Genomic DNA, 49,118 nt, shown 5'->3' with positions numbered 1-49,118 from the left:
CAGACGTATTTCCGGCTGCAAAAGACCTGCTCTACTATTTCGTCGATTCCACGCCAAATCTTAGAAAAGTTGAACTTGAGGAATTAATACGCGGCGCAGGCGTGGACCTTGGCGACGTTCCGAAGTTAATCGACTTTCTTCTCTATTATGGAATTTTGGGAATTCGCGGGGTCGATGATCAGAGTCACTACATTTACAACGTCGCCTACGACCTAAAGGTGTTGCAAGTTCGCGTGGCGCGCGCGGGTGAAGACGCGATTTTCGTGATGAACCCTGCATTTCGTTCTGCGCTCGGAATAGTTGATTATTGAAGGGATCCGTTAACGAACAATGGCATCCTGCAGTATTCGAATGCAAGAGGGGCGTTGATCCACCCCGAGCCGTGACGCAACATAAGCTTTAATGTACGGCGTACGTTAGTAGGTGATCTTAGCGCATTTGTCGCACGCATGACAGGCACGCTGCGGGACGTTCCCGGGCACACGAAGGTCACCTCGGCTCGGTCTTTCCAGACCATGGAAGCGTTCAGCAGCGCGCAATCAGCATTCGCCGGGCGTTGACGCTGACCGCTCGATGTCGCCCAGGGCCGCCTGCACGGCGCCCGAGGGGGCGACGATGGCCAACGCGCCGGCGTGGAGCGACTCGACGGCGCCGCCGCGCAGCACTTAGATGAGGATGGGGTTCATGGCGGCGAGTCTAGGCACGTGCCAAAGACCGGCCGGCGGCTGAAAAATCTTGTCGATCCGGCCCGGCCTCGTTCGTCGTAGGGGGGATGAAGCGGCGGAACCGGTCCGCCGCGCCACCCTCAGGAGAACCCGACCATGCGATTCCTTTCGATGATCCGCATCGACGAAACCACCGCCCAGGCGCCCAGCGAGCAGCTGATGGCCGACATGGGCCAGCTCATCGAGGAGCTCACCCGCAGCGGCCAGCTGGTCAGTACCGCCGGGCTGCGGCCCACGTCGGAAGGCGCGCGGGTGCGGCTGCAACGCGGCGGGCGGCTCACGGTGCTGGACGGGCCCTTCACCGAGACCAAGGAGGTGATCGGCGGCTACGCCATCCTGGAGGCGCCCACGCTGCAGGAGGCCATCGAGCTGACACGGCGCTTCCTGAAGGTGCATGGCGACAACTGGGACCTGGAGTGCGAAGTGCGGCCGCTGGACGGCCCCGAGTTCGGCGGCCAGCCCTGACCAACCGGGCGGGCTGCTCGGGTGCGTCGCGATCGGCGCGCTTTTCTCGATGTCGGAGCTGCTGCGGCCCATCGCTTTCGACGCCGGCTGGTCCACCACCGGCACTTCAACCGCGGTGACGATCGCCTTCGTCGCAATGGCGGTCGGCAGCATCGGCTGGGGCACGCTGTCCGACCGTGTGGTCCGGCGCATGGTGGGGGTGGCGGGGGCCGCCCATCGGCGAGAAGCATGACGCTTGAGTATTTCGCGGTGGCGTCTTGGCAGAGCCCAAACTTGATCGGAAGTCCAACCCTCACGCCTCCGACCTTGGATCCGTTGGGACCTAGTCGACGGACCGGGCGCTGAAAAGTTCCTCACCGTCGTGCAGTGCGAGACCTTGTGCACAGACCAGACACTTGATGGCGACATTCAGTGCGACCACGTCGTCATGTTGGCAAGTTGTGGTGACTTGTTGGCAGCATTCGGTCCAGTTGTTGGCAACTTTCGGTTCGCGATCGCGGCACCCGGGACAGAGCGTTTCATCGCAGCGAGCGCTGCAAACGGCACCGAGCCCACGTCGACCACGAGCGCACGAATCTCTGGAGCCACATAATCCACATTGTGAGCTTTTACTGAGTCTCTCTATCCCCAGTCAGCGGTGCCGACGCCGATTCCCGCGGGCATCGGGCTTGCCGGCTTGTGTTCATCCATCCACCTTTGGCCAGGAGCTCTCATGCCCAGCACGACCCCCAGCACCGCAGCTCGCAAGACGACCGCGCGCCGCGCCACGAGCAAGACCCCTGACGCGATCGCGCTGCTGCGCGCGGACCACAAGAAGGTCAGCGATCTGTTCGAGGAGTTCGAGAAGGCCCGCAGCACGTCCCGCAAACGCGAGCTCGTCGCCCAGATCTGCCTGGAGCTCACGGTCCACGCGCAGATCGAGGAAGAGATCCTCTACCCCGAGGTTCAGGCCGCGCTCAAGGACAAGGAACTCGTTCCCGAGGCTCGGGTCGAGCACCAGAGCATCAAGGACCTGATCGCCGCCGTGCAGGACGTCGAACCCGACGGCGAGGACTACGACGCCAAGGTCACCGTCATGGGTGAATGGGTCAAGCACCACGTCAAGGAGGAACAGAACGAGATGTTCCCCAAGGCGAAACAGTCACGGCTGGACCTGGTCGAGATGGGCGAGCGTCTGCGTCAGCGCAAAGAAGAGTTGATGGCGGAGCAGCAGCGCCATTGAGTCCTGGACGACCACGTCGGATCGGCGCGATCACCGGTCCGGCGACCTGCGGGCGCGCTGCCTGCCTGAGCAACTCACCCGCCCGTCCTCCATGCCACGACGCCGCCCACCCTCCTCCCGCACCCTCGAGCGCCAGCTCCACAGCTTTGGGCTGCGGACCTGGCGCCCCGGTCAGCGCGACGTCATCGATCGCGTGCTGCGCGGACTGAATACGCTGGCGGTGATGCCTACGGGTGCCGGCAAGTCCTTGTGCTACCAGTTGCCCGCGACGCTGCTGCCGGGACGCACCGTCGTCGTGTCGCCGCTGATCGCGCTCATGAAGGACCAATGCGAGCGACTGGGGGCGCTGGGTGTCGCCTGCGCCCAGGTCCACAGCGGCCTGCCCGCCGCAGCGCTCGCCGAGCAGGAAGCCGCGGCGATCGACGGCACGGCGCAGGTCGTGCTGCTCACGCCCGAGCGCCTTGCGGACGAGGCGTGGATCGCTCGCCTGGCTGAACGTCCTACCGACTTGCTGGTCGTCGATGAGGCCCACTGCATCTCCGAATGGGGCCACGACTTCCGACCGGCCTTCCTCAAGCTGGGGGACGCCCGCCGGGCGCTGGGCGGGCCGACGGTGCTCGCGCTGACGGCGACAGCCACCGACGAGGTGGTCGAGGACATCGCCCGGCAGCTCGACATCCCGGCCGCCGGATGCCTGATCGGCGGCAGCTATCGCGCCAACTTGCATTACCGCGTCGAGCTTTTGGCCGACGACGCGGACAAGCTGCGGCGTCTGCTCGAGATGCTGGCCGGCCCGCCCGATGGAGAAGCCCATGGCGACGGCGAGGCCGGACCTTCGACCATCGTCTACACCGCCACGGTCAAGTCCGCGCAGGCCGTGCACGAGGCGCTGCTCGCCGCGGGCGTGTCCTCGACGCTCTATCACGGTCGCCTGCGCGCCGCGGCGCGGCACGAGGCGCAGGATCGCTTCATGCGCGGGGAGATCCGCGTGATGGTCGCAACCAACGCCTTCGGCCTGGGCATCGACAAGCCGGACATCCGCCGCATCGTTCACTACCAGCTGCCGGCGGGTCTGGACGTCTACTACCAGGAGTCCGGACGCGCGGGCCGCGACGGCGGGCGCGCCGACTGCACGCTGCTGTTCGTCCCGGGCGATCGGGCGGTGCAGCAGTTCTTTCTCAATGGGCGCTACCCGGTCCCGGCGGATGCGCAGGCGGTGATGGAGGCGCTGCGCGGGCCTGCGCCCGACGGCACGGCATGGACGCTGGAGACGCTGCGGCAACGGCTGAAACGGCCGCTGAACAAGCTGCGCGTGCTGACGGCATTGCTGGCGGATGAGGGTTGGCTGTCCGTGCAGGACGAACGACTGCGCCTGGTCGATCCTCCCCCAGGCGATGCGCAGGCCTTGCGAGAGGCAATGAGCCGCTATGTGGCCAAGGGCGAGCAGGACCGGCAGCGCCTGGAACAGATCGTGGCCTACGCGCAGTCCGGGCGCTGTCGATGGCGCGACATCCTGGAAGCCCTGGACGAGGCGACCGTCTTCGATCGCTGCCACGGATGCGACAGCTGCGAGCGCATGGACGCCCACGAGCGCGAGGCCGAAGCCGAAGCCGAAGCCGAAGCCGAAGCCGAAGCCGTTAGCAAGACCGCGCAGCCGGAAGCGATTTGACGCGGCCACGCCGCGAGCCCAGCACCCGCGCGGTCTCCGTCATCATCGGCGTCATGAGCGCCCATCCGATCGCCAGGGCCGTCAACGCAGCCGGGGCGTCCGGAAACTGCCCGGCCCCCAGCCGCACCGCGGCCAGGTACGACATCGGCCCGCCCACCGCGCCCAGGGCCGCCGCGACGAGTGGCCGCCCGTGCAGCCAGGACAGCGGCCCTCTCAGCAAGGTCGCGAACAACGCCCACAACGCCAGAATCCACACTGGCGCCCATTGAGGAAGCGGTCCGGGCGCCGCATAGCGGACCCAGCCCTCGCGCAGCATCCAGGTGTCCCACGCAAGGCCGATGAGCACGGCCAGTGCGGTGAGCATGAGTTCCTCGGTGCGCCGATCGCTCAGCAACAGATTGGCGAGCACCACCGAAGCGACCGCCGCGACACCCCACATCGCCCGACCGTGCGCAGCCCCGAGCACGCAGGCGAACCAGGCTGCCTGGAAGAGACCGAACTGAGCGACCGCGATCAGCAGTCGCTTCGTCCGTCGCGCGGCCGGCGGAGTCATCGGAGGCATCCTTCATCGGGTTGAGTTCCCTCTACGGCGGAGCCGTCGATTCGGATCAGTCCTCCGCGCTCATGGCCGCTGGCCCTCACAGCTGCCAGGTCGGCCCCGCATCGTCGATCTTGACGTGCGCGCCGGGTCGAAAACCGGCCGCCTGCAGCGCATCCCGCGCCAGACGAGCGGCCGGTCCGACCCGGCCGATGCAGGCGCGCGATGCGTCGTCCATCAGCGATGCGTAGAGCGGCAAGGCAGGCAGCAGCTCGGCGAAGTCACGGCGCCATTGCGGTCCGACGCCCGGGGCGTCGGGCTGTTCAGGCAGGAAGCGCGCGCCCAAGCCCCGCCAGAATGGCGACAGGCCGTCCCCGTCGCGATGGCCCTGAAGATCCACGACCAAGCGCCCCTCGCCGTCATGCGACTTCACGATGCTCATGAGCACCTGCCGGAGCTTGAGCGCGCCCTCCTGCGCGTGCGGATCCACCGCCAGATCGGTGATCTCGCCCGCATCGCACAGGTCGTTGCCCAGCAGCAGGATCTGCTGCGGGTTGAACAGGCGCAGTTCCTCGGACAGATGCACCAGCTTGCCCACATGGAAGTGGAAACGCAGCGCATCGCTCGAGATCGTCCCGGCGGGCTCGCCCCCCCCGTGCGTGGCGGTCGCCGACATCGGCGGCACCAGCCGCGCGCAGGCCAGGAGACGCTGCTCGTGCGTCAACACGAACAGCGTGTGACCCGGCGCGAGCGACCGCTGCAAGGGCTCGCCCAGCTGATTGACCCAGGTGGCCATCGCCTCGCGCCAGTCGGCCGGCAGCAGGCCGGGGGTGTCGACACGTTCGACCTTCATTGCGCGCCCTCCTCGTCGTCAGTCGCCACGACGAGCGGCGCCACGTCCACCTCCTCGCCGGCCCGCAGGCCCAGCCGCCGCGCGACCTCGGCGCCGGACTGCAGCGTGGTCGTCGACGGCCCCACCAGGCCCAGCGTGGCTCGGAAGGAGGCCCGGTCCCCCGCCGCGACCAGATGCCACTCGGCCGCGGGGCGCGCCTCGCCCGACGTCACCGTCAAGCGGCGCGCCGCCCGCACCGTCGCCAGCCGGTCGAGGTGCGCCACCACCGTCGGCCCGGCGTCGAAGACGTCGACATAGGTGTCCGTCTCGAAGCCCTCACGGAACAGGATCTGGAACGGCAGCTCCCCCACCGGATGCAATTGGCCGATGCTCACCTGCGCCTGCGGCGGGAGCAGGCCGACGTAGATCGGCGTGCGCGGCATCAGGTCGGCGATCAGGGACTTGCTGCGACCTTCGCTCACTTGCTCCGCCTGGGGATAGCTCATCTTGAAGAAGCGTTCTCCCACCGCCGACCAGAACGGCGAGTGCCCTTGTTCATCGGACACGCCGGGCATCTCCGCCGCGATGCGCGCCCCCGCGAATCGATCCGTGAAGCGCCGGATGAAGAGCAGCCGCGCGCGCGACAGCAGCTCCGGCGCGACGGTGGACTCGTACTCGGGCTCGATGTAGAAGGAGGTCAGCAGCGTCGACCCCGTCAGGTCATGGCACAGGTGCAGCGTATGCATGCGCCGGGTCACGCGCAGGCCGCGCGACCCGTGGACCATGAACTCGTTGCGATAGCTGTAGAAGCGGTCATGGAAGCCGGCGCTGGCGGCGATGCCGCTGCAGCCGATGACCCGGCCCGCATGCTCCAGCAGGAAGAGATAGGACTCCTCGCCGCTGGCGACGTCCTCGGACTGGAAGGACTGCTCGGCATGCGCGAGCCGACGGCGCAGCTTGGTCGGGTCTTGCGGCAACGAGCCGATGCCGTGGACGCTGGAGGCGGCGATGCGCTCCAGCGCGGGCAAGTCGGCGCTTGTGGCCGGCCGCAGCAGCAGTTCGGTGGGGTTCAAGCGTCCTCTCCTCGATCTTGGGCGCGAGCGCCAGGCTCGCACGGGGTCACGGCGGGCAAGACAGGGTCGGCGGCCCGGACGCCGCCGGCCGTCACGCCAGCGGCGGCGGAGGACCCCGGCGCACGCTCATCGCGCGGGGTGCGGCCGAATCTGGCCTTGTACGCATTCGAAAAGTGCGGCCCCGACGAGAAGCCGCAGGTCAGACCGACCTGCAAGATCGACTGGCCGCTTTGCAGCAGCAGTCGCCGCGCGCGCTGCAGGCGCAGCTCCAGGTAGTGTCGCGAGGGCAGCGTGTCGAGGTGGCGCTTGAAGAGCCGCTCCAGCTGCCGACGCGACACGCCGCACAGCCGGGCCACATCCTCGGTCGGCAAGGGCTCGCCCAGGTTCGCCTCCATCAGCGCCAAGGCTTCGCGCAGCTGGGGGCTGGCCGTCTGGCTCAGCCGCCCCGGCCGAGGCTGCGGCTCGGACGCGGCGCGGCCGCGCTCCAGGCCCAGCAGCGGCGCCAAGTCGGGCAGCACCTGGTCCCCGTGGCGCGCCGCCAGCCAGGCGAGCAAGGCATCGATCAGCGCGGTGCCGCTGGGGGCGGTGAGGATCTCCCAGCCCTCCTCCGCGCCTGGGACGACGGCGCTGGCCGCCCAAAGCTGCGTGGTCCAGATCACCGCTGGGAACTCGGCCTGCAGCGCATCGGCGCTGCTCCAGGGGCAGGCGGCCCGGCGGCCGTCCAGCAGACCGGCTCTCGCCAGCAGGCTCACCGCGCTGCCGCTGGCGCACAGGGCGCTGCCGTTGCGGGCGAGCTCGCGCAGCGCGGCACCCAGGTGCGACTGCTCGGCCTCGTTCCGGACGGCGCCGTCGAAGCCGCTGTGCACGTGCGCGTCCTGGCCGACGACCACGACCACGCCCCAAGGCTTGTCGACGCGCAGGGCCTCGGTTTGCACCCGCAGGCCGGCGCTGCCGGCGACCGGACCGCCCCCCAGCGACAGCACGCTCGGGCCGAGCAGATAGGGCTGGTCCAGCAGGTCGGCCGCGGCTTGCAAGGCAGACAGCGCCGCGCCCAACGCCAGCGCGGAGAACCCCGGCAGCACCAGGGCGGCGGTCGGCGCGTAGCGGGAGTCACTCATGGGCACGGATCGGCATGGCGGCACTGTAATCGCCGCCGCGATTCACCACCCCACCCATTGCGGCGCCAGGCTGGGGATCGCCAGCATCGTCAGCGCCAGCGCGACGAAGATCAACTGCAGCGGCAGCATCCATCGCACCCAGCGGCCGAAGGGAACGCGCGCCAGGCTCAGCACGCCCACGGTGATGCCCGAGGTCGGGATGACAGGCGTGCTCAGCTCGCCGAACTGGAAGGCCAGGATCGCGCTCTGCCGGCTGACCTGCACCAGGTCGCTCAGCGGCGCCATCACCGGCATCGTGAGCGCGGCCTGTCCCGTGCCGCTGTGGATGAAGAAGTTGATGACGGACTGGATGCCGTACATCTTGTGCAGCGAGAAGACCGCGTGCTCGGACGCTACCCAGGGCGCCAGGCCGTGCAGCATCGCGTCGATGATCTGCGCGTCGCGCATCAGCACCACCGTGCCCTTGGCCAGGGCGATGATCAGCGCGGTGCCCGCGAGGTCCTTGGCGCCCGTCAGGAAGTGCCGCACCCAGGCGTCCTGCCCCATCCGCGCGATCAGGCCGACGACGATCGCCATCGCAAGAAAGATCGCGGCGATCTCCTCGATGTACCAGCCGAAGTGCACCACGCCGACGATCATCGCGCCCAGCGTCGCGGCGAAGCTCAGCAGCACCAGGCGCTGCGTCCCGTCCACACCCGTGAACGACGCGATCGCCTCCAGGTCCAGCGCGGCGCGCTTGTGCTCGTCGTCAGCGAAGCAGGGACTGGACTCGGGCCGCTGGCGGATGCGACGCGCGTGCCACATCAGAAAGGCGATGGTGACGCCGGTGAACACGACCCAACACACGAACCGGTAGCCCAGCCCCGAGAACAGCGGCACGCCCGCCAGCCCTTGCGCCACGCCCACGTTGAACGGGTTGAGGAAGGCCGTGGCGAAGCCCACTTGCGAGCCCACGAAGGGGATGGCCACGCCGATGAAGGTGTCGTAGCGCAAGGCCAGCGCCAGCGGCACGAAGATCAGCACGAAGGGGATGGCCTCCTCCGCCATGCCGAAGGTCGCCCCGCCCAGGGAAAACAGCGTGACGAAACCGGGGATCAGCAGTGCGCGCACCAGCGCCGATCGATGGTGCGCCTTGGCCACCGCCTTGATCAGCGCATCGATCGCTTGCGTGGCCTGCAGCACCGAGAAGGCGCCGCCCACGATGAGCACGAAGCCGATGATCAGGCCGGCCTCGACGAAGCCCTTGATCGGCGCCATCAGCACCGCGGCCGGGCCCTGCGGCTGGCTGGCCACCACCTGGTAGCGGGTCGGGTCGATGACCGGTTTGCCGTCCACCAGCGTGGTCGCGTACCGGCCACCCGGGACGACCCAGGTGGCTGCGGCGATCAGCACCAGCAGCGAGAAGATCAGGACGAAGGTGTTGGGCAGGCGAAGCGTCTTGGGGATCATCGTGAACTCACAGCGACAACAACTTGCCGGACCGGAACGCGGTCGGACCGGCGATCTTGCCCAGGCGCAGGCCGCGCGTGGCCCAGCGCCGGGCGGCGCGTGCGAACAGGGTCCCGTCGACCTCCGCGATCACCGGCTCGCGGGCGCTGGTGGCGGGATCGACGATCTCCGCCACGCACTCCCCTGCTTTCACCCGATCGCCGAGGGCGCGATGAAAGACGAGGATGCCGCTCGCGCTCGCGATCAGCGGCTGAACGCCCTCCAGCGGCGTCGCGGCGCAGCGCGGCTGAGGCAGCGCGGGCACGTGGCCCTGGTCCCTGCCCAGGATGTGGCCGGTGTCTTGGAGGAACTCCACCAGCGCCGTCGCATCCTGGATCGCCAAGGCGTCGTCCACGTCGGTCTCGCCGCGCAGCTCGACCGTGGCGGCGAAGCAGCCCGCCACCGAGATCGGACGATCGCCGAAGCGCTCCGCCAACTCCCACCAATGGCGCGACAGGGACTCGTCGAAGGGGTCGTCGCCCGAACAGGCGCACAGCAGCAGCGCCTGGGCGCGCAGTCGTCTGGCCAGCTGTGCGGCCAGCTCGGCCTGCGGCGTGCCCGCGTAGACATGCAGGGTCGCCTCGTGGTCGCAGTGCAGGTCCAGGACGATGTCGGCATCGATGGCCAGCGACTGCAACAGTCGCTTGAGCGCGTCCGTCTCGGTCACTGGCACGAGCTCTGCAAGCGCCCGCCCCGCTGCCTCGCGGATCAGCCGGGTGTTGGCCGATGCATCGTCGGTCCAGCGGTCCCCCACGCCTGCGCCGATGCGATCCGTCAGATGCTGGAACTGCCGGTTGAAGTTGATGCCCGAAGCCATGTCGAAGCGACCGTGGTGCGCGCCCTGCAGCGACTGGGACAGCCCGATCGGGTTGGCCATGGGCACCAGGACGATCTCGCCGGGAATGGCTCCGGCCTCGTCGAGTTCGGCCAGCAGCGCGCGCAGGTGGTGGGCCACCAGCATCGGCGGCACCTCGTCCGCATGCAGCGAGGCTTGCAGATAAGCCTTGGCGCCGGTGCGCCGCTGCCCGAAGTGAAGACTGCAGAGCGCGCGGCGCGTGCCGTGCGAGGCGCTCGGCAGCTCGTGGTGACGCTGTTCCATGCTCATCGCTCCCCGGCGGAGGGGGCCGGAGGCGCGTCCAACACGGGCGCGATCGGCTCGTACAGCGGCGACGCGACCCGGGCCGGCCTGACGTCCAGGTGGACGTTGACGACGGTGTAGTCCTCGCCGCCGAATGCGCCGGTGAACCAGCCGCGCGTGTCCGCGCCCTTGTACAGGCGGAACTCGAATGCCGTCGGCGCGTCCCTGCCAGGTGGACCGTCCAGTCGTGGCTTCAGCCGCGCGGCCAGCCCACGCAGCTCCGCGGCCTGGCCGTCGAGCAACTGGGCCATCGCCTGCGCGATCGTGTTGTCGCCCAGGATGTCGGCGTAGAACGGCTCGTCCTTGAAATAGGGTTTGAAGTCGGAGGCCCCCGGATCCAGGAAGCTGCTGGCGCGCTTCTCGGCGGACGCGGTGACCGCGCCCGTGCGCAGGTCGATGCGATCCCCCCGGTCCAGGTAGCTCAGGCGCGCGTTCTCGAGGTTGAAGCCGCCCAGGCGCGGATCCGTCCTCGCTTCACGGAGGTCGACGAATAGCGCGCCCCGTGCGCCGATCACCTCGGCTTGATCGGCATGGATGACGGCGGCGCTGTTCTCCTCGACACCCAGTCCCGCGCGATAGCCCTTGGCCAGCATCAGCGGCAGCATGCGGCCGATGCGGCCGCGCTTGAGGAAGTGCTGGTCGATGAAGAGGTCCGGACCGACGAAGCCCAGGCCGCGGTCGATCTCCACGCCCTCTCTCAGGCCGCCCTGCATCACACCGAGCACGTCCTGCGCATCGCGGAACATCACCCGGCTCATGATCGCCGCGCCCGCGCTGGTGCCGGCGACGACGCCGCCGCGGCGATACACCTCCCAGATCGCTTCGAGCATCGGCGTGGGCCGGCCCTGCGGTTGCAGCGTGTCCACGATCAGCTCCTGGGCGCCGCCCGAGAAGAAGACGCCGGTGGCGCCACGCACGCGCGCCAGCAGCGCCGGGTCGCGCACGGCGGCCTGCAGCGCGTCCGGCGCCAATCTCGGGGTGACCGGCACCGCCTCGGCCTGGGCGCCGCGACGGCGCAGCGCCTCCACGATCTGGGCGGCGGCGCGCTCCGGATTCGCGGCCGCGGTGGCGAATACGGCGAAGCGCGCGCGGCGTCCGCCGGCCTCGTCGACGATGCGCTGCCACACCGCGTCGTTGTCGAACTTGAGCGCGCCGCCGATCACGATGGCGGTCTGCGCCTGGGCGGTCGAGGCCGCCGCGGTGAGGGCGAGAAGGGCCAGCGCCCTGCGGATGGAACTGCGGGATGGATGCATGGCGAAATGGTGCGGGCCGGCGGGACGGATCGCGACAGGGTTGCCCCGTGGCCGCGCCTTGCATGCAAGCCGATGTCGCAATCCCGCAAACCGCGGCGCGTGCGCGCCACGGGTCGAGCGCCGGGCTTGCAGCGAAGCGACGCGCGCTTGCATCGGTGCGACCGCCCCGCCAAAACCCGATGTCCTGCGGCGGACAGCGACTTCTAGAGTGCTTCGCAAGGACGGCCGAGACGCCGACCTGCGCTTCCCCAACTCTTCGAGGCCCCACATGATCACGACACAGGTTTCGCGTCCGCACGTCATCGCGCTCGCCGCCGCTCAAGCCGCCACCCTGCTCCTGGCCACCGCCGCGGTCGCGGTGCAGGCGCAGGAGACCGGCAGCCAGACGCTGGAGCGGGTGGAGATCACCGGCTCCAGCATCAAGCGCCTGGAGGGCGAGACCGCCCTGCCCGTGCAGACGATCAAGCGCGAGGACATCGCCAAGACCGGCGCCACCACGGCCGCCGAGGTGATGCGCAACATCAGCGGCAACGCCGCCGGCCTGACCGACGGCGCCAGCATCAGCGACAACAACGGCGGCCAGCGCGGCTTCAATGGCGCGAACCTGCGCGGCATCGGCGTGTCCAGCACGCTGGTGCTGCTCAACGGCCGGCGCCTGGCCAACTTCGCCTCGCCCGGCGACAGCGCCGGCGTGGACCTGAACAACATTCCCGCCGGCGCGATCGAGCGCGTGGAGATCCTCAAGGACGGCGCCTCGGCGATCTACGGCACGGACGCGATCGGCGGCGTCATCAACTTCATCACCCGCAAGGATTACCGCGGCGTCGACCTGAACGCCTCCTTGTCCGGCACGCAGGAGGGTGGCGCGGGCAAGCGGACCGCCTCGGTGGCCGCGGGCTACGGCGACCTCGGCCAGCAGGGCTTCAACGTCTTCGGGGTGCTGGATGTGCAGAAGCTGGATGCGCTTCGCTCGACGCAGCGCGACTTCCTCAAGGAGCGTCCGCTGTCCGAGCTGCTTCCCTACTACATGTCCAGCCGCCCCTACCCGGCGAACCTGCGCCTGTCCGGCAACGCGGCCACCCGCGCCGCGCAGTTGGCGGCGATCAACGCCGCCGGCTACACGATCGGCGGCAAGCCCTTCACCGACCGCACCGTCAACCTGTTCGCGCCGAGCTGCAATCCGCCGGCCAGCGTCTTCACGCCCGGCACCCAGACCTGCGGCTACGACTACATGGCCGACACCGAGATCTATCCCGATGCCAGCAAGACCAGCTTCCTCGGACGCGGCGTGCTCAAGCTCGGGGATCGCAGCCAGGCCTTCGTCGAGATCTTGCGCAGCCAGGCCCGGACGACCTATGTGCTGTCGCCCAACCCGACCAACTTCAGCGGCGTGAGCGTCGCCGCGCTCAACCAGAACCTGCCGCGTCCGATCAACTACAGCGGCACGGTCGAGGTCCGCATGCGGGCCACCGAACTGGGCAACCGCTCCAACGAGGTCACCAGCGATGCCGAGCGCTACGTCGCCGGCGTCACGGGCAGCTTCGCCACCGACTGGGACTACACGGTGGCGGCGAGCTACGCCAGGAACAAGTCGCAGGACAAGTACGTCAACGGCTACTTCCTCTTCGACCAGCTCGATGCCGGCGTGAAGAGCGGCTTGATCAATCCGTTCGGGCCCTCGTCCGCGGCGGGCAAGGCGCTGATCGACGCCATCCGCGTCAACGACGTGGCGCGCAGGTCCAGCGGCATCACGCAAGGGCTGGATGCGAAGCTGACCGGCTCGCTGATGGAGCTGGCCGGCGGGCCCTTGGGTGTCGCCCTTGGCGCGGAGCTGCGCCGCGAGAGCCAGAGGTTCACGCCCTCGGCGCTGCTGGTCTCCAACAACATCGGCGGCGACCGCGACAGCTCGCTGGACCCGGGCGTGCCGGACACCTCGCTCAAGGCCACGAGCAACGGCCGCAACATCGCCTCGGCCTACACCGAGCTGAACGCCCCGCTGAGCAAGGAACTGGAGTTGCAGGCCGCGCTGCGCTTCGATCGCTACCAGGGCGTGGGCAGCACCACCAACCCCAAGCTGGGCGTGCGTTACCAGCCCAACCGCCAACTGCTGCTGCGGGCCTCGGCCGGCACCGGCTTCCGGGCCCCCTCCTTCAGCGAGCTGTATCGGCCCACCAGCTATGGCTCCAGCCCGGCTTTCATCTACGACAAGGTGCTTGACAGCTTCGACCAGTGGGCCACCCGCAAGGAGGCCAATCCCAATCTGAAGCCGGAGCGCTCGCAGCAGTTCTCGGCCGGTCTGGTCGTCGAGCCGGCCCGCGACATCAGCCTGAGCCTGGACTACTGGCTGATCAAGAAGCGCGACGTCATCAGCGACCTGTACGAGAAGACCATCCTGGAGAACCCCGAGCGCTACGCCCCGTACATCGAGCGCAACGAGTTCGATGAGCCCACGATCGTGCTGCGCAAGGAGAACCAGGGTCGCCTGAAGACTTCGGGGCTGGACCTGGAGGCCAACCTGCGCAGCGGCGCCGGCGCCTGGGGTCGCTTCGGCCTGAATCTGAGCGGCACCTACATCCTCGAGTACAAGCGCCAGTTCGGGCCGCTGGAGCCCTACGTCAGCAATGTCGGCCGCTTCCTCAACGATCAGGTCATCCAGCGCTGGCGCCATCGCGCCTCGGTGGACTGGGAGTTCGGCGACATCAACCTGACCCTGGGCAACACCTTTTACGCGGGCTACCAGGATGACAGCTACCTGCCGGACACGGCGCCGCGCCGGGTCAAGGCCTACTCGCTGTGGGACGTCTCGGGCGCCTGGAAGGTCAACAAGATGCTGCGCGTGCGCGCCGGCATCCAGAACCTGGCCGACACCGCGCCGCCCTTCTCCAACCAGAGCTACTACTTCCTGTCGACCTACGACCCGACCTACACGGACCCGCGCGGCCGGACCTTCTATGCCAGCGTGAACCTGTCGTTCAAGTGAGCGCGGGGCGCCGGGCCATCGGCAGCCGGCGCCCCAGGCCCGCGCCGGTCGTGCGCCCGCGAGCATGCGGGCACACGGCGGCGCGGGCAGATCGCGATCAGAAGTCCGCGCCGACGGGCGCGACGGCCTCCCTGCTCTCCTTGGCCTCCTGCGCCACGGTGGCGTCGGTGGTCAGGATCAGCCCGGCGACGGAGACCGCGTTCTGCAGCGCGGTGCGCGTGACCTTGGTCGGATCGATCACGCCCATGGCCAGCAGATCGCCGTACTCGCCAGTGGCCGCGTTGTAGCCGTGGCTGCCCTCGGCGCGCGCCACCCGGTCGACCACGACCGAGGGCTCGTCGCCCGCATTGGCGCTGATGGCCCGCAGCGGCGCTTCCAGCGCCCGTCGCACGATGCCGATGCCGGCATCCTGGTCGGCATTGGCGCCGCTCAGGTCTTTCAGCGAGGCGCGCGCGCGCAGCAGCGCCACACCGCCGCCGGGCACGATCCCCTCCTCGACCGCAGCGCGGGTGGCGTGCAGCGCATCGTCCACGCGGTCCTTCTTCTCCTTCATCTCGACCTCGGTCGCCGCGCCGACCCGGATGACCGCCACGCCGCCGGAGAGCTTGGCCAAGCGCTCCTGCAGCTTCTCACGGTCGTAGTCGGAGGTGGCGTTCTCGATCTCCGCCAGGATGGTCTTGCGACGAGCCTCGAGCTGCTCCGGCTGGCCGGCGCCATCGATGATGGTGGTGGCGTCCTTGTGGATGTCCACCCGCGCCGCGCGACCTAGATCGGCCAAGGTGGCCTTGTCCAGCTGCTTGCCGACTTCCTCGGCGATCACCGTGGCGCCCGTCAGCACGGCGATGTCCTGCAAGATGGCCTTGCGGCGGTCGCCGAAGCCCGGTGCCTTGACCGCGGCGACCTTGAGCACGCCGCGCATGCTGTTGACCACCAGCGTCGCGAGCGCTTCGCCGTCGACGTCCTCCGCCACGATCAGCAGCGGCCGGCCCGCCTTGGCGACCTCCTCCAGCACCGGAAGCAGCTCGCGGATGCTGGAGATCTTCCTGTCGCACAGCAGGATGGCGGGATCTTCCAGCACCGCGCTCTGCTTCTCGGGGTTGTTGATGAAGTACGGAGACAGGTAGCCGCGATCGAACTGCATGCCCTCGACCACATCGAGCTCGCTGTCCAGGGACTTGCCGTCCTCGACGGTGATCACCCCTTGCTGCCCGACCTTCTGCATGGCCTGCGCGATCAGGTCCCCGATGGCCGGATCCGAGTTGGCCGACAGCGCGCCGACCTGCGCGATCTCCTTGCCGGTCGAGCAGGGCTTGGACTGCGCCCTGAGCGCCTCGACGACGGTTTCGCAAGCCCGGTCGATGCCTCGCTTGAGGTCCATGGGATTCATGCCGGTGGCCACGAGCTTCATGCCCTCGTTGACGATGGCCTGGGCGAGCACGGTGGCCGTGGTGGTGCCGTCGCCGGCGACATCGCCGGTCTTGGACGCGACCTGCTTGAGCATCTGCGCGCCCATGTTCTCGAGCTTGTCGCGCAACTCGATCTCCTTGGCGACCGACACGCCGTCCTTGGTGATCACCGGGGCGCCGAAGCTGCGCTCCAGCACCACGTTGCGACCCTTGGGACCGAGCGTGACCTTGACGGCCTCCGCCAGCGTGTTGACGCCCTTGACGATACGGGCACGGGCTTCGTCACGGAAATGGACTTCCTTGGCAGCCATGGTGGTACTCCTTGAATCTCCTTGAAGTGAATGGATGAAGCGATGTCCGGGTGGCCGCTTCAGGCGGCCTTGAGGGAGGACTTTGCGCCGGGGCCGGTGTCGATGACGCCCAGCACGTCCTCCTCGCGCAGGACCAGAAGCTCCTGATCGTCGAGCTTGACCGTCTGGCCGGCGAACTTGCCGAAGAGCACACGGTCACCGGACCGGAGCTGCAGCGGCCGCAGCGAGCCGTCCTGCAGCAGTCGGCCCGTGCCCACGGCGACCACCTCGCCCTGCTCGGGCTTCTCCGCGGCGGTATCGGGAATCACAATGCCCGAGGCAGTCTGACGCAGCGGATCGATACGCTTGACGATGATCCGGTCGTAGAGGGGACGGATTTGCATCTTGGGTCTCCTTTCAGATGGCAGATGATTGACAAGAGGTCGGGCACCGAGGGCCCGACGGTTCAGCGATCTGGCGACGGCGCGATCGATTTCAAGGCCCCGCCCTCGCGTCCGCGACAGCGGCCACGTGCGCTTCGCGCACCGAGCGGTCACAGCAGGACGATGCGGTCGATGCGACCGAGCTGATAGCGGCTGCGCGAGATCCGCGTGCCCACCGCCGCGCGGGGCGCCACCGGGCAAGGGGGCAGGCGGCGGCCATCCGGCAGCAGGCTGTCGTCCTGGCCTGCCGAGCCCCACAGGCCGTCGGCCACGGGGCGGAACTCCCAGCGCACGTAACCCAGGCGTGCCGCCGTGTCGCGCAGGTCGGCGCGATCCGGCGCCTGCGCCACGAGGTGCGAGTCGTCGTCGGGATCGATCGGGTTGTCTCCGAAAGCCTGGCGGCAGGCCACGGCCTCGCTGGCGGAAGCGCCCACCGTGTTGCACCCTCGCCGCTCTTCCCGCAGCAGATGCCAGGCGCCGAGCTGCCAAGCCGCATCCAGCATCTGCTCATCGAGCTGTTCCAGCCGGCTCCAGGGCTGGTTCAGTTGCAGGGCGGAACTGGGCAACGGCGCGCGCCGCAAGGACTCCCTCCCTGTCGCTGGGCCCCACGAGGCGGCCGACGATGGGCCAAGCGGGGAGGACGAGCGCTGTCGCTCGTCGGTCGCGAAACCGTGCCAATGGAGCAGAAGCAGCATCGGAGACGATCTGCGCGCAAGCGTGCTGAGCACGACGGCGGCCAGGGGCCTGCGCAAGATCGCCACCTGCTGCCGAATGATGTCGAGGATCATGGTCGGCGGAGGGAACTCGGACAGACGTGGACGATTTTTACGCAGGCGTCCGGGGCGAATCAAGGGGTCGCGCGTCGCCCGCGTCGCGCCAGGTCTCCGGCCATCGTGAGCCAGCGTCGGCCGTCCTCGCGAACCGGCGTCAGCAGACCCTTGGCTTCCAGCCGACGTTGGACATCTTCGCTGATGACGCGGCCACCGGGCGCCTGCGGGATGAAGTACAGCGCCTCACGCTCCTCGGGCGTGAGCGCCATGTCATGGGCTGTCATCGGAAATCGGAAATCGGAAATCGGGAGTTGTCGTCACGGCGGGGCATCCGCCAGTCCAGGCGAGCCAGAGTGGTGCCGCCGCGGCCGACTTCAATGCCTGCAGGCGCGAAGGCCGGGTGATCCGATCCGCGTCCGGCGCCGTACATCCCCGATGGCGACCCTTCCCGTCCCCCCGCCGTCCGTTGGCCCTGCGAGGGTCGTCAGCGCCCGTGATGACGGCGAGGCCGTGCGTTCGCTGGTCATCGTCCTGGGCGATCAGCTGGATGCGACAAGTTCGGCATTCGACGACTTCGACCCGGGTCGCGATCTGGTCTGGATGGCCGAAGTGCGCGAGGAGTCCACGCATGTCTGGTCCAGCCGTATCCGCATCGCTCTCTTTCTGGCCGCGATGCGGCACCACGCCGTGGCGCTGCGATCCATGGGCCGGCGAGTGGACTACGTGCGCCTCGGCGATGCGGGCAATGCGGGCAGCCTGGCCGGCGAGCTTCGGCGGGCGCTGGCGCGGTGGAAGCCCGCGCGCGTGCTGATGACCGCCCCCGGTGACTGGCGCGTGCTCAAGGCCTTGCGCAGCGCCGCGAGCTCGGCGGGGTACGCGATCGAGGTCCGCGACGACCGCCACTTCTTCTGCACCGTGCGCGAGTTCAGCGCCCTTGCCGAGGGCAGCCGTAGCCTGCGCATGGAGCCCTTCTATCGGCAGATGCGGCGTCGGCGCGACGTGCTGATGAACGGCGACGAACCGGTGGGCGACCGCTGGAACTTCGACGCCGAGAACCAGCGGCCTTTCCCGCCCGGCGGGCCTGGTTTCCTGCCCGAGCGCCTGCGCGTGGAACCCGACGATCTGACACGCGAAGTGCTGACCCTGGTCGAGCGCGAGTTTCCCGATCATCCGGGCACGCTGTCGGACTTCGACTGGCCGGTCACGCGCGAGCAGGCCTTGCTCGCCCTCGATCGCTTCATCACGGACCGGCTGCCCGAGTTCGGTCAATGGCAGGACGCCATGTGGCCGGAGACGCCCTGGCTGTGGCACGCGCAGCTGTCCGCCGCGATGAATCTCAAGCTCCTCGGCGCCCGCGAGGTGGTCGCGCGCGCCGAGCAGGCATGGCGGGACGGCCACGCCCCGCTGGCCAGCGTCGAGGGGTTCATCCGGCAGGTGCTTGGATGGCGCGAGTACGTGCGGGGCGTCTACTGGACTCGCATGCCGACCCTGGCGAGCGGCAATGCGCTCGGCGCCGAGGGGACACTGCCGGGCTTCTACTGGACCGGGGAGACCGAGATGGCCTGCCTGGCCGACGCGCTGCGGCAGACCTTGCGCCTGGGCTATGCCCATCACATCCAACGGCTGATGGTCACGGGTCTGTTCGCGCTGCTGCTGGGCGTGCGACCCGACCGGGTGCACGCGTGGTACCTGGCCGTCTATGTCGACGCGGTCGAATGGGTGGAGCTGCCCAACACGCTGGGCATGAGCCAGTTCGCCGATGGCGGGCAGATGACGAGCAAGCCCTACGTCGCCAGCGGCAAGTACATCGAGCGCATGAGCAGTGGCCGACACTGCGCACGCTGCCCTTACCGTCCCGACCTGCGGACCGGCCCCGACGCCTGCCCGTTCACCACGCTGTACTGGGACTTCCTGCTGCGCCACCGAAGCCGTTTCTCGACACATCCGCGCCTGGGCGCGCAGGTGCGGCACCTGGAGCACCTGTCCGACACGGAGGTCCAGGCCGTTCGCGGCCAGGCGCGACAACTGCGCGAGCGCTGCTTCACCAGCTAGCGCGGGTGGCTGCGGCCTGGCATGGCGTCCCGGCCCAGGAGACGCCGTCTTGATCGCAGTCGGCATGATCGAAAGCACCGCGCCGCCACGGCCCGCGGCGAGTCCCCTGCCTACAATCCGCCCGCTCCGAGGCGCCCAGGAAGGCGCACGCAGAAGCAAAGATGAACGAATGGGAGGATTCTGATGTTGACACTCATCGGCCGCCGCGCGGTCGCCGTCCTGGCGCTGGCCCTGATCACCGGCTGCGCCACCAATCCCCGGGTCGCCCCGGAGAAGCTCGAGACGCGGCAAGGCGTCGTCGCCGTGAAGGTGGCCGCGCTTCAGCGGCTCGGCTTCTCCAATGGCAAATGGACCGAGCTGACCGTAGTGGAGAACACCACCGGCGCGGTCACCACCTTGCAGGACCAGACCGGCGTCGACGACCAGCATGCGATCTTCGTCATGCCGCTGCCGGCGGGCCAGTACTCGATCCGCAACCTGGGCGCGCCCGGATTCGCGGGCGGACCTTTCGGGCTTTTGCCGGCGCTGGTGCTCATGGCGATGACCTCGGACTTCCATGACACGAAGCAGACGCTGTCGGGCTTCACCGTCACCCCGGGCAGCCTGACCAACCTGGGGGTCGTGGTCGCGGCGCCGCCGGCCGCAGGCGAGAAGACGATTCAGCTGGCCACGCTCCGTGACGCTCGCGCGCTGGACGCCACGGTGGCGGACATGAACGCGTCCTGGCGCCGCCTTGTCGCCCCGCTCAAGGCCGATGCGGGCGGGCCGACGGATCCCGCCCAGTACGATCGCGCCGCCGAACTGGTGCGTACCCGCGCGACCTACCTCTCGCCGATGGACCTCACGCGCGACGGCCGACTGATCTTCGGCACCGCGCTGGGCATGATCCAGGTGCGCAGCCCCGACGGTCAGTGGTCGACCCTGTCCACCGGCAGCCTGGACACGCTGGGCTACGTGAAGGAATTGAGCGACGGCCGCATCGTGGCCGCGACGCAGAGCGGCGGCTATCACGTGTGGAATCCCACGGAGCGCAGCTGGACCTACCGGCGCGTCACCGAGGACGGTCAGATCGCCCATATCGAGCCCATGGGTGATGCGGGCTTCGCGCTGCTGGTGCGCAAGTCGTCTCAGTTGGGAACGCCGCCCGAGATCAAGCTACTCTTCGTCGACGACCTGCTGGGCGACAAGCCGGCTCGGGAGTCGGTACGTTTCAAGGACTTCCCCGCGCTGGGCCGCATGCCGGTCTTCTTCGACGGGCGGGACCTGCTCGTGGCCCTGAACCACGTCGGCATCACCCGCACCGCCGATCTGCACCGGATCGATCCCAGGACGCTGGTCGCCCGCAAGGAAGACCTGTCGACTTGGCTGATGGATCTCCGGCGACTGCCGGACGGCACTCTGCTGCGCCAGCGGATGAACGGGATGTCGGTCTTCCTCGACCGGTCGGCGGATGAGGGCAAGACCTGGAACGAGGTCGGCACGGGCGGCGGCATCGCGCCCACGCCTCGCTTCCTCGACGGTCAGCGCGGCTACGACCTGTCGCTGGTCTCCTCCGGCATGAGCACCGCCACCATCAGCCTGGTCCGGACGACGGACGGCGGCAAGAAGTGGGAGAAGGTCGGCAAGACCTTCGAGACCGGCGGAACGGGGACTCCAGCGCAGCTGATCCTGAGCGCCACCGGTCAGCCCATGGTCTTCACCGGCGCCGAACTCCTCACGACCGCGGACGAGGGCAAGACCTGGTCCGTGGAGTGGCCGCGCAAGAAAGGCGGCTGAGACCGCCTCGGCGCCCGGTCGGTGTCCTGCGCGCGGCGCAGGGCAGCCGGCGGCGTCACTCCTCGGCCACTTCGGTCCCGGCCTCCCCGCATCGGATCGCGCTGGCCCGCAAGGCCTCGAACGCCGCACAACGCCGACTCTCCGCCGGATCCTCCAGATCCGGATGGGCGACGACCTGGTACGCCTCCCGCCGCCAAGGCTTGTCCGGGATGAAGCGCCACTGCGCGTCGTCCGGCCCCAGCGCCGTGCGCCCGGCCACGCGGCGGCCATTGCCATCGAGTACCGCGATCAGCGCCTCGCCGGTTGAGCTGATTGGCGTCCGAAGATCGACGACCAGTGCATCCCGGCTGCCCGCACGCGGCGGATTCCATCGCCAAGCCTCGACGTCCAACGGCCGCGACACCGGCGTCGCCACGTGCCAGGTCTTGACGGCGGGCGCGCGGCCGGGGCGCTCGTCGAGCACCCGCAGCGACACCGTCTCGCCGACCACCAGCGCGCGGCCCGCCTCGACGCACAAGCGCTTGTCGGGCGAGGGCATCTGCGTGATCGACGTCGACACGCGCGGGGTCTTGATCAGGTCGACGACCTTCACCTTGCCGGCGGTGTCCACCGCGACCAGCGCCGGCGTGCCCGCGCCGGCGCCCTTCTCCACCGACAGCGTGATGTACGCCGTCTCGCTGCCGGGGCGTACGGCCATGTCCTCGAAGCGGAGCTTGTCCGAGCTCGTGTGCAGCGCACGCGCGATCGAGGCGGACACGTTCTTCAGGTTGAAGTACGCGGACGTTCCGGGCGCGGAGGCCGGCAGCGTGAGCGCATGCAGCCGACCGCCGCGCCAGTCGGCAACGACCAGCGTGTCGGCATCGATGAAGGTCATCGCGCCGGCCGATTTCACGACGGCAGCGGCGGCGGCGGCGGACCAGGTCGGCGTCGCCGATGCGATCAGACCCAGCGCGAGCAGAGCGGGAATCAGACGGACGGGAAAGGGCGTTCTCATGGAAGCGTCTCCGAAAGGTGATGCCGCACTGTCGGATGCGCGACCCGCCGCGCACAGTCGACGATGGGCTATCGGCGCCCTGCTCTTTCGGGTCATGTCGAGCCCAGCCCCGCCCCCTTGCCCCGTCCGGGTGATCGCCTGGGACCTGCCCCTGCTGTCCGCCACGTGACTCCGCCGTCCGGCCATCAGGGTGACACTGACGCGCACGCCCTCACCGCTCACGGAGACCGCGATGATCGAGACCTTCCAACGCCGCCTGCCCAGCGGCATCACGCTGAGCTGCCGCGCCGCCGGCGTGCCCGGCCGGCCGCTGCTCGTGTTCCTGCACGGTTTCCCGGAGGCCGCCTTCATCTGGGATGAGCTGCTCGAGCACTTCGCCGATCCCGCGCACGGCGGCTACCGCTGCGTCGCGCCCAACCTGCGCGGCTTCGAGCGCTCCAGCGCGCCGACCGAAGTCGCGGCCTACAAGCCGCAGCTGCTGGTCCAGGACATACATCAGCTCGTCGCAACCGAGAGCGCCGACGGCAAGATGGCCGCGCTGATCGCGCACGACTGGGGCGGCGCCTTCGCCTGGGGCTTCGCCAACGCGTTCCCGGCGCAGACGGGCCGGCTGGTCATCATCAACTCGCCGCATGCGGGCACGCTGTCGCGTGAGCTGCGCGAGAGCGAGACCCAGCGCGCGGCCAGCGCCTACATGAACTTCCTCGCCCGGCCCGATGCGGAAGCGCTGCTCGCCGAGGACGACTATCGACGCCTGTGGCCCTTCTTCACCAACATGAAAGCCGGCGAGGACGGCTTCGGATGGCTGACGGAGCCGCTCAAGCAGCGTTACCGCGAGGTCTGGGACGCGGGGCTGACGGGCGCCTGCAACCTCTACCGCGTCACGCCGCTGAAGCCGCCGCAGGAGGGGCAGTCCATCGACGTCATCCCGGTCCTGCCGCGCGAGCGCCTCACCGTGAACGTCCCCACGCTGGTGTTCTGGGCGCTGGACGACTCGGCGCTGCTGCCCGGCCTGCTCGACGGCCTGGAGGACTACGTCCCGGATCTGCGGGTCCGCAAGGTCCCCGGCGCGACGCACTGGATCGTGCACGAGCAGCCCGGACTGCTCGCCGAGGAGATCGGCGCCTTCCTCGGCAAGGCCTGACCCCATCGCGTGACGTCGCGCCGATTGGAGGCTCTACATCGAGGGTGCGCCGGTGCTGCGCAACGTGGCCGCTGCCGGCACGGGGACCCGCTCGCAGAGCGTCAACAACCCCTGGATCATCGGCGCCGGCTGGTGGGACACGGCCTTCGCCGACGGCTTCTACGGCTGGCTCGGCGAGCTGCGCCTGGTCGGCCGCCCGCTGCCCTCCAGCCAATGGCTCACCGCCAGCCTCAGCTGACCTCCGATTACGGCACCAGTCACCCCCTCGCCCGCTTGCGGGAGAGGGCTGGGGAAAACGACCCGGTGCTGGCGCTGGTCTCGGGCAACAACGGCCTGGGCCAAGCCGCGATCACCCCCGACCGCTACAACGTCCGTTTCACCGTCGACATCGCCCCGGGCCAAAGCCTGAGCCTGCTGAACTTCGCCTGTCTCGCCAGCCAGGACCTGGGCTCCACGCCCGCCGACGTGACCCTGGCCGAGCAGACCGGCCAATCCCTGCTGAACGCCCCGCGCCTGGAGGGCTTGAGCGCCGATCAAATCGCCTCCATCGCCAACTTCAGCGCGACGGTCCCGGAGCCTTCGAACTGGGCGCTGCTCGCGATCGGCGTGGCGGCGCTGGGCTGGCAGCGTCGCGCGGCCCGCAACGACTGAGCGGAGCCGAGCTCCCATCCTCTCCCCCGCCCTCTCCCGCAAGCGGGCGAGGGGCTTCTACGAGCGTCAGCCGTCCAGTCGCACGCTCAGCTTGTTGACGTCGTAGATCGTGGTGATCTTGCTGAAGCCTTCCACCGTGACCTTGCCGTAGCGGCCAGCCAACTGACCGGCGGTGCCGATCAGCTCCAGCGTGTCGCCGGCCTTGGGCGTGTAGCCCGAGGCGAACTTCACCGCCAGCGTCGCACCCGCCTCGATGGCGACATTGCCGGTCGCCGCGAGCTTGCCCGCGCCGCTCGCGCCGAGCTGGATCTGCAGCGTGGCCGCGGCGCGTTGGCTGAAGCGGCCGGCAACGGCCACCGGCGCGCTCGCCTTGGTGGCCAGGGTGCCGCCGCTCAGGTAGACGTCGCCCTTGCCCAGCGCGGTGGCGCTCTCGGCGCTCAGCGTACCGGCGTCGACCTGCGTGCCGCCGGCATAGCTGTTGGTACCCGACAGGCGCAGCGTGCCGCTGCCCTGCTTGGTCAGCTTGCCGGCGCCGGCGATGTCGTTGCGCCAAGCGTCGACGCTGTTGAAGCCACCCTTGGCCGCGTCCTGCACCACCACGACGTCGCCGTTGAAGGCGCCGTAGCCGTCGGCCGCCGCGAACAGGTTGACCCGGCCCCAGCCCTCGGCGTCATCCGCCAGCGGCGAGCCCGACGGCAGCGCCGTCGTCTTCAGCACGACCCGGCGCTGCGTCGCGTCCAGATACGGAAGACGCGTCTCCAGCAGCACCTCGGCACCCTTGGGGACCACCGCCGCCTTGGTCGTGTCGCCGACCGTCGGCAGGCCGAAGCGCAGACGGCGCGCGGCGTCGGCGCGCATGGCGGCCAGGTCCATGAAGCGATCGTTGGCGGTCGTGCCCGCGTGGGCATAGACATTGAGCGCTTCGGGCGTGGTCACGCCTGCGGCGGTCTGCATCACCGATTGCGCCTGCGCATAGGCGGCAGCCTTGAGGTCGCCCTTGTTGGAGCCGGTCGCGATGGCCGCGGCCACCGCGGCCTGCGCCTGGATGCGACCGCCGATCACGTCCAGCGGCGAATGCATGCCGGCCAGGATGCGGTTCTCGCCCATCTCCAGCGCGCGGGCGACCATCTCCTGATAACGCTGCGGCACCAGATAGGCCATGGCCAGCGCCTTGCGCATGCCTTCCGCGGTGTGGCCGCTGATGAAGCCGCCGTCGGTCGCGGGCGTGGTGCTACGTGCCGGCATCAGCGCCGGGACGACCACCACGCTGGAGCTCCAGCGCCACGGCCGCGCGTACTTGTAGAAGCGCTTGGCCGGCTCGGTCGAGGCGTTCTCCCCGACGTTGCCGATGAAATCCACCGCCTTGCCCAGCGTCGCATTCGTCGCGCTGCCGGTGCCGATGTCGGAGCCGCCGTCGTTGTAGAGCACGGTGGTAGCGTCCGCCGGGATGCCGGTGATGGTCGTGCTCATGCCGGAGGCGCTGCGCCAGGCGGCCGTCAGCGGACCCATGCCGTCGCTGATGCTGAAACCCTTGCCTCGGCGGTCGTCCAGATAGGCGGCCAGCGACTGCGCCTCGGTGCGCTTGGTCGTCGCGTCGATGACGTACTGGATATTGGCCGCATGGACCGCGGCGTTGAGCACTTTGCCGTCGGTCGCGTCACCGGGGATGCCGGTCCAGGTGGAGGCCACGACGGCCGGGAAGCTGCCGTTCGCGGCGGCGGTGACGCCCGCGTCCACGATGAGCGAGCTCGGCTGCCACAGCGCCAGCATGCCGTTGACGACGCGCACGCCGGCGTTCGTGTCCAGCGTCGCGTAGCGGGCGTCGCCGCGCTGGTTGGTGAAGGCGAAGTCGACGAAGGGCAGCACCTTGGTCTCGTCCTGCACCGGCGCGGAGTCCGCGCTGCCCAGGCCCTTGGGCGCGTCGGGCAGCGTGGCGACGCTGAGGTCGTCCACGTCGGAGCCGCCGCAGCCGACGAGGAAGGTGGCGGTCAGCACCCCCAACACGAGCGGACGCAGAACGAAGGGGAAGCGGGACGAGGTGGACATGGCCGGCGGTCGGGAAGGAGTCGAAAACGCGCGACTTTAGGTAGCCGATATGTCGTGGCCGTGACCTCGATCTGGAAAGCGCTCTCAGGGCGCGCTTGCAAGGGGCGTTCTCAGGGGGCGATGTCCTCGAGCGACTTGCGCTCCGCATCCACGCCGAAGCGCAGCGCGAGCCACCCGGCGCCGATGACCAGCACCGCGCCGATCGCGTAGCCGATGGCGACGGCGCCACGGTCGCCGCTGCCGATCAGCCAGCCGAAGAGCACCGGCGCGACGAAGCCCCCTGCCCCGGTCCCCACCGCATAGAACAGCGCGATGGCCATGGCGCGCATTTCCAGCGGGAAGACCTCGCTGACGGTCAGGTAGGCGGAGCTCGCCGCGGCGGAGGCGAAGAAGAACACGGCCGACCAGCACAGCGCCTGGGAGCGTGCGTCGAGCAGCCCCGCGACGAAGGCCGCGCCGGTCGCGGCCAGGCCGATGCCCGCGAGGCAGTAGGTCAGCGCGATCATGCGGCGCCGGCCGACCTTGTCGAACAGCGGTCCCAGCAGCAGCGGCCCCAGCACGTTGCCCAGCGCGAAGGGAAAGATGTAGAGCGCGACGCTGTACTCGGGCACGCCGTAGAAGCGCGTCAGCACCAGCGCATAGGTGAAGAAGATCGCGTTGTAGAAGAAGGCCTGCGCGAGCATCAGCGCGAGTGCCACGCCGCTGCGGCTGCGATAGCGGCTCAGCAGCACATGCAGCACCTCCCGCATCGTCGGCATCGAATCGCGACGCGCGTGACGCAAGCTGGGGTCGAGCGGCGGCAGCGGTCCGTGCTGGGCGGAGACCTGAGCCTCGATGTCCGCGACGATGCGCTGCGCCTCCTCGTCGCGACCGTGCAGCAGCAGCCAGCGCGGACTCTCCGGCACGTGACGCCGCACCAGCACCATCGCGAAGGCCAGCAGCGCGCCCATCGCGAAGCCCACGCGCCAGCCCTGCACGGGGCCGAAGACGGCGGGGTTCAGCAGGATCAGCGAGGACCCCGCGCCCAGCGCCGCGCCGATCCAGAAGCTGCCGTTGATGGCGAGGTTCACGCGGCCGCGCACGCGGGCGGGGATGAGCTCGTCGATGGCGGAGTTGATGGCGGCGTATTCGCCGCCGATGCCCAGCCCGGTGATGAAGCGGCAGGCGGCGAAGAAGGTGAAGCCCGGCGAGAACGCCGTGGCCAGGGTCGCGATCGCGTAGACGGCGAGCGTGACCATGAACAGCTTCTTGCGGCCGAGCTTGTCGGTCAGGCGACCGAAGATCAGCGCGCCAAGGATGGCCCCGGCCACGTACAGCGAGCCGGCCCAGCCGACCTGGACGGCCGTCAGCGCCAGCGTGTCGGGGCGCTCCAGGGCGGCGCCGACCGAGCCCACCAGCGTGACTTCCAAGCCGTCCAGCACCCAGGCGACGCCGAGCGCGAGCACCACCCGCCAGTGCCAGCGGGACCAAGGGAGCCGGTCGAGCCGGTGCGCAAGATCATGCGTGTGAGCCATCGCCGCGTGGGCGGCAATCGGCGTTCCGGCGTTCCGGCGTTCCGGCGTAACGACGCGACGACGCGACGACGCGACGACGATCAGCAACCCGGGACGCCAAGGCGACGGGCGAGCCTCAGAAAGTTGCTTCGATCCATGCCCGCATCGCGCGCCGCGGCAGCCATGGCGCCGCCGTGACGCGCGATCGCGGCGGCGATCCATTCCCGTTGGAAGCGTTCGGTGGCTTCCCGCAATCCGCTGCCGTCAAAGCCGGCAGCGTCCGTTCCCGTCGGCACCTCCGCCGCCTCATCGGGCGAGGCGGCGGACGAAGCGGCAAGGCGCTCGTCGACACGACGGGGGCCAGGCGTTGCCATCCCGGGCGCCATCGAGGCTCCGCCCGATCCGCCGTGCGCGATCCCATGCGCACCGCCGTCGGGCAAGCCGAGATGCGCCGGCTCGATCGCGACCCAGCGTCCGCCCTTCCCCGCCTCGGCCAGCGCCCGCAGTGCGGCCCGGCTGATCAGGTGCTCCAGCTCCCGCACGTTGCCGGGCCAGTCGTGCGCGAGCAGCGCCTGCGACGCCGCCGGCGACAGCCGCAGATTGCGCGCGCCGAGTCGGTGCTGGTTCTCCTCAAGAAAGCCGCCCGCCAGGGCCAGTATGTCGCGGCCCCGCTCGCGCAGCGGCGGCACCTGCAGGGGATAGACCGAGAGCCGGTGATACAGATCCGCGCGGAAGCGTCCCTTGGCGACCTCCTGCGTCAGATCGCGGTTGGTCGCCGCCAGCACCCGCACGTCGACGCGCTGCACCCGATCGCTGCCGGGGCGCTGCACATCGCCGCTCTGCAGCACTCGCAGCAGCTTGGCCTGCACCGGCAGCGGCAACTCCCCGACCTCGTCCAGCAGCAGCGTGCCGCCGTCCGCCAACTCGAACTTGCCGATGCGGTCCGCGATCGCGCCGGTGAAGGCGCCACGCTTGTGGCCGAAGAGCTCGCTGTCCGCCAGCGTCTCCGGCAAGGCCGCGCAATTGATCTGCACCAGCGGCCGATCCCGCCGCGTCGAGCGCGCATGCAGGCGCTCCGCCACCAGCTCCTTGCCGACGCCGGTCTCCCCCAGGATCAGCACCGTCAGGTCCGAGGCGGCGACCGTGTCGATCTCCTGCCGCAGCCGATTCATCGCGGTGCTGCGGCCCAGCAGCTCACGCGGCGCACCACCGGAGCGCCAGTCCCGCGCGAGGGCTTCCTGCCGCGCGCGTTGCGCCAACTGGACGATGGTCTCCTCCGCCGCGATGCCGACCTCCAGCATCTGCACCGCCGCCGCCAGCTGCGCCGGTCCGATCGCGTCGAAGGCATGCGGATCCAGCGCATCCAGGGTCAGCAAGCCCCAGATGCGGCCCTCATGCCGCAGCGGCGCGCCCATGCAGTCATGCACGGCCTCCAGCGTCTGCTGATCGGCGAGCAGCCCGTCATAGGGATCAGGCAGCCCCATGTCCGCTGAGAAACGCAGGCCGTTGCCGCTCGCCAGCAGCCGGGCCAGACGCGGATGCGCCGCTGCGGGAAAGCGTCGGCCGAGCGCCTCTTCCGCCAGGCCGTCGACCGCGACGGGCTGGAGCACCTCGCCGCGCTCCTCGGGCAGCAGCCTCAGCAGCGCCGCCGCGTCGCAGGGCACCAGACGGCGCACGGCGCCCAGCAGTTGGCGGTATCGGGATTCCGGTGTCATTTCGACCTGATGTTGTCATTCGGACTGCCGGGGATTCTCGGTCAATCCGACCTGAATCCCCGCACACCGGGGAAGAGCCCCTATGCATATCAACTACTTAGAGGCGCAACATCACGGATTCGAAGTTGGCACGAAACCTGTCTATGCAGGTCATCCCAACGACACCCCCGGAGCTCTCGTGTCCCAGTTCTCTCCCGAGACCATCGCCCTGATCAAGGCCACCGTCCCCGTGCTGCAAGCCCGTGGCGAGGACATCACCCGCCACTTCTACGGCCTGATGCTCCGCGAACACCCCGAGCTCAAGGCCTTCTTCAACGAGGCCCACCAGGCCGAGGGCACGCAGGCCCGCGCGCTCGCCGGCGCGGTGCTCGCGTATGCCAGCCACATCGACCGGCTGGAGGCGCTGGCCGGCGCGCTGCCTCGCATCATCCAGAAGCATGTCGCGCTGGGCGTGCAACCGGCGCATTACCCCATCGTCGGCCAATGCCTGCTGCGCGCGATCCGCGAGGTGTTGGGCGCCGAAGTCGCCACCGACGCCATCCTCAGCGCCTGGGGCGAGGCGTACGGCGCGCTGGCCAAGCTGCTGATCGATGCGGAGGAACTGGCCTACGCCGCCACCGCCGCGCGGCCCGGCGGCTGGCGCGGTCAGCGCGCGGTCCGCGTCGCTCGCAAGGAAGCCGAAAGCGAGCTGATCACCTCCTTCTATCTGGAGCCGGCCGACGGCCAGCCGCTGGCCGACTTCCTGCCCGGGCAATACCTGACCCTGGTGCTGGACATCGACGGCCAGACCGTGCGCCGGAATTACTCGCTGTCCGACGCGCCGGGCAAGCCCTGGTACCGCGTCAGCATCAAGCGCGAGGACGGCGGCCGCGTCTCCAACTGGATGCATGACCACGTCCAAGTCGGCGACACGGTCCGGATCCAGGCGCCGGCCGGCGAGTTCACGCTCGATGCCCAGGCCAAGCGCCCGTTGGTGCTGGTGACCGGCGGCGTCGGCATCACGCCGGCGATGGCGATGCTGGAGTCCGCCGTCGCCAGCGGCCGCCCCATCCGTTTCATCCATGCGGCCCGTCATGGCGGTGTCCACGCCTTCCGGGAGCGCGTCGACGCACTGGCCGCGGCGCATGCCAACGTCGACGCCTTCTACGTCTACGACACGCCGCGCGACGGCGACGCGCCGCATGCGGTCGGCCTGATCGGCGAGGACCTGCTGGCCAGTCAGCTGCCGGCCGACCGCGACGTCGACCTCTACCTGCTCGGCCCCAAGCCCTTCATGCGCGCGGTCTACCGCAGCGGCCGGGCGCTCGGCATCCCCGCGCGGCAGCTGCGCTACGAGTTCTTCGGCCCGGCCGAGGAACTGGTCGGCGCTTGAGCCGAGGGCGCTCGACTGGAGCGTCCTCTCCAATGCGCGCGCGGTGACGCCTTGAGGACGCGCCGCCGCCGGGTCTCCCGCTAGCATCGCCCGTCATCACAAGCAGACGGAGACCCGCATGGAATGCCTGAGCCTGACCGAAGACGCCGGCGTCGCGCACCTGGTGCTGAATCGGCCCGACGAGATGAACACGATGTCGCCCCGGCTGTGGCGCGAGCTGGAGACGGTGCTCGACGGCCTGCACCGCAGCGCGACGCTGCGGGCGCTGGTGATCTCCTCGACCGGCAAACACTTCAGCGCCGGCATGTCGCTGGACGTGTTCAAGAACGGCGGCATCCAGCTGGACGACCGCAGCGCCGAGGGCCGCGCCGCGATCGTCGACCTGCTGGCCGACATGCAGCAGGCTTTCAACCGCCTGGACGATCTGCGCGTGCCGACCATCGCCGCCATCCAGGGCGGCTGCATCGGCGGCGCGGTGGACCTGGTCGCCGCTTGCGACATCCGCTACGCCGAGGCCGCGTCCTTCTTCTGCATCCAGGAAATCAACATCGGCATGACCGCCGACCTGGGCACGCTGCAGCGCCTGCCCAAGCTGATCCCGCTGGGCGTGGTCAAGGAGCTGGCCTACACCGGCCGCCGCATGCCGGCGGCGCGGGCGCAGGCGGTGGGGCTGGTCAACGAAGTCTTCGAGTCGCAGGCCGCCTGCGTCGAAGCCGCGCTGCAATGCGCGCGCGAGATCGCGCAGAAGCCGCCGGTCGCGATCTGGGGCAGCAAGCAGGCCATCCATTACGCGCGGGATCACGGCGTCAAGGACAGCCTGCAGCAGATGGGCTGGCTGCAGGCCGCGATCTGGCAGAACAAGAACCTGATGGAGGCCTTCGCCGCCGCGCAGGCCAAGCGCCCGACCGCCTTCCCGGATCTGGCCGCGCTGAAGTTCTTCCGCGAGGCTTGAACCCGGGCCCTGCAACGCTTGCGGCCCCGAAAACAACAACGCCCGCCGATGCGCAGCGCATCGCGGGCGTCGTCCCCCGCCTTGCGGCGGGGCCGTGCAGGCAAGCCGAAGGGCTTACTTGTTGACGGCGTCCTTCAGGGCCTTGCCGGCCGTGAACTTCGCGACCTTCGAGGCCGGGATGTCCAGCGCTTCGCCGGTGGCGGGGTTCTTGCCGGTGCGGGCGGCGCGCTCGCTCACCTTGAAGGTGCCGAAGCCGACCAGGGCGATCTGGTCGCCCGAAGCCAGGGCTTCGGTGATGGTTTCCAGGGTCGCGTCCAGCGCGGCGGCGGCGACAGCACGGGTGGTGCCGGCCTTGGTGGCAATGCCTTCGATCAGTTCACTCTTGTTCATCAGTCTTCCAGTTAAAAACCAGGATCCGGGGTCACCGGGGGTCGCGATTATCAGCCACTCCAGCCCCCTTCCTGTTTGAAGTCGCAACCGAGCCCCTGTGGGCGACATGCGCCCGAATTGCAGAGATCCGCCTCGGACATTCGTCCGATACCGGCGCGCGCCCCGTTTCGCGACAGTGGAGGCCTTCCACGATCCACCACGGAGCCCCTCATGAACACCGCCCGCCGCCTTTTGATCGCCGCCACCGCGGCCTCCGCCCTCGCCGCCTCGCTGGGCGCCTCCAGCGCGGCTTTGGCCGCCGAACCGGCCAAGGCCGTCGCCCCTGCCGCCGCCCAACCCTCGGTCGTCATCGTCCACGGCGCCTTCGCCGACGGCTCGGACTGGGCCAAGGTCATCCCGCTGCTGCAGCGCGAGGGCGTGAACGTGGTCGCGGTCCAGAATCCGCTGAGCTCCCTGGCCGACGACGTCGCCGCCGCGCGCCGCGCCATCGACGACCAGCCCGGCAAGGTCGTGCTGGTCGGCCACTCCTGGGGCGGCACGGTGATCACCGAGGCCGGCACCTCGGACAAGGTCGCCTCGCTGGTCTATGTCGCGGCCTTTGCGCCGGACCAGGGCCAGTCCACCGCCGACCAGGGCAAGGGCTTCCCGACGCCGCCCGGGCTGACCCACCTGAAGGCCGACGCGCAGGGCTTCCTGCGCCTGACCGACGTCGGCATGCGCGAGCACTTCGCCCAGGACCTGCCGGCCGCGACCACCGCCGTGATGGCCGCGACCCAGGGCCCCATCCAGGCCAAGGCCTTCGAGCAGCCGGTGTCCGCCGCGGCCTGGAAGACCAAGCCCTCCTGGTACGTGCTGAGCAAGGCCGATCACATGATCCTGCCAGTGCAGCAGGCCGCCATGTCCAAGCGCATCGGCGCCAAGGTCACCGAGCTGGACAGCAGCCACGTGCCGCAGCAGTCGCAACCGGCCGCCGTGGCCGCGGTGATCCTGGACGCGGTGCGTCAATCGAAGTAAGGTCCGCGCCGCATGCGGGCGCCGGCAGCGGTCGGCGCCCGCGTGAGCTTCGCGACCTGCTTCCTGACCGCGCCGATGCCCGTCGATCCGCCTCCCGTTCCTCTTCACCAGCCCCTTTCCTCGCCCGAGCCCTCGCCCCCTCTCTCGCCGGTGACCCGATCCGTCGATGCGGGCGACCTGGTGCCCGTGCTCGACGCCATCCGCGCGCTCGCCTTCGTCGGCGATCTCAGCATGGGCCAGCCGGTCGACCATTCGACCCGCACGGCCTGGCTGGCCGCCCGCATCGCCGAAGCCGCCGGGCGCGCCGCCGCGCTGAGCGATGCCGACATCAACGAGGCGACCGATGCGGCCTTGTGCGTCGCGCTACTGCGCTGGTCGGGCTGCACGGCCAACGCGCCGGAATTCTCGACCCTGCTCGGCGACGACGTCGGCGGCCGCGACGCGATGCTCACCACCGCGTCGGCCGCCGAAGCCGCGGCCTTCGCGGCCGGCGTCGGCGAGATGGCGCGCATTCACTGCGAGGTCGCCGGCGAGATCGGCCACATGCTGGGCCTGCCCGCCGGCGTCGAGCGCGCGCTGCGCCATGTCTTCGAGAACTGGAACGGACAGGGCACGCCGGCCGGTCTGCGCGGCGACGAAGTGCCCCAGGCTGTCTATCACGTCGCACTGGCAGGCGATCTGGAGATCTTCTCCCGCGCCCATGGGCTGCCCGCCGCGCTGCGTCAGATCGCCGAACGGGCCGACGCCAAGTATCCGCGCGCCCTGGTGGCGCTCGTCACCGCGCAAGCGTCCATCTGGCTCGCCGCGCTGGACGACGGCGCCCACGAGCGCGACGCGCCGCGCGTCGCCATGGGCGAGACGCCGCTGGCGCTGGTCGCCGACGTGATTGACCTCAAGCTGCCGTGGATGACCGGTCTGTCACGCCGCGTCGCCGATGCGGCCCGCGACGCCGGCGCAGCGCTGGGGCTGAGCACCGAGGAGCAGGCGCGCCTGCATCGCGCGGGTCTGTTGCACGGCATCGGGCGCGCGTCGGTGCCCAATGCGCTCTGGAACGAGGGACGTCGCCTGGGTGAGGCCGATCGCGAGCGACTGCGCCTGATGCCGTACTGGACCGGGCGCGCGGCGCGCCGACTCGTCGCGCTGACCGAGGAAGCGGAGCTCGCGTCCTACGTCGACGAACGGATCGATGGCTCGGGCGCTTTCCGCGGCGTGGCGGGCGCGGCGATCCCGATGTCGGCGCGCGTGCTGGCGGCCTCGGCCTGCTGGGTGCATGCGAGGACCGCGCGGCCGGGCCATCCGGCGCTCGATCTCGCTTCGGCGCGAGAGGCGCTGCGCGCCGAGGCGGCGGCAGGAAAGCTCGATGCCGCGGCAGTCGAGGCGCTGTGCGGCGCGGGATCGATCCCGGGCCCGAAGCCTGCGCAGGGCGCGGGAAGCGCCGCGGGGCTGGAGCCGATCGCGCTGTCCGCGCGCGAGGCCGAGGTGCTGGCCCGCATCGCCGTGGGCGACAGCAACAAGGAAGCCGCGCGGGAGCTCGGCATCAGCCCGAGCACCGTGCGCACGCATCTCGAAAGCGCCTTCCGCAAGCTGGGCTGCAGCACGCGCGCGGCCGCGACGCTCAAGGCGATGACGCTGGGCCTGCTGGCCGTGTAGCGGGCAAAAAGAAAGGCCCCGGTCTCACGACCAGGGCCAAAGATTCGTCCGCCTGCAGAGGGAGAAAGGCGGACCATGCGAGAGAGAGAAGCATGAACAGCGGAGCTCGAATTCCGCTGTCAGGAACGTACTGTACGGATCGGTTCCGGCCCTGGCACGAGGGCGACGACGCATCGTCGCGGGAGCTTTCTCCGCATCCGGCCGTCGGGCGATGCCCTACGCGCCCGGTGCCCGCGTGCCGCCGAGCGCGCGGCTCGCGCTGAGGGCCATGAACAGCGCGAACACGACCACGCTGGCCAGTCCCCAGGTCAGCGACGAGTGCTCCGCGACCATGCCGATCAGCGGCGGTCCGGCCATCATCCCGAGGTAGCCCAGCGAGGACACCGCCGCGATGCCGTGCGCCGCGCTGACGCCGGGTACCTTGGCCGCGGCGCTGAACAGCACCGGCACGACGTTGGACAGGCCCAGGCCGACCAGCGCGAAGCCCAGCAAACCGGCCTGCTCGAACGGGACCAGCAGCGCCAGCGCCATGCCGACCGCCGCGAGCAGGCCGCTGGCCGTCATCAGCGGGATGGGCGCGACGCGCGCCCTCACCCAGTCGCCGCCGAAACGGCCCAGCGCCATCGCCAGGCTGAAGCTCGCGTAGCCCAGCGCCGAGACGCTGGCCGTGCTGCCGCGCTCCTGCTTCATGAAGAGCACGCTCCAGTCGTACATCGCGCCCTCGGCGATCAGGCCCAGCGCGGCCAGCGTGCCGATCAGCGCGAGCACGCCGCGCGGCAGGCTCATCGGTTGTTTCTCCTCGCTGCCGGCGCGCATCTTCAGCATGGCGGCACAGGCGCCCAGCACCATCAGCACGGCGACGCCCAGGGCCACCAGCAGATGCGTGGCCGGCGTCCAGCCCAGCAGCGGCAAGGCGCTGCCCACGCCCGCGCCGATCATGCCGCCCAGGCTGAACATCGCGTGGAAGCCGCTCATCAGGGGACGGGCGGACAGGTGCTCGATCTCGGTGGCCTCGGCGTTGATGGCGACATCGAAGAGGCTGGCGGTCGCGCCGAACAGCGCCAGGATGAGAACCAGACCCAGATAGACGCCTGGCGTCAGCAGCAACGAGACGGCACCGGCGCAGCACAGCCCCATCGCACCGGCCACCAGCCGCGGGCCGAAGCGTGCGATGACGCGCCCGGCCTGGCTCAAGGCGATCAGCGCGCCGACGCCCGAGGCCAGCATCGCGATGGCCAAGGCTTGCTCACCGATGCCGTAATGGGCTTTCACCGTGGGCACATGCACGCCCCACGTCGCGAAAAGCGCCCCCGCGACGAAGAACTGGATGCGCAAGGCCCAGGCGGCCGAGTTCAGGCGGCGCGGAGTCAGGGCTTCGAGAGCGGCAGGGGATGCGGCGTTGGAGGGGGTGGTGGCGGGCATCGTCGACACGGCGTGAAGGCCCCGTGACTGTAGGCGCCGCACTGCGCGCACGGCGGTCGCACGAACCGCCAGTCGCCCGCGACGCTGACAAGGTTGTCAAACGGTATCCGCTTCCGAGCGAACTGCTACATGCCCAGTCCTGTCGTCGGTACTTTCCGCAGGCCGGCCTGTCATTGTTGATTGCAGGCGTCAGCATCGATAACAAGCTGTTTCAGAGAGAGGCACACCCTCGAGAGGACGCCCATACTCCGCGCCGCAAGACCTGACCCCCACTCCGGGGACAGGCCACTCTCTCCGCACACCATGTCCGACAAGTCCTCGATCCCGGCGAATGCCCGTCCCGCCACGCTCCATGCCGACACGCTGATCGCGCCCGCGCCGCCCGATGCGGATCGGCGTCGGCTGCTCGCCCTCGCGGGAGCGGGGGCGCTTTCCGCGACCTTGGCCGCTTGCGGTGGCGGCGGCGGCGCGGCGTCGCCCTCCTCTCCCGCGGCGGGACCCGCTCCCAGTCCCGCACCGGGCCCGGCTCCCGCCCCCTCGCCCGCTCCGGCCCCCAGCACGGCGAAGCGCGGCATCGCCTACGACCTGCGCGATGCCGCCGACTTCAGCGCGCTCGCGGGGCCGGTGGGCTGGTGGTTCAACTGGGCGCTGGATCCCGCGACGACGGTGCGCGCCGATCCGACGATCGCCGGGTCGATGTCGCACGTGCCGATGCTATGGAACTTCAGCTTCGACATCGCCCAGGTCGTGGCGGCGCTGAAGGCGCGTCCGGCGGTGACCTCCCTGCTGGTGCTCAACGAGCCCAACCTCACCGATCAGGCCAACATCGATCCGGCGAGCGCCGCCGCCCAATGGCCGCGCTACGAGGAGGTCGCGCGTCAGACCGGCGTGAAGCTGGTCGGTCCACAGATCACCTGGGGCACGATGGCCGGCTACGCCGATCCGGTCGTGTGGACGGACGCCTTCATCGCCGCTTATCGCGCCGCCAACGGCGGGCGCGATCCTCAAATCGACGCGCTGGGCTTCCACTGGTACGACTACGGGCTGGGCGATCAGCTGGACAGGCTCAAGAAATACGGCAAGCCCTTCTGGGTCACCGAGATGGCCAACTGGCATTCGCAAAACGACGGCGCGCAGATCGACACCGCCGCCAAGCAGAAGGCACAGATGGCCGAGATGGTCGCCCTTTGCGAGGGCCGGGCCGACGTGCTGCGCTATGCCTGGTTCACCGGTCGGCTCAACCCGGATCCGCACTTCAGCGGCCTGCTGGCGGGCACAGGCACGCTGACCGAGGCCGGCGTCCAGTACAAGGCGCTGCCAGCCGCCTGATCCCCCGGGCAGGCGGTCACCGTGGCGGCCTTGGAGACGCCCCCGGAGGCGGCGGGCATCGCGTTTGCTGGTTGAGGGCACCACCCACTTCACGGAGTGCCTTCATGAACCTCAAGACTTCCTCGCGCGGCCGCGCCCTGCCGGTCCTTTCCGCCCTCGTGCTGGCCGTCGGCGCCTTGAGCGCCGGCATCGCCTCGGCGCAGGCCAACATGCCCGCGGCCTCGCCCGCTTCCGAAGCCAAGGTCGCCCACGCCGACAGCAGCTTCCTGAAGAACGCCGCCGAGGCGAACTTCGCGGAGATCAACGCCGCCAACACCGCCCTCCAGAAGGGCGTCAGCGCCGACGTCAAGTCCTTCGCGCAGAAGATGCTGGACGACCACAAGAAGGCCGATTCCGACCTGCAGACGCTGGCGGCCTCCAAGGGCGTCAAGCTGCCGACCGACGCGTCCATGGTCCAGAAGGGCAAGCAGAAGCTGCTGGAGCAACGCGACGGCACCAGCTTCGACCACCATTACGCCGAGAACCAGGTCAACGCCCACAAGGATGCGGTCAAGCTGTTCACCAAGGCGTCCACCGATTCCAAGGACGCGGACGTGAAGGCCTGGGCCGCCAAGACCCTGCCCACCTTGCAGCACCATTTGCAGGAGGCGCAGGCGCTGGAAAAGGCCACCAAGGCCGCCGACAAGAAGAAGTGATGACGCGTTGATCACTCTTCGATGACGCCGTGATCACGCGTTGACCGCGACCGATGCGCGGTGCGGCGGGGCCCTTGGGCCCCGCTCGTCATTCAGCGTTCAGCGTTTCAACGCAGCGCGGCCAGCAGCGCCGCCTGCACCGCCCGCAGTTGGCGGTCGCGCTCCGCGCCAGTCTCTGGGGCGGCGCCGGCCGCCAGCCCGTCGAACACGGGGACCGAGGTGGCCTCCGCCAGTTGCCGAACCAGTGCGGGCGCGAGGCCTTGGCACTCGATCGCGCCGTAAAGCCGCCCCAGCAAGCGCCCCACACCGTCCATCGCGACGTCGCCCGTGATCCGAGCCGGATCGAGCACCGTGACCTGCGCGCCGAGATCCTCCGCGGCCTCGCGGAACAGTGCCGCCGCGGGCGCCTGCGCCTGAGCGCATACCAGCCCCAGCGACATGCCGCGCAGCGGCGCCGACCGCGGCCTGGACGCAGGCACCGGCGAGATGGCCATGCGCATGTCCAAGGACAGGTCCGAGGGCGACCCCTGCGGCTGGGGCGGCGGTACCGGCGGGAACTTCTGTTGGGGCATCGGCGATGGGGCGGCGGTCATCTGGATGGGGTGTCCACGTGATCGTGGGCGGGTGCTCAGGAGGGGAAGCCAAGGTCGCGTGGCGGCGGGCAGCGCGACGAGCGCCGCAGACTAGCCCCTTGGCGTCGCCGCTGCTTGATCGATGTCAACGCCCGGATCGGGGCCGACGCCCGTTGCGTCTCGAACCGTGCAAGCACGGCAAGCCGTTACTGAACCGTCACCAAGGGTTCACCGACTGTTGCCGAACGATGTCAAGGATTGGCGCTGCATTAGCTGGCGCTTCCTAGGATTCGATCAACCTTTCAACGAAGAGACCCATCATGCACAGCGCCATCGCCTCCGCCCCGGTTTCCGCCGATCTGCCCCGCGATCGACTGCGCAATGCCCCGGCCCCTCGGGCCCGCATTGCCGCCGTCCCGGCAGGCGCGCTGTCCGCCAAGCCCAGCGTCCAACGTCCGACGGACGTTCCCGGCCTGATCGCCCCGGACCTGCTGCACATCGGCCCCGCACTGGTGAACGACACCCCCTCGAGCTACAGCCGCGGCACCGCGCCCCGTGATCCGCAGCAGCGCATGCTCGAAGTGATGCGCATCATCCGCGACCTGGTCCAGCCCTCGGCCAAGGTCGTGCGCGCCGGCGACGTGATCTTCCGCGCTTCCCAGCCCTTCAACACCGTCTATCTGATCAACGCCGGCGCCTTCAAGCTGGTCAGCCGCAGCCTCGACGGCCGCGAGCAGATCGTCAGCCTGAAGTTCCGCGGCGACTGGCTGGGCTTCAGCGGCATCGGCAACGGCCGTCACCCCTGCGACGCCGTGGCGATGGACACCGGCAACGTCTCGGTCATCCCCTATGACACGCTGACCGCCGCCTGCGCGCGCCATCCCGAACTGATGGCCGTGGTCCACGAGGCGATGAGCGCCGAGATCATCCATGAGCGCCAGTCGCTGATGTCGGTCTGCACGCTGGCCTCGCTGGCCCGTGTCGCCGCATTCCTGTGCAGCTGGGCCCGCAGCATGAACCAGCGCGGCCTGCGCGCCGACGAGCTGACCCTGCGCATGACCCGCGCCGACCTGGGCAACTATCTGGGCATGACGCTGGAAACCGTCAGCCGCTGCCTGTCCAAGCTCAGTCGCCTGGGCCTGATCCGCTTCGGCGAGCGCGGCCGCCGTCAGATCTCCATCCCCAGCCTGTCGCAGCTGGAGGACTTCGTGATCGGCGGCTCGATGTCGGACGACGAGCGCATCTCCGTCCAGTGAGCGGGCGTCGAGCGCGTCAGCGCGCGAGCACTCGCCCGATCGCGGCCGCGAGATCCGCCCGCGTGTAAGGCTTGGGCAGCAGCTCCCAGCCCAGCGCGGCCTCCGGACCGCTGGACAGCAACTCCACCGAGAAGCCGGACATCAGCAACACCGCGATCTCCGGCCACGCGCCATGCACGCGCGATGCCAGTTCCGTGCCGCGCATGCCCGCGCCCAGCGCGATGTCGCTCAGCAGCAGATGCGGCAGCGGATCGCGCTCGGCATGGTCAGCGCCGGCCGCGAGGTCCTCGAGGTAGCGCATCGCTTCCTCGCCGCTCGCGCAGGCCACGACCACGCAGCGCAGGTCCGACAGGAAGCGCCGCGCGACCGCCCGCACTTCCGCGTCATCCTCGACCAGCAACACCCGCAGTCCGGCTGTGAGCACGTCGGCCTGCGGCTCGACCGGCTCCGCGACCGCGGGCGCGCGCGGCGGCTGCGGCAGCACCAGCGTCAGCGTCGTGCCGCGTCCCGCCGTGCTGTCAATGCCGACCGCACCGCTCGACTGCCGCGCGAAACCGTAAACGGTGCTCAATCCCAGGCCCGTGCCGCGGCCGGCCTGCTTGGTCGTGAAGAAGGGCTCGAAGGCGCGCTCCTTGACCTCCTCCGGCATGCCGCTGCCGCTGTCGCTGATGGCGATGCGCACGTAGCGCGTCCCGCCTGAGGGCATCGGCTCGACGTCGTTCGGACCGCCCTCCTCCAGCTCCCGCAACAGCTCGGGTGGAATCGCCGCCAGCGGCGCCGCCTCGAAGACCAGCGTGCCGCCGTCGGGCATGGCGTCGCGCGCGTTGATCGCGATGTTGAGCAGCGCCGATTCCAGTTGAGCCGGATCCGCGAGCACGTCCGGACAGTCGGCGGCGACCTCGATGCGGATGCGGATGCGCTGGTCCAGCGTGCGCCGGAGCATGTCCGCGAGCGACCGGATCATCGCGCCCACATCGACGCTGGCCGGCTGCAGCATCTGCCGGCGCGAGAACGCCAGCAGTTTGCCCGTCAGCTCCGCGCCGCGTCGCGAGGCCCGCGTCGCCGCCGCCACGAGTTGCGGCGCGAAGCCGTCCTCGGTCACCGCCGGCAGATCCGCCAACACCTGCAAGTTGCCCTGGATGACGGTGAGCAGGTTGTTGAAGTCGTGCGCGATGCCGCCGGTCAGTTGGCCGACGGTCTCCAGGCGCTGCGAGTGATGCAGCGCCTCTTCCGTCTGCGCGCGCTGCAGGCAGGTGCCGAGCAGATTCGCGACCGACTCCAGGAAACGCAGCTCCGCATCGCCGAAGCGCCGCGCCTGACGCGAGCGCACGGCCAGCGTGCCCACCGGGCGGCCGCGGTCAGACAGCGGCACCGCCAGCGCGGACACCAGCCCGGCCTGGCGGTAGGACTCGGGCACGGCGAAGCGGGTCTCGGTGGCGTAGTCCTCGACCACGACCGGCCCCCCCTGCGCGAGCACGAAGCCCTGCGGCGTGTCGGGCCGGGTCGGCACCAACATCCCCACCGGCTCCTCGTCCAGCAGACCGACGCCGCCGACCACGCGCAGCGCGGTGCGGCCGGGCTCGATCAGGAAGACGATGGCGAGATCCGCCTCCAGCGCCTGGGCGGCGAGGGAGGGCACCTGCCGCAGCACCTCCTGCGGGTCCAGCGAGTCGACCGCGATGCGGCCCAACTGGGCCAGATGCTCGCTGTAGCGGGCGCGTTGCAGCGCTTGGCGCACGCGCGGGTACTCCGCCACGCCGCGGATCGACGCCATCACGTAGGGCAGCCCCAACGGCTGCAGCGGGCTGAGCGCGATCTCCACCATGGTCTCGGAACCGTCCTTGCGACGCGCCACCAGGTCCATCGTCGTGCCGCCCATGGGGCGCGAGCGCGGCGCCTTGCCGTAAGCCTCGCGGTACTCGGCGTGACGGGGCCGGATGCTGTCCGGCACCAGCATCTCGATGGACGAGCCGACCAGCTCGTCGGGCGAATAGCCGAGCAGCGTCTCCGCCGTCGGATTCGCGAGCCGGATCACGCCGGCGTCGTCGACGAGGACCAGTCCATCGGGCGATGCCGCGAACAGCGCGCGGAAGATCGCGGATTCCGAGATGCCCGCAGGCCAGTCCGGCGTGCTCATGGCGTGCTCATGCTGATGTTCATGCTCGTCGCGCGCGATCAAGCCGAGAGGGTCGAGGTGACCCTCGGCGCGAACAGGTAGCCGGCGCCGCGCACGGACTTGATCCAATGGCCCTCCCCCTGCTCCGCGCCGAGCTTGCGACGCAGCCGCCCCACCTGCACGTCGATCGTGCGGTCGAAGGGCGCCGATTCCCGACCCCGGGTCTGCTCCAGCAAGAAGTCGCGCGACAGTACGCGCCCGGGATGCAGCAGGAAGGTGTGCAGCAGATCGAACTCGCCGGTCGTCAGCGCGACCTCCGCGCCATCGGGTCCGATCACGCTGCGCGCCGAGACGTCCACCGTCCAGCCCTCGAAGTGCAGGCACTCGCGTCCGGCCGAGAGATCGTGGACCCGCTCGACCGGGGCCGCCGCCGGCGCGCTCACAGGAGCCGCGACGGGCGCCGACGCCGCCGCGCCCGCTTCGGGCGCCATGCGCCGCAGCACGGCCTTCACCCGGGCGACGAGTTCGCGCAGGTCGAAGGGCTTGGTGACGTAATCGTCCGCGCCGACTTCCAGGCCGACGACCTTGTCGACCGCGTCGCCGCGCCCGGTCACGATGACCAGGCCGCAGCGCCAGTGCTCACGCAACTGGCGGGCGATGACGAAGCCGTCCTCGCCGGGAAGCCCCAGATCCAGCAACACCAGGTCCGGCGTGTCGGCCGCCATCAGCTCCATCAACGCGCGGCCGCTGTGCAGCTGCGTCGTGCGGAAACCGTGCGAGCCCAGATAACCCGCCAGCAGCAGCGTGATGTCGGGCTCGTCGTCCAGGATCGCGATGTGCGAGGGAACGGGCGCGGTCGTGAGGGGGCCTGGCGTTGCATTCATCGGGGCCAGATTCTAGGGAATGAATCGGCGCGGAACGGCTCCGAGGCCGGGTCACGGGCGGCCGACGGTCAGGCGCTCCAGCGTGCGCGCGAGCTGCTCCAGATCGATGGGCTTGACCATGTGCTCGTCGAAGCCGCTGGACAGGGCCTTGGCGCGATCCGAGGCCTGGCCGTAGCCGGTCAGCGCGATCAGCCGGGGCGCTTGCGGGCCCAGCTCGCGCCGGATGAGCGCGGCCAGCTCATAGCCGTCGATCACCGGCATGCCGATGTCGAGCACCGCCGCGTCGAACGGCGTGGCGCGCACGCGGTCCAGCGCCTCCTGTGGCAGCGTCGTCGTGACCACGTCGTAGCCGGAGTAGCGCAGGGCCAGGCCCAGCGTCTCGGCCGCATCGCGGTTGTCGTCGACCACCAGCACCCGGCCTTGCGCCGGCGGCAGCGTGTCCAGCGCCGGCACCGTCACATCGGGCACCGGGGGGACGAACGCCAGTTCCGCCGGCAGCGTGATTCGGAAGCGCGCGCCCTGCCCCGGCCCGGCGCTGTGCACCGCCACCTGCCCGTGGTGCATCTCCACCAGCTGCTTGACGATGGCCAGGCCGATGCCTAGCCCGCCCTTGGACCGCTCCAGCGTCGTCGAGCCCTGCTCGAACAGCTCGAACACGCGCGGCAGCATCTCCGCGTCGATGCCCGCGCCGTTGTCCTCGACGTCGATCACCAGCGCCTGCCCCTCGGCCTGCGCGCAGACCCGGATCTCGCCGTTCGTCGGCGTGTACTTGGCCGCGTTGCTCAGCAGGTTGACCACGACCTGGCGCAGCCGCGCCTGATCGCCCACCAGCCGCAGCTCCGGTCCGACGTCGCAATGCACCTGCAGCAGGTGATTTCGCTCCTCCAGCAGCGGGCTGACGCTCTCGATCGCCTCGGTCAGCAGCCCATGGACGTCGACCGGCTCGCGCGACAGCTCGATCTTGCCGCGCGTGATGCGGGTGATGTCCAGCAGGTCGTCGACCAGCTTGGAGAGATGGCCGACCTGGCGCTCGATGATTTCGTGCTCGCGCGAGAGGCCGCCGGTCTGCAGCCGGATCAGGTGCAAGGCGGTCGAGATCGGCGCCAGCGGATTGCGCAGCTCGTGACCGAGCATGGCCAGGAACTCGTCCTTGGCGCTGGCGGCGCGCTCGCGCTCATGATCCAGGCGCGCGGCGTGCAGTCCCGTCGCGGCCAGCGTCGCCGCGGCGCGCATGAAGGCGCTCTGATGCTGCGAAGGGAAATCCGGCCGCGACGAACCGAACCACAGGCTGCCCGCCCGCCCCGCCGGTCCCAGACGCAGGCGCACCACGCGCAGCGTGCCCATCGGCGACTCGAGCGAGATGGCCGAATCAGCCGAATCGGCCGAATCGGCCGAATCCGTCATCTGGCTGCAGTTCTGAATGAAGTCCCCCCAGGCCTCGTGGCCGATGCGTACTCCACCCAAGTGCAGCAGCACGCTGGGCATCGCATCGGGCACCAGCGGCGCCTCCACCAGGCACACGGCCGAGCCGACCACGCGGTTCACCGCCTCGGTGGTGAGCTGCAGCACGGTCGCGGCATCGCGCCCGACCCACAGCGCGGGCAAGGCCATCAGGCCCATCAGATCGCGCAGGGCCTGATCGGCGGCGGAAGACTCTCGTTCACGGGACATCGTCGATAGCATGGCCGACCGTCCGACTCGTCGACGGCGCCATGGAGAAGCTGGGGAATGAGGCGGGAATGTTAGCCTCGACCTCGTCGCGCAGCCTGCCCCCCGCAGGGGCGAGTGCGCTCCCCATCCCACCCGGAGTAGCCTCATGGAACCCACCGTCCACCCCTTCGCCGAGCTTTTCGCCCAACTGGGCCTGCCATCCTCCGAATCCGAGATCCGCGATTTCATTCAACGCCATCGGCCGCTGGCCGGCGATGTGAACGTCGCCGACGCGCCCTTCTGGACGCCCGGCCAGTCCCGCGCCCTGCGTGACATGTTGCTGCAGGACGCCGACTGGGCGGAGGTGGTCGACCAGCTCAACCTGGCGCTCCATTGACGGCTCGCGCCGCGGCGCGCACCACATCTCTTGATCGGCGCGCGCCGGCGGGCAAGGACGCGGGCACTCGGCCTGGCACCCGGTCTGTCTCACGATCGATGCCATTCTGAATTCCAGGGCCTGGCCTCATGGGCGCCGAGATATTCGCGATTCGAATCGCAAATATCTCGCCAAGCATCCTCGCCAATTCTTCGAAAAACTGCTTTGCGCGCGACACGCACGCTCACATGCAGCAGAACCGATAATCGACAATCCCGCGCCCGGGCGGGATGGTCGAGAGAATTCCTGGAATCGAAAATCAAACGAAAGACTGCAAGAATGAGTTATTAGGGCTTCAAAACCTGCATAGGTTTGTCACCCTATAGCTCACAAAAGTCTGTGGTTCAACTCGCTAGCCGGTGCCGTTCGCCCGCATGGACCTCGCAAGCGGCGGCACACGCCTCGCAGGCCTGGGCGCAACGGCGGCAATGCGCGTGCTGGTGCTGGGCGCACTCCCTCGCGCAGGCCCGGCAAATATGGGCGCACAGGGCGCAGAAATCGCCGTGATGCGGCGATTCACTGGAAAGCGCGCTGATGGTCGCTTCGCAAATGGCGGCGCAATCCAGGTCGATGAGCGCGCAGGCCTCCAGCGTGCGGTCACCCGAGCGGATGCAGGCGTTCGCGCAGTGTCGCGTCGCCAGCAGGGCCTGGGCGCAGGCGGTCAGACAGGGCTCGAGATCTTCTTGGGCAGACATGGGAACTCCTTCGAGTGATGGGGACGTAGGCCTGAACGAGGCAACCGCCGTGCCCCGTAACTAGCAAATGCTTGCTAGTTAACCCCCACAAATCAACCATCAAACACCACCAACTTGAAATAGCTAGCAAAAACGTGCGCTTGTCGATCCAGGGAGCACGAAACGAAACTGAGCACGAAGCGAAACCTAACAAGGGAGTTTCTCGTGTTCACCTTCCCGACGCCCCTATTCGGACACCACGCGTATTCCGGCAAGAACAATTGCCGTCATTACTGCGCGGCGGCAGTAATGCTTTTCTGCCTGCCGATACAGGCGCAGACCGAGTCCGGCGTTGCCGCGGAGTTTGCGGCGGACACCGCCGCCTCGCAGCCGGCGTCGTACGCCGCCACGCAGAACGCTGGGCAGGTGTCCGCCACGGCGCTGGCCGAGACCGCCGCCTGGGGCCTCCGGATGAGCGAATTCCTGCGCACCGCCGTGGCCGAGGACCCTTCCATCGAGCGCGCCCGCGCCGCGATCGCCGCCGCTGAAGGCGGCGTCACCGCCGCCAAGTGGCAGTTTGGCCCCTCCCCCAGCTTCTCCCGCGAGCTGGCCGCCGGCAGCAGCCGCTACGTCAATGTGCTGCGTATCACCCAGCCGCTCTACACCGGCGGCCTGCTCACGGCCAACCTCAGCGCCGCCAGGACCACGCTGCGCAGCAGCGAGCAAGAACTGGTCGGCGCCCAGCGCCAGCTGCGCCTGCGCATCGTCTCGACCTGGGCCGACTGGGCCAAGTCGCGCGGACGCGTGGACAGCCTGATCGAGCTGCGTGACATCCACCAGGACTTGCTGGACATGATCCGGCGCCGCAATCAAGCCGGCGTGGCGACCAACTCCGACGCCGCGCTGGCCGCCTCGCGCTTGAGCGCTGTGAACGCCGAACTCGCCCAGGCTCGGCTGGAGGAAGGTCTGCACCGCGACCTGTTGCAGCGCCTGTCGCGCCGCCCGGTGGACGACTCGCTGCGCGATCTGCTCGATGGCGCCATGCCCGAGGCGCCCGAACTCCGCCAGATCCTCGACCGTATCCAGACCTCGCCCGAAATGCTGATGGCCCGCGCCAACGTCGATCTCGCGCGAGACGAGCTCGCCCGGACCAAGGCCTCGCTGATGCCGACGGTCAGCCTGCGACTCGACAGCCAGAGCGGCGCCTACAGCGACCACCGCGTCGGCCTGGTCATCCAGGCTGGCTTGAACGGCGGACTCGGCGCGTTGGCCGGGGTCAACGCGGCGCGCTCCCGCATTGCCGCGGCCGAGGCCGGCGTGGCAGCCACCGAGCAAGAGCAGTTCTCCAACTACCAGCTCGAGTACACGCGCTATTCGGCCGCCGTGTCCGCGCAGCGCAACGCGCGGCTCACCGCATCGACCAGCGAGGAGGTCCTCGCGTCTTATCGCCGGCAGTTCGACGCCGGCAAGCGCGCCTGGCTGGACCTGCTGAACATGGTTCGCGAGAACTACGGTACCCGCCAGTCGCTGCGCGAAGGCGCGATCGACGAACGCGCAGGCCTGTACCGCCTGAACGTCCTGCTCGGCGACGCCGGTCGCGACTGACCTGACCCCGCGCCCCGCAGGGCGCGTCCGCACAACACCCCACTTCGAGAGCCCGCACCATGAAATGGCCCTTCTCCAAGCGCCCGAGCGGCGCGACGCCGCCCGCCTCCGATGCGCTCGCAATCGTCCTCACCCACTGGCTGCGCCTGAAGGGCCACCCGGTGCCCATCGAGCTCGTCCGTCAGCGTCTGTCGACCAGTCCCGTTCCGGCGGACCTGAGCGGCGCCCGTCAATTGGCGCAGGCGCTGGACGAGCGCACCCGTTTCGTGAGGCTGGACGGCCCGCAGGTGGCCGCGCTTCCCTTGCTGTGCCATCACCCGGAGCACGGCTGGCAAGTCGTCACGGCGGTGGACGCCCACGGCCTGTGGTCCTGCACCGGCGCCGATCAGACCCGGCGCGCTCTGGTGCTGGACGGCGTCACGTGTCTGCACGCCGTCGCCGACGGCAGCCTCCAGGCCACCGAGTCTCGCAGCGCCCTGACCATGATGGTGAGCCATCTGCGCGGGCAATGGCCGGTGTTCATCGAAGCGGCAGGCTTGTCCCTGGTGCTGTCCCTGGTCGGCATCACGATCTCGTTCTACACGATGCAGGTCTACGACCGCGTCATCCCGAACCAGGGCTATCAGACGCTGTGGGTGCTGACCCTCGGCGTCGGGCTCGCCGTGCTGATCGAGTTCCTGCTCAAGCTGGCCCGCGCCTCGCTGCTCGAGCCTCGCCTGAAGCGGCTGGACATCGACATCTCCAAGGCCCTGATGGCGCGGCTGAACGCGGTGCGACTGGACCAGCGGCCCGGCTCCGTCGGTACCCTGGCCTCCCAGGTGCAGAGCTTCGAATCCATCCGCGGCATCCTCTCCGCCAGCACCCTGTTCCTGCTTTTCGACATGCCGATGGCGCTGCTGTTCGCGCTGGTGATCGGTCTGGTCGGCGGCTTCTGGATGGCGCTGCCCGCCATCGTGCTGTTCGGCGTCACGCTGGGCACCGGGTTGCTGCGCGCCCGCCGCATTGCCCGGCTGACGGCCAGCAACCAGGCGGGCGCCAACGCCAAAACCGGCTTGCTGGTCGAGACCATCGAGGGCACCGAGGCCATCAAGGGCCTGGGGGCCGGCTGGCGCTTCGAGGCGCGCTGGGCCGCCCTGTCGGAAGTCAACGCCACGCAAAGCCTAGCCCTCAAGCATGAGACCGACGCCACCGGCTACATCGCCGCCGCGCTGCAGCAGGTGAGCTATGTCTCGCTGATCTGCATCGGCGCCGCCCTGGCCATCGACGGCCACCTGACGCAGGGCGCGATCGTCGCCTGCTCCATACTGTCAGGCCGCGTGCTGTCGCCGCTCGCGTCCATCCCGTCGCTGATGGTGCAGATCGGCAGCGCCCGCGCGTCGATGAAGGCCCTGGACGCCATCTTCAAGCTGGAGACCGAGAACGAAGCCGTCACCCGGCCCGTCGTTCCTGAGGCGCTGCATGGCGACATCCGCTTCGAGGACGTCGAGTTCCGTTACCCCGGCCAGAAGGAGCCGCTGCGCATCGGTCGCCTTCATTTCCGCCCCGGCGAGAAGGTCGCCATTCTGGGCACGGTCGGCGCTGGCAAGACCACGCTGCTGTCGCTCGCCTGCGGCCTGGCAAAGCCAAGCTCCGGCACCGTGTTCCTGGACGGCGTCGATCAGCAGCAGATCCACGCGGGCTGGCGCTCGTCGCAGATGGCCTATTGCCCGCAACATCCGTGGCTGTTCTCCGGGACGCTGCGCGAGAACCTGCTGTTCGGACTGCCGGACGTCAGCGACGAGCAGTTGCTGGCCGCCTGCCAGAAGACCGGCCTGTGGCAC

General features: G+C 69.6%; 42 protein-coding genes and 1 pseudogene. 21 read left to right on the top strand and 22 right to left on the bottom strand.

Annotation, left to right across the window (positions count from 1 at the left end; translation table 11 throughout):
- The 5 genes and pseudogenes from ABDW59_RS19800 to ABDW59_RS19780 all read left to right on the top strand — a co-directional run.
- Positions 1-311, top strand: a 311-nt coding sequence (locus ABDW59_RS19800; protein WP_343632297.1) for a hypothetical protein, incomplete at its 5' end; no start/stop codon positions are given.
- A 510-nt stretch (positions 312-821) separates the two neighbouring features.
- The gene (locus tag ABDW59_RS19795; protein WP_343632295.1) at positions 822-1,190 is read left to right on the top strand and encodes a YciI family protein; all 369 of its coding nucleotides are present in this window, start codon (positions 822-824) and stop codon (positions 1,188-1,190) included.
- A gap of 49 nt (positions 1,191-1,239) precedes the next feature.
- Positions 1,240-1,401 (top strand): annotated as a pseudogene (locus tag ABDW59_RS19790) (MFS transporter); the annotation flags it as partial.
- Between the two features lie 501 nt (positions 1,402-1,902).
- Positions 1,903-2,412, top strand: a complete 510-nt coding sequence (locus tag ABDW59_RS19785; RefSeq protein ID WP_343632293.1) for a hemerythrin domain-containing protein — start codon at positions 1,903-1,905, stop codon at positions 2,410-2,412.
- Positions 2,413-2,503: 91 nt separating this feature from the next.
- On the top strand, positions 2,504-4,081 hold the full coding sequence (locus ABDW59_RS19780; protein WP_343632291.1) for a RecQ family ATP-dependent DNA helicase: 1,578 nt from the start codon (positions 2,504-2,506) through the stop codon (positions 4,079-4,081).
- Here the strand turns inward: ABDW59_RS19780 and ABDW59_RS19775 are convergent.
- The 7 genes from ABDW59_RS19775 to ABDW59_RS19745 all read right to left on the bottom strand — a co-directional run bounded on the left by ABDW59_RS19775 (position 4,050) and on the right by ABDW59_RS19745 (position 11,521).
- Complete coding sequence (locus ABDW59_RS19775; protein ID WP_343632289.1) at positions 4,050-4,634, bottom strand: DUF2878 domain-containing protein; 585 nt, start codon at positions 4,632-4,634, stop codon at positions 4,050-4,052. The two genes, ABDW59_RS19780 and ABDW59_RS19775, sit on opposite strands and share 32 nt — an antisense overlap.
- Before the next feature lie 85 nt (positions 4,635-4,719).
- Positions 4,720-5,472, bottom strand: a complete 753-nt coding sequence (locus ABDW59_RS19770; protein WP_343632288.1) for an arginine N-succinyltransferase — start codon at positions 5,470-5,472, stop codon at positions 4,720-4,722.
- Complete coding sequence (locus ABDW59_RS19765) at positions 5,469-6,524, bottom strand: arginine N-succinyltransferase (protein ID WP_343632286.1); 1,056 nt, start codon at positions 6,522-6,524, stop codon at positions 5,469-5,471. Before ABDW59_RS19765 ends, ABDW59_RS19770 begins: the two co-directional genes overlap by 4 nt.
- A complete protein-coding gene (locus tag ABDW59_RS19760) occupies positions 6,521-7,642 on the bottom strand; it encodes a helix-turn-helix domain-containing protein (protein WP_343632284.1) in 1,122 nt (373 codons plus the stop codon). Before ABDW59_RS19760 ends, ABDW59_RS19765 begins: the two co-directional genes overlap by 4 nt.
- A 42-nt stretch (positions 7,643-7,684) precedes the next feature.
- Entirely contained in the window at positions 7,685-9,091 is a 1,407-nt protein-coding gene (locus ABDW59_RS19755) for a YfcC family protein (protein WP_343632282.1), read from the bottom strand.
- Between the two features lie 7 nt (positions 9,092-9,098).
- Positions 9,099-10,229: a succinylglutamate desuccinylase/aspartoacylase family protein gene (locus ABDW59_RS19750; RefSeq protein ID WP_343632280.1), complete on the bottom strand. Its 1,131-nt coding sequence runs from the start codon at positions 10,227-10,229 to the stop codon at positions 9,099-9,101.
- 2 nt (positions 10,230-10,231) lie between these two features.
- Positions 10,232-11,521 (bottom strand): cyanophycinase, encoded by a 1,290-nt coding sequence (locus tag ABDW59_RS19745; RefSeq protein WP_343632278.1) that lies wholly within the window; start codon positions 11,519-11,521, stop codon positions 10,232-10,234.
- 268 nt (positions 11,522-11,789) lie between these two features.
- On the opposite strand from ABDW59_RS19745, the gene ABDW59_RS19740 reads away from it, so the two are divergent.
- The gene (locus ABDW59_RS19740; RefSeq protein ID WP_343632276.1) at positions 11,790-14,501 is read left to right on the top strand and encodes a TonB-dependent receptor; all 2,712 of its coding nucleotides are present in this window, start codon (positions 11,790-11,792) and stop codon (positions 14,499-14,501) included.
- Positions 14,502-14,598: 97 nt separating this feature from the next.
- Here ABDW59_RS19740 and groL read toward each other — a convergent pair whose 3' ends face one another.
- From groL to ABDW59_RS19720, 4 genes are all read right to left on the bottom strand, one after another.
- Positions 14,599-16,218, bottom strand: a complete 1,620-nt coding sequence (gene groL / locus ABDW59_RS19735) for a chaperonin GroEL (protein WP_343632274.1) — start codon at positions 16,216-16,218, stop codon at positions 14,599-14,601.
- 59 nt (positions 16,219-16,277) lie between these two features.
- On the bottom strand, positions 16,278-16,601 hold the full coding sequence (locus ABDW59_RS19730; RefSeq protein ID WP_343632273.1) for a co-chaperone GroES: 324 nt from the start codon (positions 16,599-16,601) through the stop codon (positions 16,278-16,280).
- Positions 16,602-16,750: 149 nt separating this feature from the next.
- Positions 16,751-17,206: a diguanylate cyclase gene (locus ABDW59_RS19725; protein WP_343632272.1), complete on the bottom strand. Its 456-nt coding sequence runs from the start codon at positions 17,204-17,206 to the stop codon at positions 16,751-16,753.
- A gap of 281 nt (positions 17,207-17,487) precedes the next feature.
- Positions 17,488-17,694: a hypothetical protein gene (locus tag ABDW59_RS19720; RefSeq protein WP_343632271.1), complete on the bottom strand. Its 207-nt coding sequence runs from the start codon at positions 17,692-17,694 to the stop codon at positions 17,488-17,490.
- A gap of 226 nt (positions 17,695-17,920) precedes the next feature.
- Here ABDW59_RS19720 and ABDW59_RS19715 point away from each other — a divergent pair, with 226 nt between their 5' ends.
- Positions 17,921-19,462 carry a cryptochrome/photolyase family protein gene (locus ABDW59_RS19715; protein ID WP_343632270.1) on the top strand — a complete coding sequence of 514 codons (1,542 nt, stop codon included), beginning with the start codon at positions 17,921-17,923 and terminating at the stop codon, positions 19,460-19,462.
- 183 nt (positions 19,463-19,645) lie between these two features.
- On the top strand, positions 19,646-21,238 hold the full coding sequence (locus tag ABDW59_RS19710; protein WP_343632268.1) for a hypothetical protein: 1,593 nt from the start codon (positions 19,646-19,648) through the stop codon (positions 21,236-21,238).
- 55 nt (positions 21,239-21,293) lie between these two features.
- Here ABDW59_RS19710 and ABDW59_RS19705 read toward each other — a convergent pair whose 3' ends face one another.
- Positions 21,294-22,232: a hypothetical protein gene (locus tag ABDW59_RS19705; RefSeq protein ID WP_343632266.1), complete on the bottom strand. Its 939-nt coding sequence runs from the start codon at positions 22,230-22,232 to the stop codon at positions 21,294-21,296.
- Positions 22,233-22,464: 232 nt separating this feature from the next.
- Between ABDW59_RS19705 and ABDW59_RS19700 the strand changes: the two genes are divergently transcribed.
- From ABDW59_RS19700 to ABDW59_RS19690, 3 genes are read left to right on the top strand one after another with little or no spacing between them, the layout of a single operon-like run.
- A complete protein-coding gene (locus ABDW59_RS19700; protein WP_343632264.1) occupies positions 22,465-23,376 on the top strand; it encodes an alpha/beta fold hydrolase in 912 nt (303 codons plus the stop codon).
- Between the two features lie 52 nt (positions 23,377-23,428).
- Positions 23,429-23,614, top strand: a complete 186-nt coding sequence (locus tag ABDW59_RS19695; RefSeq protein WP_343632262.1) for a hypothetical protein — start codon at positions 23,429-23,431, stop codon at positions 23,612-23,614.
- Entirely contained in the window at positions 23,590-24,027 is a 438-nt protein-coding gene (locus ABDW59_RS19690) for a PEP-CTERM sorting domain-containing protein (protein WP_343632260.1), read from the top strand. The genes ABDW59_RS19695 and ABDW59_RS19690 overlap by 25 nt, the downstream gene beginning before the upstream one ends.
- A gap of 66 nt (positions 24,028-24,093) precedes the next feature.
- On the opposite strand, the gene ABDW59_RS19685 is transcribed toward ABDW59_RS19690, so the two are convergent.
- The 3 genes from ABDW59_RS19685 to norR form a co-directional block, all read right to left on the bottom strand.
- Positions 24,094-26,073 (bottom strand): autotransporter-associated beta strand repeat-containing protein, encoded by a 1,980-nt coding sequence (locus ABDW59_RS19685; RefSeq protein WP_343632258.1) that lies wholly within the window; start codon positions 26,071-26,073, stop codon positions 24,094-24,096.
- Between the two features lie 110 nt (positions 26,074-26,183).
- The gene (locus ABDW59_RS19680) at positions 26,184-27,587 is read right to left on the bottom strand and encodes an MFS transporter (RefSeq protein WP_343632256.1); all 1,404 of its coding nucleotides are present in this window, start codon (positions 27,585-27,587) and stop codon (positions 26,184-26,186) included.
- Between the two features lie 80 nt (positions 27,588-27,667).
- On the bottom strand, positions 27,668-29,281 hold the full coding sequence (gene norR / locus ABDW59_RS19675) for a nitric oxide reductase transcriptional regulator NorR (protein WP_343632254.1): 1,614 nt from the start codon (positions 29,279-29,281) through the stop codon (positions 27,668-27,670).
- Positions 29,282-29,459: 178 nt separating this feature from the next.
- Between norR and hmpA the strand changes: the two genes are divergently transcribed.
- Positions 29,460-30,653 carry an NO-inducible flavohemoprotein gene (hmpA, locus tag ABDW59_RS19670; RefSeq protein ID WP_343632252.1) on the top strand — a complete coding sequence of 398 codons (1,194 nt, stop codon included), beginning with the start codon at positions 29,460-29,462 and terminating at the stop codon, positions 30,651-30,653.
- 118 nt (positions 30,654-30,771) lie between these two features.
- Positions 30,772-31,605, top strand: coding sequence for an enoyl-CoA hydratase-related protein (locus ABDW59_RS19665; protein WP_343632250.1), 834 nt, complete (start codon positions 30,772-30,774; stop codon positions 31,603-31,605).
- A gap of 114 nt (positions 31,606-31,719) precedes the next feature.
- Here the strand turns inward: ABDW59_RS19665 and ABDW59_RS19660 are convergent, their stop codons facing one another.
- Entirely contained in the window at positions 31,720-31,995 is a 276-nt protein-coding gene (locus tag ABDW59_RS19660; protein WP_343632248.1) for an HU family DNA-binding protein, read from the bottom strand.
- 210 nt (positions 31,996-32,205) lie between these two features.
- On the opposite strand from ABDW59_RS19660, the gene ABDW59_RS19655 reads away from it, so the two are divergent.
- Positions 32,206-33,009 carry an alpha/beta hydrolase gene (locus ABDW59_RS19655; RefSeq protein ID WP_343632246.1) on the top strand — a complete coding sequence of 268 codons (804 nt, stop codon included), beginning with the start codon at positions 32,206-32,208 and terminating at the stop codon, positions 33,007-33,009.
- Between the two features lie 150 nt (positions 33,010-33,159).
- Positions 33,160-34,659: an HD domain-containing phosphohydrolase gene (locus ABDW59_RS19650; protein ID WP_343632244.1), complete on the top strand. Its 1,500-nt coding sequence runs from the start codon at positions 33,160-33,162 to the stop codon at positions 34,657-34,659.
- 216 nt (positions 34,660-34,875) lie between these two features.
- On the opposite strand, the gene ABDW59_RS19645 is transcribed toward ABDW59_RS19650, so the two are convergent.
- Entirely contained in the window at positions 34,876-36,081 is a 1,206-nt protein-coding gene (locus ABDW59_RS19645; protein ID WP_343632242.1) for an MFS transporter, read from the bottom strand.
- A gap of 303 nt (positions 36,082-36,384) precedes the next feature.
- Between ABDW59_RS19645 and ABDW59_RS19640 the strand changes: the two genes are divergently transcribed.
- Both ABDW59_RS19640 and ABDW59_RS19635 read left to right on the top strand, forming a co-directional pair.
- Positions 36,385-37,410 carry a glycosyl hydrolase gene (locus ABDW59_RS19640; protein ID WP_343632240.1) on the top strand — a complete coding sequence of 342 codons (1,026 nt, stop codon included), beginning with the start codon at positions 36,385-36,387 and terminating at the stop codon, positions 37,408-37,410.
- 104 nt (positions 37,411-37,514) lie between these two features.
- Positions 37,515-38,105 (top strand): DUF4142 domain-containing protein, encoded by a 591-nt coding sequence (locus ABDW59_RS19635; RefSeq protein ID WP_343632238.1) that lies wholly within the window; start codon positions 37,515-37,517, stop codon positions 38,103-38,105.
- A gap of 107 nt (positions 38,106-38,212) precedes the next feature.
- On the opposite strand, the gene ABDW59_RS19630 is transcribed toward ABDW59_RS19635, so the two are convergent.
- A complete protein-coding gene (locus tag ABDW59_RS19630) occupies positions 38,213-38,698 on the bottom strand; it encodes a hypothetical protein (RefSeq protein WP_343632236.1) in 486 nt (161 codons plus the stop codon).
- Positions 38,699-38,997: 299 nt separating this feature from the next.
- On the opposite strand from ABDW59_RS19630, the gene ABDW59_RS19625 reads away from it, so the two are divergent.
- A complete protein-coding gene (locus ABDW59_RS19625; protein WP_343632234.1) occupies positions 38,998-39,933 on the top strand; it encodes a helix-turn-helix domain-containing protein in 936 nt (311 codons plus the stop codon).
- A gap of 16 nt (positions 39,934-39,949) precedes the next feature.
- Here ABDW59_RS19625 and ABDW59_RS19620 read toward each other — a convergent pair whose 3' ends face one another.
- The 3 genes from ABDW59_RS19620 to ABDW59_RS19610 are packed head-to-tail and all read right to left on the bottom strand — an operon-like array spanning position 39,950 to position 44,604.
- Positions 39,950-42,070 (bottom strand): PAS domain S-box protein, encoded by a 2,121-nt coding sequence (locus ABDW59_RS19620; protein ID WP_343632232.1) that lies wholly within the window; start codon positions 42,068-42,070, stop codon positions 39,950-39,952.
- 38 nt (positions 42,071-42,108) lie between these two features.
- On the bottom strand, positions 42,109-42,933 hold the full coding sequence (locus tag ABDW59_RS19615; RefSeq protein WP_343632230.1) for a response regulator transcription factor: 825 nt from the start codon (positions 42,931-42,933) through the stop codon (positions 42,109-42,111).
- Between the two features lie 51 nt (positions 42,934-42,984).
- Complete coding sequence (locus ABDW59_RS19610) at positions 42,985-44,604, bottom strand: ATP-binding protein (RefSeq protein ID WP_343632228.1); 1,620 nt, start codon at positions 44,602-44,604, stop codon at positions 42,985-42,987.
- A 145-nt stretch (positions 44,605-44,749) separates the two neighbouring features.
- Here ABDW59_RS19610 and ABDW59_RS19605 point away from each other — a divergent pair, with 145 nt between their 5' ends.
- Positions 44,750-44,980 carry a DUF2789 domain-containing protein gene (locus tag ABDW59_RS19605; RefSeq protein WP_343632226.1) on the top strand — a complete coding sequence of 77 codons (231 nt, stop codon included), beginning with the start codon at positions 44,750-44,752 and terminating at the stop codon, positions 44,978-44,980.
- Positions 44,981-45,363: 383 nt separating this feature from the next.
- On the opposite strand, the gene ABDW59_RS19600 is transcribed toward ABDW59_RS19605, so the two are convergent.
- A complete protein-coding gene (locus ABDW59_RS19600; protein WP_343632224.1) occupies positions 45,364-45,714 on the bottom strand; it encodes a four-helix bundle copper-binding protein in 351 nt (116 codons plus the stop codon).
- A gap of 204 nt (positions 45,715-45,918) precedes the next feature.
- Between ABDW59_RS19600 and ABDW59_RS19595 the strand changes: the two genes are divergently transcribed.
- Entirely contained in the window at positions 45,919-47,298 is a 1,380-nt protein-coding gene (locus ABDW59_RS19595) for a TolC family protein (protein WP_343632222.1), read from the top strand.
- 59 nt (positions 47,299-47,357) lie between these two features.
- Positions 47,358-49,118 (top strand): ATP-binding cassette domain-containing protein (locus tag ABDW59_RS19590; protein WP_343632220.1); only part of this gene is annotated, 1,761 nt, incomplete at its 3' end.

The organism is Roseateles sp. (assembly GCF_039595295.1).
Classification (GTDB): Bacteria; Pseudomonadota; Gammaproteobacteria; order Burkholderiales; family Burkholderiaceae_C; genus Roseateles.
Note: the sequence above shows the minus strand (reverse complement) of the source record. Positions and strands in the feature narration are given on the sequence as shown.

Excerpts from the sequence above, each read along its gene's own strand:
- ABDW59_RS19795 (WP_343632295.1), top strand. The coding sequence starts at position 822 with ATGCGATTCCTTTCGATGATCCGCATCGACGAAACCACCGCCCAGGCG.
- ABDW59_RS19785 (WP_343632293.1), top strand. The coding sequence starts at position 1,903 with ATGCCCAGCACGACCCCCAGCACCGCAGCTCGCAAGACGACCGCGCGC.
- ABDW59_RS19780 (WP_343632291.1), top strand. The coding sequence starts at position 2,504 with ATGCCACGACGCCGCCCACCCTCCTCCCGCACCCTCGAGCGCCAGCTC.
- ABDW59_RS19775 (WP_343632289.1), bottom strand. The coding sequence starts at position 4,634 with ATGACTCCGCCGGCCGCGCGACGGACGAAGCGACTGCTGATCGCGGTC.
- ABDW59_RS19770 (WP_343632288.1), bottom strand. The coding sequence starts at position 5,472 with ATGAAGGTCGAACGTGTCGACACCCCCGGCCTGCTGCCGGCCGACTGG.
- ABDW59_RS19760 (WP_343632284.1), bottom strand. The coding sequence starts at position 7,642 with ATGAGTGACTCCCGCTACGCGCCGACCGCCGCCCTGGTGCTGCCGGGG.
- ABDW59_RS19755 (WP_343632282.1), bottom strand. The coding sequence starts at position 9,091 with ATGATCCCCAAGACGCTTCGCCTGCCCAACACCTTCGTCCTGATCTTC.
- ABDW59_RS19750 (WP_343632280.1), bottom strand. The coding sequence starts at position 10,229 with ATGGAACAGCGTCACCACGAGCTGCCGAGCGCCTCGCACGGCACGCGC.
- ABDW59_RS19745 (WP_343632278.1), bottom strand. The coding sequence starts at position 11,521 with ATGCATCCATCCCGCAGTTCCATCCGCAGGGCGCTGGCCCTTCTCGCC.
- ABDW59_RS19740 (WP_343632276.1), top strand. The coding sequence starts at position 11,790 with ATGATCACGACACAGGTTTCGCGTCCGCACGTCATCGCGCTCGCCGCC.
- groL (WP_343632274.1), bottom strand. The coding sequence starts at position 16,218 with ATGGCTGCCAAGGAAGTCCATTTCCGTGACGAAGCCCGTGCCCGTATC.
- ABDW59_RS19730 (WP_343632273.1), bottom strand. The coding sequence starts at position 16,601 with ATGCAAATCCGTCCCCTCTACGACCGGATCATCGTCAAGCGTATCGAT.
- ABDW59_RS19720 (WP_343632271.1), bottom strand. The coding sequence starts at position 17,694 with ATGACAGCCCATGACATGGCGCTCACGCCCGAGGAGCGTGAGGCGCTG.
- ABDW59_RS19710 (WP_343632268.1), top strand. The coding sequence starts at position 19,646 with ATGTTGACACTCATCGGCCGCCGCGCGGTCGCCGTCCTGGCGCTGGCC.
- ABDW59_RS19705 (WP_343632266.1), bottom strand. The coding sequence starts at position 22,232 with ATGAGAACGCCCTTTCCCGTCCGTCTGATTCCCGCTCTGCTCGCGCTG.
- ABDW59_RS19700 (WP_343632264.1), top strand. The coding sequence starts at position 22,465 with ATGATCGAGACCTTCCAACGCCGCCTGCCCAGCGGCATCACGCTGAGC.
- ABDW59_RS19690 (WP_343632260.1), top strand. The coding sequence starts at position 23,590 with ATGGCTCACCGCCAGCCTCAGCTGACCTCCGATTACGGCACCAGTCAC.
- ABDW59_RS19685 (WP_343632258.1), bottom strand. The coding sequence starts at position 26,073 with ATGTCCACCTCGTCCCGCTTCCCCTTCGTTCTGCGTCCGCTCGTGTTG.
- ABDW59_RS19680 (WP_343632256.1), bottom strand. The coding sequence starts at position 27,587 with ATGGCTCACACGCATGATCTTGCGCACCGGCTCGACCGGCTCCCTTGG.
- norR (WP_343632254.1), bottom strand. The coding sequence starts at position 29,281 with ATGACACCGGAATCCCGATACCGCCAACTGCTGGGCGCCGTGCGCCGT.
- ABDW59_RS19665 (WP_343632250.1), top strand. The coding sequence starts at position 30,772 with ATGGAATGCCTGAGCCTGACCGAAGACGCCGGCGTCGCGCACCTGGTG.
- ABDW59_RS19660 (WP_343632248.1), bottom strand. The coding sequence starts at position 31,995 with ATGAACAAGAGTGAACTGATCGAAGGCATTGCCACCAAGGCCGGCACC.
- ABDW59_RS19655 (WP_343632246.1), top strand. The coding sequence starts at position 32,206 with ATGAACACCGCCCGCCGCCTTTTGATCGCCGCCACCGCGGCCTCCGCC.
- ABDW59_RS19645 (WP_343632242.1), bottom strand. The coding sequence starts at position 36,081 with ATGCCCGCCACCACCCCCTCCAACGCCGCATCCCCTGCCGCTCTCGAA.
- ABDW59_RS19640 (WP_343632240.1), top strand. The coding sequence starts at position 36,385 with ATGTCCGACAAGTCCTCGATCCCGGCGAATGCCCGTCCCGCCACGCTC.
- ABDW59_RS19635 (WP_343632238.1), top strand. The coding sequence starts at position 37,515 with ATGAACCTCAAGACTTCCTCGCGCGGCCGCGCCCTGCCGGTCCTTTCC.
- ABDW59_RS19630 (WP_343632236.1), bottom strand. The coding sequence starts at position 38,698 with ATGACCGCCGCCCCATCGCCGATGCCCCAACAGAAGTTCCCGCCGGTA.
- ABDW59_RS19625 (WP_343632234.1), top strand. The coding sequence starts at position 38,998 with ATGCACAGCGCCATCGCCTCCGCCCCGGTTTCCGCCGATCTGCCCCGC.
- ABDW59_RS19620 (WP_343632232.1), bottom strand. The coding sequence starts at position 42,070 with ATGAGCACGCCGGACTGGCCTGCGGGCATCTCGGAATCCGCGATCTTC.
- ABDW59_RS19615 (WP_343632230.1), bottom strand. The coding sequence starts at position 42,933 with ATGAATGCAACGCCAGGCCCCCTCACGACCGCGCCCGTTCCCTCGCAC.
- ABDW59_RS19610 (WP_343632228.1), bottom strand. The coding sequence starts at position 44,604 with ATGTCCCGTGAACGAGAGTCTTCCGCCGCCGATCAGGCCCTGCGCGAT.
- ABDW59_RS19605 (WP_343632226.1), top strand. The coding sequence starts at position 44,750 with ATGGAACCCACCGTCCACCCCTTCGCCGAGCTTTTCGCCCAACTGGGC.
- ABDW59_RS19600 (WP_343632224.1), bottom strand. The coding sequence starts at position 45,714 with ATGTCTGCCCAAGAAGATCTCGAGCCCTGTCTGACCGCCTGCGCCCAG.